Below are 57,671 nucleotides of genomic sequence, written 5' to 3'. Positions count from 1 at the left end.
GAAGGATGCTCTACGATCTGGGAGATCGCGATAGAGTAGTTTTTCGAACTAGCGCCTTTCGATTTCTCTTTCGCTCCGCATCCTGCCACGGCAAGCATTGCAACCGCTGTCAAAAGCAGTGGCGCCCATATTTTTTTGTTCAAATCCATTACCCCTTTTCGGATTGTTTTTTACTTCTAGGACTCTAACGTTTTAAAGCTTTGGCCATTAAAAGCGAAAAAGAATTACTATCAGTTTAATAGTCTCTTTCACTATTCGTCAATTTATATATTTGCAAGTCCCGAGGATCCCTGTTCGTTCTCTTTGTCATGCCGCGATCGACTAGTTCGTAGAATAGACTGATGGCGCTCGTACGATGACAAGCCGTTACGGAGGGATGGGCATGAAAATTACGTCCGGAGGATTCGAAGCCGTCTATCACGGCAGGGTATTCGCCTATGGCATGAACCCGATCGAAATTACGCTGTCCGAAGAGAACGATCCTCTTAGGTTCGTATTCTGCATCGAGCAAGAAGCCGAACGAGACGACTTCATGACGGACATCCGTCTTGTCCGATACAACGAGGTGCGAATTTCGTGCATCAATTTTCCGAGAGGCAAGCCAACCGGTAACGACGACATGATCCATCTCGGCGTTCTGAACAATCGCAAGCTATCCCTTCGTTACGAGGTGACCATCAATTTCGATCGGACGGCTTGGGTTCTCACCTTTACTTTTTACGCGGGGGAAGGAGTCTCGGAGCATGAATAAAATCGAGATCCAAGACCCTAAAGTCGCCAGCAAGATCATCGCGGCGAACGCGGAGAACGAGAAACGCAAAGCCGAGCTCGGCTTTCTCGGCAAATTTTTCGGCTCAGGGGAGAACGTCCGCTTGTATATCGTCGGCACGATCGCGCTCGGCATTCTTCTCATCGCGTTGGTCTATACGTTGACGCCGGAGAAATACCGTTCGGCCGATTTCGGATTAAAGGATCTATGGACGCTCGTAGTACTCCCAGTCGAATCGACGATTATCGGCTATTTAATCGGATCGAGGTCGAAGGAAACCGGCGGCTGAAGATACCTTGGCCGATGATGTCCGAAAAAAAGGAATGAACGGCGTCCTTGTCGAATTCGTTCGTATGATGAGCCTATCCCATAAAAGATCCATTAAATACATCGTCACGGCGGTCGTTTTTTTCGCCATTCTCCTCGGACTTCGTTCGTTTTGGTCCGGGTTATTCACGACTTTAGACGAACCGCGCGCCGTCAACGGCGTACTCGATTTGCGCGGTTACGATCTGGAGAAGTCCCCCTCCTTCTTTACGGATGGCCAATGGCAGTTCTATCCCTCCGAATTACTCTCGCATCGGGATGTGTCAACGAATGAGAACCGGTTCGGCTATATCCAAGTCCCGGGAGACTGGGGCGGCGCTTTAACGAACGATTCCGGTTCCTCGTACGGGTATGGCACGTATCGGCTTCGCATTCTCATCGACCCGCTCGAGCAGCCCGTCGCTTTCTGGCTTCAAGGCATCCAAGCTTCATCCGAAGTCGAAATTAACGGAGTCCCCTCGGGCGGCATCGGTAAACCCGCCTCCGACGCTCGCGCTTACACGCCCGATAACGTCTCCTATACCGCTTCCTACGGAGTAGAAGGCACGACGGAGATCGAATTGCTTATTCGGTCGGCCAATTTCGACGACCCTTACAATGGCGGACTCTTGCGTTCCATTCGTTTCGGTTCCCAGGCCGCGATCGACTACGCTCGATGGTACTCGATCGGATTTCAACTCGTGACGTTTGTAATCTTGCTGCTGCACGGGCTGTATGCTTGTATTCTCTACCTATTCAATCCGAAAGAACGGGCATTGCTCTATATGGGTCTGTTAATGCTGGCGGTCGGCGTAGCCGTTATCATTGGCCATGATAACGTGCTTCTTCTGTGGCTGCCGCTAAATTATACGTGGGCGATCAAGATCAGATTGATTTTCCTCCTCTGGCAGAACCAATTTATTCTTCTTCTTTTCCGGCGATTCGCGGAATCTCCTCCTCGCAACGCAGGGCTGCGGGCGTACACTGCCGCACTCGTTGCCTTAACGGGATTTCTGTTGGTCTCTCCTGCTTCGACGGCGAACGGAGCGATCGATCTCAAAATCTTTATTGTCGCCTATGCGATCCCGTTCGTCTGGTTTATCTATACGGTAGGAACGATGATTTTCAAGAAGCGGCCCGATAAGGATGCCGTCTTCTTGTTGCTGACGGCGGCGGGCATTATCTCCAACTTAATCTGGAGTGTCGTGGAGTCCGCGAAAGACGTGACCACCGTTTATTACCCGCTCGATATCCTTGTAGCCATGATCGGTTTCTCCACCTACTGGTTCAAGAAGTACTTTCTCCATGCCAAGGAAAACGCCCAACTAAACGAACAGCTTCAGAAGACCGACAAGCTGAAGGACCAATTTCTCGCCAATACGTCGCATGAGCTGCGAACGCCGCTGCATGGCATCATGAATATCGCCCAAAGCGTCGTCGCCAAAGAAAAAGAGAAAATGACCGCGGGTAGCGTAAAGGATATGGAGTTGCTCGTCACCGTAAGCCGCCGCATGTCCCATATGCTTGGAGATCTACTCGACGCCGCGCGGCTTCAAGAACATCGCATTGCGCTCCAGCGCGAGCCCTTGTACGTTCAGTCGATCGTCCCCGGCGTCGTCGGCATGCTGAGCTTCATGATCGAAGGCAAGCCGATCAGTCTGCACACGGCTATCCCGGACGAGCTGCCGCCGGTCATGGCCGACGAGAAAAGACTCGTTCAAATCCTATATAACCTCTTGCACAACGCACTTAAGTATACGGACGAAGGAACGATCGCCGTTAAGGCGGATCTTCGCAACAAACATGTCGTTATTTCTGTCGCCGACACCGGAGTCGGCATGGACAAGGCCACGCAGGCGCGGATCTTCCTTCGTTACGAACAAGGAACCCGCGGCATGAGCGACGGGAGAGGGATCGGCCTCGGATTAAATATCAGCAAACAGTTAGTCGAATTGCACGGCGGCGCGTTAACCGTTCGTTCCGAGCCTGGCCGGGGATCGGTATTCGCATTCGAGCTTCCGCTTGCGCCCGCGTCGAACCTCCCCTCGATGCCGAACCTCTCGCAGCTTCGCGAAACTACGAATGACGCGGAGGAACTGCCCGTTGGATTTACGGTTTCGAGCGACGCAATCGGCGAGACGGCTGCCTCCGCGCTAATGCCGCCTCTATTGCTTGACGGGAAAATGAATATTCTGGCCGTGGATGACGACCCCGTTAACCTGAACGTACTCGCCGGTATTCTTGATTCGGAGCCGTACCATATCGTAACCGCGCATTCCGCTCGCGAGGCGTTGGAATTGCTGGGCACGCGACAATGGGATCTGCTCATTGCCGACGTCATGATGCCGCAGATGTCCGGCTATGAGCTGACCCAGGCCGTGCGGACGCAATACTCCGTATCCGAGCTTCCGGTTCTGTTGCTAACCGCACGGAGCCAGCCTGCCGATATTTACGCGGGCTTCTCGTCCGGAGCGAACGATTACGTGACCAAACCCGTGGATGCGCTCGAGCTCAAATACCGAATTCGGGCTTTAACCGCGCTTAAGCGGTCCCTCAATGAGCGATTGCGCATAGAGGCCGCCTACTTGCAGGCACAGATTCAACCTCATTTCCTATTCAATACCCTGAATTCCATTTTGGCGCTGAGCGATATAGATACGGAAGAAATGCGCATGCTCGGCAATGCCTTCGCTTCCTATTTGCGGATTAGCTTCGATTTTCTAAATACGGGACAACTGGTAGAGCTTTCTCGCGAGCTAGAGCTTGCCGAAGCCTACTTGTATATCGAAAAAGCACGGTTCGCGGACCGGCTTTCCGTCGTATGGGACGTTCAACCCGACATCGGCTTGCTTCTTCCGCCGCTAACGATACAGCCCCTGGTCGAAAATGCGGTGAAGCACGGCCTCCTCAGCAGAGTCCAAGGCGGCACGGTGCATATTCGGGTGGCTCGTCAGGAAAGATCCACGCTCGTGGAAGTCGCGGACAACGGCACTGGCATGGAACAAGATAAGGTTGATCAGTTGCTGAGTCAGAACCTGATGGGAAGAAGCGGAATCGGACTATCCAATACGAATCGCCGGCTTACGCAACTATACGGGAGGGGCTTGTCCATCGTGAGCAAGCCGGGCGAAGGAACAACCGTCTCGTTCGTCATTCCGGACCGAACGTAACTTTATATAAGCAACGCAAAAGGGCACCCTCCCGGGTGCCCTTTCTAATGAACTTATATTCCTACGCGATAGATCCTAGCTTCATAGGGTCTCAGCAACATTGGATCCGTTTCCCCGGCAGGTTCCGGATAATTGCGGATCATAACCTCGCCTAGCTCGGAAATCGCTTTTTCCGGCAACGGACAAAGCGTCTCTTGCTCCGAAATGTTAAGCAGCACGAGCCAATGTTCGTTCTCCAGCTTACGGTAATAAGCATAAATCTGCGGGTGATCCTCTAGGATCGGTTCGAAGCTACCGTATACCATCACGTCATGCTCTTTGCGCAGACGGATGAGATTCCGGTAGTAGTACAACACGGAATCCGGATCGGCCAGGGCTTGCTTCACGTTGATGTCCGGATAATTCGGATTCAACTTGATCCACGGATGACCTTGGCTAAATCCGGCATTGTCCGAATCGTCCCACTGCATCGGCGTTCTCGAGTTGTCCCTGGACAGATGGAGCAAGCTTTCGAACACTTCCTGCGGATCTCTTCCTTTGGCCACTTCTTCTTTATATTTATTTTTCATGGCGATGTCATTGTAATCGTCGATGTTGCCGAATCTTACGCCTGTCATGCCGATCTCTTCCCCTTGGTACACGTACGGCATTCCGGGAAGGGTGTGCAGCAGAGTGGCAAAGCACTTGGCGGATTCCACGCGGTAAGCGGAATCGTTGCCGAATCGCGTCACGAGACGGGTGTGGTCATGATTGTTCAAGAACTGCGAGTTCCACCCTTTGCCCCACATTCCATCGTACCAACGCTTCTGGATTTCCTTAAAACGGGACATATCCCAGTGGGCCATATAATCGCACACTTCGAAATGAAACAAAGTGTTCAACTCGTTGCGATGCTCGCCTGCGTAGAGCACCCCATCTTCCGGCGAGACGAATGGAATCTCTCCTACCGTAAAGATATCGTAATGCCTCAGCACCTTGTCGTTCATTTCTTGAAGGTATTCATGTATGCCCGGATTATTGCCCAAGTAGGAAATCACATCCGGATTGTCCGCGTCCGGGAAGCCCTCTTGCTTCGCGAGAAGATTGATGACGTCCATACGGAAGCCGTCTATGCCCTTATCGAGCCAGAAGCGCATCATGTCATAGATCTCTTCCCGAACCTGCGGATTACTCCAATTCAAGTCCGGCTGCTCCGTCGCGAAGGAATGGAAATAGTGCTCTCCCGTCTTCTCGTCCCACTCCCAAGTAGAAGGAGTGAAGTAGGAGCGCCAATTGTTCTTTTCCTTACGCCAGATGTAATAATCCCTCTTCGGATTATCCTTGGAAGAACGGGACTCCACGAACCAAGGATGCTGATCGGAGGTATGGTTAACGACCAGATCCATAATGAGCTTCAGACCGCGGGCATGGACTTCCTCAAGGAGGCGTTCGAAGGTCGCCATCGTGCCCGCCTTGGCCATCACCGAACGATAATCGGAGATGTCGTATCCGTTGTCGACATCCGGCGACCCGTAACACGGATTCAGCCATATGACATCGACTCCTAAGCTGCGAATGTAATCCAGCTTGTCGATAACGCCTTGCAAATCCCCGTATCCGTCTCCGTTCGTATCGTAGAAGCTCCGCCAATAGACTTGATACACGACCGCTTCTTTCCACCAAGTTTTATTCATGTCGGTACTCCTTTTTGACCCATGATGAGTTCTTTCTTCGTTTGTTTATAGGAGTTGCTAGATCGCTTTAAGTAAGCAATTATAGCATTTATCATCGCCGAGTTCATCCGCGAAAAATAAGATCCCCTTTTTCCGCGAAGCGGGTGTATGCCCGTGACATGCCTAAACGGACCTTTATATACTGATCAAAATATCGCCTCTTTATTAACCAAACGACAAGGAGCGAACCGGATGAAATGGAATGACGGTATAGGTGCCTACGGGGCTTATATTAGCTTGGGTGCAACTTGTCAAACCGCCTATCAGTTGCAAAGGCTTCAATTGAGGAAATTCTCCGGTCCCTTGGATTGGTTTATCTCGCGTACGGTTACGGATGTGTCGCGTCTAATCCAGAATCGTTTTTATGACTTTATGGAATTTGATCGTCTCCAGCTTCTCGGTACGAATGCCGATCACTACGTAGTCCGAGATAATAACTATAATCTTTATTCTTATCACGATTTTCCTATAATCTACCGATGGACGGATGTATATCCCGACTTCAAACAAAAGATGGATCGTCGCGCGAAAGCATTTTTGGCGGCCGCCAAAAACGGCCCCCTCTGTTTCGTTAGAACCGATACGTCCAAGAGCGAGGCCCAACAGCTTTATGCGGCATTGAAAACGACCCTACCTTGCAAATTTCGGCTTCTGATCGTTAACAACATAGACGGCTACCACGAGGTGATACACGAGGATTGGGGACTTCCTTCGATTTGTTCCGTCCACGTGTATAAAGGAGCGGATTGGAGAGGATCCAACCCGGCATGGGATCGGATTATGGAGGGATTCACGCTGAAACCCGACGGCGCATAGAAGACAAAACCGCTCGCTTGTTTATTTGTCGTTATCAATGGTGGTATACTTGTTTCTAAAGAAGGTGATACAGTTGAACCAATCACAGTTGTGCCCGCGTTTCGAGAAAGCTATGGACATTCTAAGCAAACGATGGACGGCTTTGATCATATATTCTCTTCTCCCAGGACCCCAACGATTCAATGCGATTGAATCGTTTTTACCGAACCTAAGCGGCAAAGTATTATCCGAACGGCTTAGAGAACTGGAAGCCGAAGGTCTGATCAGACGCGACGTGTATCCGGAAGTGCCCGTGCGGATCGAATATTCTTTAACGGAAAAAGGAAATGCGCTTTCGCCGCTATTGGAAGGCATCGGCACATGGGCGAAACAATGGATTAATCCCGAGTCTTAGATAGCGATAACCCTTATTATATATTTGCTTCAAGCGAAAAAGTAACGATAAAATTGGGGCTGTCTCAAAAATATAGTCACGTTACAGATGAAATTCCGCACACTTAGCAGAAATCATGGTTAAACCAAAATTGGTGGTACAGGGCAATTATTCCTGTACCACCAATTTTGGTTTTTGGTCAATAGCACGGCTTGCTTGGCGGATTTTGCTTATGGCTTTCTCAAAATCGCTCCTTTGGGGATGGTTGGGTGGTACCTCCATTTTACCAAAGAGCGATTTCTTTTGCGTTTATTGGGGCTTTTTCTTAACTCAATCGATGAAAAAAAAGGGGAAGTATCTCCTGTAGGAGCGACAGCGTTTGCCTTTGGAATCGTGAAATCTCCTTGTTACGAGTTTACCATTTCAGATTTCACGATTCCGACAGCAACCGGAAGGAGATACATCCCCAATAAAATCATAATCGATCTATAAGAAAGTCTTGCGCGTTACAGAAGCTTAAAGTTAGTAAACCGTGAATAAAAAAAGCAGCAGGGGACACATTACTGGTTATGACCTAATAAATGGAAAGAGGCTCCCTCATTCTGCTTCGAACACATAAAACCCAAACAGTCGCTCATTCATTCTTGGCTGCCTCTCTAAAAGGGATTTCTCAAGTCATCTTGATCGAGAATTCGATATCGGGACTTATTATCCTGGCGGCGATCACGATCGGCAATCTTAGTTTAGGGATCATTACGTTACTCTCGGCCATGATCGGGACTTGGATAGGCATTGCGGGCGGGAAAGATCGAACCGCCGCCTATCGGGGTCTATTCGGGTATAACTCCGTATTAACAGGCTTAGCGCTATCGCTATTCCTCAGCGGAAACTTCAGATGGGTAATTGCCTTGGCTGGGGCGGCTATTACCGCTCTGGTTACGGCTGCGGCAATGCATATGATGAGAAATATCGATCTACCCGTGCTCACCTTACCTTATATCCTCTTTACTTGGTTCTTGCTGCTTTCGACATTCTTTCTTGAGAGAGTGGTTTTAAGTCCGGAGCTGGTACCTCAAGATCTTACCCACTGGAGATTTATTTCAGGAGGTGCCGTTGATTGGTTCGGCGGTATGGTGAACGGGATTGGACAAGTATATTTCCAACATCGATTGCCTGTCAGTATCCTCATTCTAATCGCGGTATTCTGGGCGGGCTGGAAGCTTGGGCTTTGCGCGATTTTAGGAACGATTACCGCCTTGATTACGGCTTACGGATTAGGGGCGGAAGAGGAGATGCTGAATCCCGGCCTCTATGGGTTCAATGCCGTACTGACAAATATGGCGGTCGCAGTCGTGTTCCGCACCGCCAAGGGGATTGCTTGGTTCATGGCGATCATCGCCGCGATGGTTACAGTGCCAATCACGGCAGGACTGGGAGTATGGCTCGCCCCCTATGGAATGCCCATTCTGACAATGCCGTTCGTACTCGTGACATGGATGTTTATTGCCGCAAGAAAAACTCTATCGAAGATTTAGTGAGGAAAAGGAGGAACGAATGAAATGAAGCTTTCTGCTCGAGAACAGGAGAAGCTGATGATTGTCATGGCCGCCGATCTTGCGAGACGACGGAAGGATCGCGGCTTGAAGCTGAATTATCCAGAAGCCGTGGCATTGATTACCTATGAGATCATGGAAGGCGCCAGGGACGGGCAAACCGTGGCGGATTTAATGAAACGGGGTCGGGAAATATTGTCCAGCGAGGATGTCATGCAAGGGGTGCCCGACATGATTCACGACATTCAAGTCGAAGCCACGTTCCCCGACGGTACGAAGCTGGTTACGGTTCACTATCCTGTCTGTTAACATACCGAGATCCAAAGGAGATAAGTGATGATACCAGGAGAGTACATTTTGAGCGAAGGCGATATCCTGTGTAACGATGGCAAGGCGACGCAAGCGATTAACGTCGTCAATACAGGCGATCGCCCGATTCAGGTGGGATCGCACTTTCATTTCTATGAAGTCAATCGCGCGCTCCAATTTATTAGAGAAAAGGCGTTCGGATGGCATCTTAACATCCCCTCCGGGGCGTCTGTCCGATTCGAACCCGGCGATGCCAAGGATGTAGAGTTAGTGCCTTTCTCGGGCGAGCGCCGGGTATATGGACTTAATAACAAGACAGAGGGAGCATTGGATAAGGGGGGAGCGAAATGAGCCTGCGCCTATCTAGGCAGCAATACGCGGATTTATTCGGACCAACGACCGGCGATGCCATTCGACTGGCGGATAGCGAATTGTTCATTCAAATCGAGAAGGACCATATGCGGTATGGGGACGAATGTAAATTCGGCGGCGGGAAATCGATTCGGGATGGCATGGGGCAGCATCCGTTGGCGACTCGTGCCGATGGAGCGCTGGATGTCGTGATTACGAATGCGATCATCGTGGATTATACCGGAATCTATAAAGCGGATATCGGGATTCTGGATGGCAAAATATCCGGTATTGGAAAGAGCGGAAATCCGCTGCTGATGGATGGCGTCGATCTGATTATCGGTGCGGGGACCGAAGTCATCTCCGCCGAAGGGCTTATCGTGACGGCGGGCGGGATCGATACCCATGTTCATGTCATTAATCCTTTCCAAGTGGAGACGGCGATCTCCGCCGGGCTGACGACCATGATCGGCGGGGGCACCGGTCCATCGGAAGGATCCAAGGCTACCACGTGTACGCCGGGCATATGGAATATGCATCGTATGCTGGAAGCGGCGGAAGGGCTGCCGATGAATTTCGGCTTCCTAGGCAAGGGGAATGGATCGGCGGAAGAACCGCTTGCCGAGCAAGTCCGTGCCGGTGCCATCGGCTTAAAAATCCACGAAGATTGGGGAGCAACCGCCTCGGCGATAGATCATGCGTTACGCGTTGCCGACAAGTACGATGTACAAGTCGCTATTCACACGGATACGTTAAACGAGTTCGGGTTTGTCGAAGATACGATCGAGGCTATTAACGGCCGCGTCATTCACACCTTCCATACGGAAGGAGCAGGCGGAGGACATGCTCCGGACATTATCAAGATGGCGAGTTATCCCAATGTCCTGCCTGCCTCCACGAATCCGACCAAGCCCTTTACCGTGAATACGATCGACGAGCATCTCGATATGTTAATGGTTTGCCATCATCTAAGCCCCAAAGTGCCGGAAGATATCGCATTTGCCGATTCGCGCATTCGCCGCGAAACGATCGCTGCGGAAGATATTCTACATGATCTTGGCGTAATCAGCATTATGAGCTCGGATTCGCAAGCGATGGGCCGAATCGGCGAAGTGATTATCCGAACGTGGCAGACGGCGGATAAGATGAAGAAGCAACGCGGGAAATTAGAAGGCGACGAAGGCGTCGGGGATAATAATCGCGTCAAACGATATATTGCGAAATATACGATTAACCCGGCCATTGCCCATGGAATTTCCGAGTATGTCGGGTCGATCGAAGTAGGAAAGGTAGCTGATCTCGTCACGTGGCATCCGGCTTTTTTCGGCGTGAAGCCCGAAATGATCATCAAGAGCGGAATGATCGCCCATTCGGTGATGGGCGATGCCAACGCGGCAATCCCGACGCCGCAGCCTATCTTGTTCCGTCCGATGTTCGGTTCGTTCGGGAAAGCGTTGCACAGCACTTCGATCACGTTCTTGTCCCAAGCGGCGTATGATCTCGGATTACACGAACAATTGGGGCTGCAGAAGCAAATACTGCCCGTTCGGGGCATTCGTAATTTGAAGAAACAAGATATGAAGCATAACGGAGAGACGCCGGAAATTTCCGTGGATCCGCAGACGTTCGAGGTGAAGGTGAACGGGGAGTTGATCACTTGCGAGCCTGCCGACGTGGTGCCGATGGCTCAGCGGTATTTTCTATTCTGAGAAAGGGGGATTCCCTCATGATTATCGAGCAAATCATTACCCGCCTTGAGCGGATAAGCCCGGAAGGCGCAGGAAACCGCCATTTAGAGAGAGTCTATTTACCAAGCGACGACTTGGTCAAACGGATTCAGCGTGTCGTTACGGACCACGGGCGAGAATTAGGCATTTCCTTGCGTCAACCGATGGACCTGAGTCATGGGGATGTGCTTTATATGGACGACCATAATATGATCGTGGTAGAAGTGCTCCCGGAGGATATTCTGGTTATCCGGCCGCGGAGTATGCGCGAAATGGGAGACATCGCGCATAAGCTGGGCAATCGTCATTTGCCGGCGCAATTCGAAGACGATCGCATGCTGATCCAGTATGATTACTTGATCGAAGATATGCTCGCGCAAGCGAACATCCCTTATCTTCGCGAGAACATAAAAGTGAGTCAGCCTTTCCGGCATATCGGCCATAGTCATGGATAGCTATTTGTTGTCGCTACTACAGCTATGCGATTCCAATCTGCCTACGGGAGCTTTCAGCCATTCTTTCGGGTTGGAGACTTATATCCAGAATGAACAAGTCTCAAGCAAGATGACATTCGCCCAGTGGCTAGAAGTCTATGTCCGGGAGCAGTTGGTCCATAGTGACGGACTGGCCCTTCGGCTGGCTTATGAAGCCTTGAGCAGAGAGCAATGGGAGCCCCTTTGGATTCTGGACCGCATGATCACGGTGCAGAGCATGGCCCGCGAGAGCCGGGAAGGCGGCATCCGAATGGGTCAGCGAATGGCGCAACTGGGGATGGAGCTTTATTCTATTCCAGCGCTTGCGGTTTACCATGAACATGTGAAGTCGAAGATTGCTTATGGACATCCGGCGATCGTGTTTGCCATCATCGCGCATCACCTGGGTGTTCCGAAGCCTACCGCGATCCTTTCCTACCTCTATTCTTGTACGGCAAGCTTGATCCAGAATGGGGTGCGGGGAATCCCGCTCGGTCAGACGGAAGGACAACGGCTCTTTCAAGAGCTGCAACCTCATTTGATACGGGCAACAGAGAAGATTGAACAGCTAGATGAAGATGAATTCGGGGTCACGCCGCCTGGCATCGAACTGTCCCAGATGAAGCATGAGCGACTGCATGTCCGGCTGTTTATGTCCTAGAAAAAGAGTAGGGAGAGATAACAATGCAACCCATTCGTATAGGCGTCGGTGGACCTGTCGGGGCCGGAAAAACGATGCTCGTCGAGAAGTTAACCCGTCATATGCACGAGGATCTCAGCATGGCTGTCATTACAAATGACATTTATACGAAAGAAGATGCTAATTTTCTCATCAAAAACGGAATTCTTGCCTCGGACCGCATTATCGGGGTAGAAACCGGCGGGTGCCCGCATACGGCGATTCGAGAGGATGCTTCGATGAATTTTGCCGCGATCGCGGAATTGACGAGCAGGCATCCCGATGTCGAAATGATTTTCGTGGAGAGCGGCGGAGATAATTTAGCGGCAACATTCAGCCCGGAGCTCGTTGATTTCTCGATCTATATTATCGACGTGGCTCAAGGCGAGAAAATCCCCCGCAAAGGCGGCCAAGGGATGATCAAGTCCGATTTGTTCATCATCAACAAAATCGATCTCGCGCCCTATGTAGGTGCCAGCCTCGATGTTATGGAGTCGGACACGAAGACATTCAGAGGCAATAAGCCGTTTGTATTCGCCAATTTAAAGGACGATGTCGGTCTGCCGGATATCGTGGATTGGATCAAAGAAAATGCCCTGCTGTCGGGCTTACAATAATATGGACGGCTGGACCGGATTTCTTCAGCTTGCAGTTCGGCAGAAACTAGGGAGAACGGTTGCCGCAGAGGTCTATAACCGAGGAGCCTTAAAGGTTTCCCCGCCCGTCTATCTTGGCGATCCCCATCAGCCTTGCTTCTATTTAATGAATCCCGGCGGCGGCTATGTCAGCGGGGACCGCTACCGGATTGAAATTCAAGTCGGAGAGCAGGCGCAGATGCTACTCACCACCCAATCCTCCACCAAAATTTATAAAATGGTCGCCTCTCCGGCGTTTCAAGAAACGACCATCGTTCTCGAGAAGGATAGCTATCTGGAGTATATGCCGGATCCCATCATCGCTTATCAGAACGCGCAGTATCGACAACATACCCTCATCCGGATGAAACGCGGCTCAGCACTGCTTTACAGCGATATCGTCACGCCCGGATGGTCTATCGACGGCAGCTTGTTTCGGTACAACGGACTGCAGTTGAAGACGATCGTCTATTTCGAGGAGGAACTGGTCGTGCTCGACCATCTCCAACTGCGGCCCGATGCGCATGAAGTGAGGGGATTGGGGCTTCTTGAAGGATACACCCATTTCGGTTCGATGCTGGTCGTCGGAGAAAAAGCTACCTCCGATTTCATTGAGCTTGTAAGCGATAGGCTCGACACCTACTCCGGTTGTTGCCGGATCGGCGTGTCCGCGTTAGTCCTCCCCGGATTCACCGTAAGGGTGCTTGCCTCTTCGACTCAACAAATCGAGGCTGTATTCGAAACATGCCAGCGTTTCGTCCGGGAGCATTGGTTCGGTAAAAATCCGATCTCGTTTCGAAAGTATTAGCCGCTTCGGGACAAGCCCCTCCGGCTTTACTCCAACTCGGCCCAAGGCTGCCGCACCGAGACTACCGTCTCTCCGGATCTAATGGCCTGCTCGATCAGCATTCCGATATAGTGATCCTGAGACGCTTCCGGAAGACCATAGAAGTCGGGGCCGCCTGCCGCATATGCCGCCATCTTCTTCAAGCAGGCGGCAATCGCGATTTCATCGTCATACAATCTTCCAGGCATGAAAGGATTTTCGTATACCCACTGCTCCCCCGCCATAATTCCTTTAAGGAAGTAACCCTCCGCATTCTCGTATTCGCCTTTATTGATACGCTTGAATTCCATTTGGACCTGCGTGCAGTCAGGGTCTTGTATGCTGATCCGATTATCGAATATTTCTCCACGCTCTCCCCTAATGCTTAAATGGTTTGAACGAGTCCATGAACGATGCTGGTCCTTGGTGAAATCGTAAATCCCAAGCTTACCGCCAAAATCCAACCAAGCGATATCCCTCTCCGATCGAATGATTTTATCTTCCGTCGGCGGACCGCTTCGGTTAGGACCTGCCACCCAATCGGATTCGAATCTCATGCCTCTAATGCTTACGTCCTCGAACCGAACCCCCAGCATTTTCCGAATTAGACTAACGGCGTGATAAAAATGGGATATGGATACGGTCATTTGATTCACGTTGCCTAGCCGACCCGACTTAACGAACGTTTCGCGGGCTTCTTGTATCGGATGAAACTGGTATTGTTCGGCGATTTGAATTCGCGCGCCTCGACGGGTAAGCCTTTCGTGAAGCTGCAGCAGACCGTCCAGATCAGGGGCGGGAGGCGTTTCCGCCAGTACGGGAATTCCTCGTTCCGTCAGCTCCAGCATATAATCCATTGCCGAAGATGGGTCGACGGATAGAACGACGAAATCCGGCTGCTCCTTCAGCAACAGCTGATCTAACGTCCGGTACGTAGCCACACGCCACAAGTCTTCCATGGCTCTGCCTTTCGATTCGTCACGGACAACCATTCCGTGAATACGAAATTGCTCCGGAAGAGCTTGGGCAATCCTCAGAAAATATTGCGCGCGAAATCCTCCACCGCCTATCATGCTAAAAGCTATCGGTTTCCCCATGAAATTACACCGCCTTTTTCTATCGTATCCCCAGATTATACACTAACCATTTGCATGCAGAAGAGCTTCTCCGGCTTGACGAAGCGGAGAAGCTCTTTGAAGGCTCTTCTATCGTTACTTAACTGTGGTTGATGCCACTGCGACTCCGGTTTCTTCTTCCTTGGCTTGCCCCGTGCGTTTGATGAAGAAAGAAAGAAGCAGACCGACGATGCCGATTCCGATAATGACGAGGTACGCATCATTAATCCCTTGAATCGTCGCCTCCGTGATCATATGCTCTTTCGTCCCAGAGCCGCCTGCTGCGATCGTATTCTGAAGATGCGTTTTGGTACTGCTCGTCATCACCGTGATAAGCAAGGAGGTACCGATCGCGCCGGCCACCTGCTTGATGGTGTTGGAGATGGCCGTACCATGCGCATTAAGTCTTGCGGGTAATTGGTTCAGACCCGCCGTCGTAATCGGCATCAGGAACATGGCCATCCCGAACCGGCGTCCCGTGGACATCAGAACCAAATACGTATAACTGGTGGAATCCGTCAGATTAACGAAGCCGATCGTCGTTAAGATCGTAATAACCATACCGATAATGGACAGCCACTTCGCTCCGAACTTATCGAATAGTCTTCCCGTGATCGGCATCATAATTCCCATCAGAAGCGCGCCGGGGAGCATCAGAAGTCCGGATTCCATTGCCGTGTATCCGCGCGCGTTTTGTAAATACAACGGAAGCAGCATCATATCCGCATACATGACCATCGTAACCGCAATATTAATAACGGTCGTCAGGGAGAACATGCCGTATTTGAATGCCCTGAGATCAAGCAGCGGGCTCTTGGAGACCAACTGCCGCCATGTGAACAGGATTAGGGAGACAATGCCTACGGATATCGTTGAGATAACTTCCACGCTTGACCAGCCCTTGGTACCGGCACTGCTGAATCCATATAGAATAGCGCCGAACCCGATGGTCGAAAGAACGACGCCCCCAATGTCAATCTTGGGATAACTGCGTTCGGCTACGTTTTTCAAATAAATAAAGGCAATCGCAATAACGATAACGACGAACGGAATCATTCCATAGAACATCGTACGCCAAGAGTAGTGTTCCATGACGTAACCGGCGAGCGTAGGCCCGATAGCGGGAGCGAAAATAATGGCGAAACCGACCATTCCCATCGCGGCTCCTCGCTTGTCGGGAGGGAACACCGTCAGGATTACAGTCATTAACAGCGGCATAATAATACCCGCTCCGGCTGCTTGAATCAAGCGGCCAACCAGCAATAAGTCGAAGCTATGCGCCAAAGCCGAGACAATGGTTCCAGCCAGAAAAATAATCATGGAAGCCTGAAAAAGCTCCCTGGTCGTAAATCGCTGCATTAGGAATGCGGTGATCGGAATTAGAACCCCGTTTACCAGCATATACCCGGTCGTCAACCATTGGGCCGTAGATGCTGCGATATTGAAATCGACCATAAGCTCCGGTGTCGCGACGCTCATGATCGTCTGATTCAGGACGGCGATGAACGCCCCCAGAATCATAACGAACAGCAGGGGGCCTTTCTTAATCGAACTGCTGTCAAAGGCTGAATGATTACCCATTATGCTCAATCCTTTCAAATTTAACATAGAGCTAATAAACACTTTGTTGTATAATAGACTCAATGTAAAATTATAATCAGCTCTTTTGGGATTCACAAGCAACACATTCCCGTAAAATGTTTATTAGTTTACGTTTAAACGGCATTCTGTAGTCTGGTGGAAAGATAATTTACAAAGCGTATAAAATTGTCGCATAGATCATGATGGGGAAAGGAAATGAGAGCCATGTCAACAACGTCGCCGCATACGGATCCGCGTATCCTTCGTACGCGCCAATTGATTCGAGATGCATTCGTCGATTTGCTTCAGGAGATCGAATTCGAGAAATTAACCGTGAATCGCATTGCGGAACGCGCTACGATTAATCGTGTCACCTTCTATCTTCATTACCGGGATATTCCGGATATGTTGGAGAGAATGGCGGATGACATGATCGATGAAATACAAGCGATCTTGAAGGATGTGCCGAATCAGCCCCCCGTAGACAGGGATTGGTCCATATTGGTCAAACTGCTTGAACATATCGCGGCGAATTCGAAATTTTACAAGGTTCTGCTCGCTTCCAAACGCGTGCCGATTTTCACCGATCGCCTTAGGAAGCTATTCGTTGAGATGATCACCAGCAGAGCCGAGAAGCGAGACGCTTCCTTACCCGCCCAGGCTGTGAACGTTCCGATAGATATCGTAATCTGGTACGGCTCCTCCGCCTTCATCGGTACGATTGTCTGCTGGCTCCGCGACGATATGCCCTACACGCCGCTTTATCTCGCCAAGCAGCTTTCTATCCTGTTCCGTATGCATCAAAATGCGACCAGCCCATAAATCCTGAGTAGTCGCGAGGGGGATATTGAAAGGGAGAAGCTACACTCCTCCCTTTTACTGTTCATCTTGCTTATTCTTTTTATCTTTTTTATCTTTTTGTTTGTCTTTTTTATCTTTTTTTTCTTTTTCCTTCTTGTCTTTCTTATCCTTTTTATCGTTCTGCTTCTTCTCTTTCTTATCTTCTTTACCGTTATTCCCCTTATCCAGTTTCCCGGTCGCGGGAAGCTTAAACTCGGATACCGGAACACCCTTCAAAGCCAAAGACATCATCTCTTTGAAGATTAAAGCCGGATATTGCCCACCCGATGTCGTTAGATAATGCTTACTGTCCGTATTGTCGTAGCCTAGCCACACAGCCCCTACCAGTTCCGGCGTATAACCGACAAACCAAGCGTCCTTGGCACCGCCGGTAATCCCTGCGAACTGTTTGTTCTGCGGAAGCTGCGTCGTCCCCGTCTTTCCCGCTACCGGACGATCCATTGCCGCATTTTTGCCCGTTCCCTCCCGGACAACGTCGCGCAACAGCTCTGTCATCGCATGCGCATTCTCCGGTGACATAATCGAATTCGATTGAAAATCGGCTTCAGCCAGCACCCGTCCATCCGCCGTAGTGATTTTGGTGATCGTATGCGCCTGAACCTCTGCCCCCAGATTAGGAAACACGCTGTAGCCTTGTGCCATTTGAAGCGGAGATAACCCTTGTGACAGTCCGCCCAATGCCGAACTTAGATTATTATCTTCTTCCGCAAGAGGAATTCCGAGCTTCTCAACGAACGTCTTTCCCGTTTCCAGCCCAATTTCGTTAAGTAACCAAACCGCTGGAATATTCCTCGAATGAATAACCGCATCCCGAAGCGATACTTGCCCCAAAGTTCGGTGATCCGAATTTTCCGGCTTATAACCCTTAATGTCTAACGGACCGTCGTACAGCATCGATTTCGCATCGTATCCCTTTTCGAGAGCAGGGGCGTAGACCATCAGCGGTTTGAATGCGGAACCGGGTTGTCTTACCAATTGCGTGGCGTGGTTAAAACCCCTAAATACATGTTCGCCCCGTTGCCCCACGATTCCGCGAACTCCTCCGGTTGACGGGTCCAGGATAACGGCTCCGCTCTGCACGAGCTGATCGGGTGCGCTAATTGGAAACAGGGAATCGTTACGGTACGTTTCTTCCATCGCGTTCTGAACGGCCGGATCCAGCTCCGTATAGATAAGAAGATTTCCCGCTAGCAGTTGGCGCTCCGTAAATCCATATAATTCGATAGCCTCATCGATTACTTCGTCGGTATACGAAGCATATTGGCCTAGCAAGCGGTTTTCCAGCTCCGGGGCCGCTTTCTTGAGTACCTGAATAGGTTCAACTATGGCTTGGCCATACTCCGCTGGCGAAATAAAACCTTCGTCTCGCATTAAGCCGAGCACAAGATTTCGTCGCTCCAACGCGAGCTCCTTGTTCTTAAGCGGAGAATAACGACTGGGAGCTTTCGGCAGCGCGGCCAATAAAGCCCCCTCAGCCAACGTCAAATCCTTCGTATCTTTGCCGAAATAGCGCTTGGCTGCTTTTTGTATTCCCCATTGACCTTCGCCGAAATAAATTTGGTTTAAATACATTTCGAGAATCTGGTCTTTACTATAAGAAGACTCGATCTTAAGGGCATAGGCTGCTTCCGTCAGCTTGCGCGAGAACGTTTTTTTACCGGATAAAAATACGTTCTTGGCCAGCTGCTGGGTAATCGTGCTTCCTCCCTGCGCCGCGCCGCCTTCCTTCACATTCCGGAACACGGCTCGAATGATGCCGAAGGCGTCCACTCCGGTATGCTCGTAAAATCGCTTATCTTCTACCGCGACGATCGCTTGCCGCACATGCATCGGAATTTGGTCGAGCGATACGGACTCGATTTTGACGGAAATGATCTGAGAGCTAGGCTTGCCGTTCTTATCTATCAATTGAGTAGGCGCTAGTATCGGAACGACCAACTTCTCGATATTAAGCGAATTGATCCAATAAGCCCCGATAGCCGCAAGCGACAAAAGCCCCAGTATGGCGCCGATGATCAGGATTCGAAATCTTTTCGGCAATTTGGCGTCTTTGCGAATGTTCCCTGGTTCTTTATGTAAGTTTTGTTCTGTCATATCTGTCCCCCAAGGTGGTATATTGCATCATTAACCCGAAGTAGGTGGTTTTTAACTTTATCATCATGGGGAAAATACGAAATATAGTCAAATGAATATTCTGCCAATGGCGTCGTTTACAGTAGTAAATGAAAGCTAAAAAGGCACCTCGAAAGGTGCCTAATTCGCAGCAGGTATGTATTTTATTGCGACTTCATTTCATACATTCGACGATCTGCGGTATGAAGTAAAGCATCCAATGTTTTGGCGTCGTTCGGGTACACGGAAGTTCCAATGGCAACCGAAACGTCCATATTGATTTCTTCGGATAATTTCTTTAATGCGTTTTTGACTTTATGAATGATTACCTCGCGGATTTTTTCATCCGAATACGGGGAAACGATCAAGAACTCGTCCCCCGCCCAACGGGCGACGATATCCTTATTCGTTGTATTCGATAATAAGATTCTCGAAATAGATTGAAGCACCTTATCTCCCGTTTCGTGACCGTATGTATCATTAATCTTCTTGAAGTTATCTACGTCAATAAGAAACAAAATCATATTTTCATTTCTTCTACCCGTTTTCGCAAGAAGTCCGGGGAATTTCTGGATGACGAATCTCCTGTTATGGATTTCGGTCAAGAGGTCTTTCTCGGAGTAAAATTTGACCTTGTCATATTGGCTACCCAACCACCAACAAATCAATACGGCTAGAATCCCTATCAAGGGCAGCTTTGACATGGGGTAATCGTAATACACATTGCCATAAATCCTGGCTAACGCTATCAAAGCCAAAACAACAATCGTAATGACGATTCGGCCCGTATATTTCACTATCGATCTCCACTTTCCGGCAGTAGCGCAGCCACAGCAAATGCACTTGTTCGCGGAAATAACGGCAAATGCCGTCTTCCAGGTCGAATGAATTTACTGCTTTGATTATAGCATAACGAAAGTTCGGATTTAGCATATATTTCTATCTATTAAATGAAGCATCATTATATAGAAGCGAACCCACTCCGCGTATGGAGTGGGTTCATATATCCTTGTCTAGTCGCTACTGTCCACTCCCGGAATCCGCTTATCCCGTAGCTTCCCGTTCCATTGCGCAACGGCAATGCCCGCCAGGATCAAGACGACGCCGAACCCTTGCAGTCCGGACACCGGCTCGGCGTACACCGCCCAGGCCAGTAGCACGGATATCGGTAGCTGCGCCGATCCCGTCACGGTCGTCAGTCCGGCGCTGATCGACGGCGTGCCGAACATGAGGCATAACGTCGGAACGAACATTCCCATAAGTCCAAGAATGATCGCAAGCGGCCAAAACCCGGTCCAAGAAGCGCCGGCCAGCAGATCGCCGGGAGGATAGAGCAGCATAATCAGGACCAGTCCTCCCGTAGCCATCAAGGGCGCTCTCAGCCACGCGTTTACTTCTACCGCCACTTTGCCGCTCGTGTACAATGACCCGGCGTAAGAGAATGCAGCCCCAAGGCCAAGCCAGATTCCTGTCGAAGAGATATCGGCGAGCTGGCCGCGGAACACGTCGGCGGCGCATAACGCGCCGACAAGGGAGATGGCGATCGAGAGTAACGTTTTGCCGTTCGGCGCGATGCGCCCAAAAATCCATTCGTACGCAACGCCGATCCAGACGAACTGGAACAACATCACGACAGCGATAGAGGCCGGCACGCGTTCGATCGAAGCATTGTACAGCGCGGAGGTCGCCCCGAGCAGCGTTCCGACCGCGAGCAGCTTCAGCACCGCTCGAAGCTTCGGCTTCTGCCACAGCCCCCGCTTCCGCAGGGCTGCCGCCCAGAGAAGCACCGCACCGACGATAAACTGAACGCCGTTGACTTGGCCGACATGCAATCCATGCGCGAGTCCCAACTTCGTTAAGGTCGCCAACGTCCCGTAACACAAGGCGGCGGTCAAGATGAGACCGACCGCGTATTTGGGTGCCACCGTTATCCCCTCCTTCTCTCCGTTCCTATCATGCACAAAAGCAGGGTTGCCGCCGCCAACTAGCGGAGGGAACCCTGCCTTGTCGTCCTTAAGCCGTGCAGACTACCCGTCCAGTCCGTTCCTTGGCAGGTCGGTCGGCAGCGCCGCCGGTTGCTCGCACACGCTCTCTACGTTATAGTGCGCGCCTCGCTCCGACGATAGATGGAAGCCGTGCATCAGCTCCAGCACATGGTAAGCCATGGCGCCGTTCGCGCGATGCGCTCTCCCGTTCCGGATCGCGTACGCCATATCCATCAGGCCAAGCCCGCGGCTGTTGTCCGTGAAGCCGTGCGTCAGCGGGATTTCCGTGAACTCGGTTTGATTGTGTCGTTTCACGTATACCGGGCCATCGAACGTATTCGGATCCGGAACGATTAAAGTGCCGGTCGAGCCGTAAATCTCCATATGCGGCAGCTTCGAGCCCCAGACGTCTACGCTTGTAATGATCGTTCCCACGGCGCCATTCTCGAAGTCGAGCGTACCGGCGATGTGGGTCGGCACTTCCACCGGGATTTTTTTGCCGTAATCGAGGTCGTTCGTAATCGTCCTTTCCGGATAGGTCCGCTGCGCCGACCCCGAAACGCGGCGTACCGGTCCGATCAGGTTGATCAAGGCGGTCAAATAATACGGTCCCATGTCGAACATCGGCCCCGCTCCTACTTGATACAGGAAACCCGGATTCGGATGCCAGCTTTCCGGCCCCGAGCCCATCATGAACGCGGTGGCGGCGATCGGCTTGCCGATCCAGCCGTCTTCGATCAGCTTCCGGCACGTTTGGATGCCGCCGCCGAGGAACGTGTCCGGCGCGGAACCGACGAGCAGGCCTTTCTCTTCGGCCAGAGCCAGAATGCGCTGCCCGTCTTCCATCGTGACCGCCAGCGGCTTCTCTCCGTACGTGTGCTTGCCCGCTTCAAGCGCCCGAAGATGAATCTCCGCGTGAGCATGCGGAATCGTCAGATTAACGACGATTTCGATGTCCGGGTCGGCCAGCAGCTCATCTACCGTACACGCCTTCGGAACGCCGTATTTCTCCGCGGTCGACTTCGCACGATCGAAGTCCAAGTCGGCGCATGCGACGATATCGAGAATGTCGAACTTGCTCCCCGCCTCGAAATAAATCGAGCTAATATTACCGCAACCGATAATGCCTATTTTCACTTTTTTCATATCTATGCCTCCTCCGATCCTATCAAGCTCCAAATAGCTTCGAGATGTTCCGGTAACTGATTTCAACGCTTTCCAGCTGGTTGCGGGACGTCAAATCCTGCTCGACGAATATATATTTGGCCGCGCCGATCTCGCGAACCGTGCGGATGATCCCCGCGATATCGAGCGTGCCCTCGCCCACTTCCGAGAACTGGTCGGCTTGCTGCAGCTCCAGGAATCGTTCGAATGTAATATCCGCGTCTTCGCCGGTCACTTCCAGCAAGTTGGCCGGTATGGCCGTTGCCGGCAAATCCTTCTGATGAACGAGATCGCAGCGGTCGCCCAGCTTCTTCAAGTAAGCGATCGGATCGACGCCGCCCCGGACGGCCCAGTACGTATCGAATTCGATTTTGACCAAGTCCTTATCCGTATTGTTCAGGATGATGTCCAGCACGTATTCGCCATCGAATTTCTGAAACTCTTGGAAGTGGTTATGATAGTAGAAGTCCAGTCCGCCTTTTTTGTAGGCTTCTCCATGACGGTTCAACAACTCGCAGCATTCCAGCACTTCGCGCTTGTTCTTGAAGAAGGCGATGCCGAGCCCGATAGCCGTACTGCCGAGCTCCTTATTGTAAGCGATGATTTCCTCGTAACGGTCCAGCGGATGGATATGGCTCGATACTACCTTCATGCCGAGCGCGTCCAATCGTTTTCGAAGCTCGGTTGCGTTCGGCTCCAAGCCCGAATCCGCGTTATGGTTGGCGATTTCCAAATGGCGATAGCCGATGGCGGCCAGCTTCTCCAGCGTTCCCCAATAATCTTTCTGCAGCTCGTCCCGTACGGAATAAAGTTGTAATCCAAATTGTAAGTTCATCGATATACCTCCTGTTTTGTAATGAATCCTTATCTCGACTTCATCTTGTCCCAAGCCGATTGGAACTCGCCCAACATCTGAACCGCGTTAATTTTGCCCACGATGTATTTCTGCATCGACGAACCGAATTCCGGTGCCGCACCGTCCGGATATTTCGCCCAATGCCAACCGAGAACTTTGCCTTCCTCGATATATTTCAGCACATCCGCGCCGATGCTACCGAGATCCGCCGGGTCCGTCTTGATATTCGTGAACGCCGGAATGAATTTGAATTCCTTGGTCAAGTATTTCTGGCCGGTTTCCGAGGAGACGAGCCAGTTCAGAAATTCTTTCGCTTCCTTCTTCACCGGGGAGTCTTTGTAAACGACCCAGTTGTTGGACGGCCCGACGAACAGCTTATCGTTTAACGCCGGATCATCGTTGATCGGCATCGGCAGAATGCCGACGTTCATGCCGGGGTTCAACTTGTCCAACACGGGCTGAAGCCAGTTGCCGCTTTGGTTCATCGCTCCCTTGCCGGTGGCGAATAAGGTGGATGCGGTATTATAGTCCGTTGTAAGGGCGTTTTTGTTGCCGTATTTGATCGCGACGTCGAACAGATGCGTCCAGTCTTTGAAAATCACGTTGTCGCTTATCTTCGCCGTACCGTCGTTCAAGCCTTTGATGAAGGCGTTCGGATCGGGTTGCTTCGCAAACGCGTTATTCAAGTTGTGGAAGCCAAGGCCGAACCACGTATCGTACGTGTTGACGAACGGCTGAATGCCCGCCGCTTGGAGCTTCTCCGCAACCGCCTCCAATTGCGACAGCGTCTTCGGCAGCTCGGTAATGCCCGCCTGCTCGAACAAGTCTTTGTTGTACAAGAAGCCGAGACCTTCAAGTCCGACCGGCATGCCATACACTTTGCCGTCTCTTGTCGTCGGTTCTTTCGCAAGGTCGATCTCGTTCTGCACCCAGGGCTGGTCGGACAAGTCTTCGAGATATTCAAGCCATGCATCCATCTGGTTATAGCCTTCGTTGTTGAATATATCCGGCATTTCGCCAGAGGCGAAACGCGCTTTTAATTGCGTGTTGTAATCGTCTCCGCCCAAGACGGTATCGACTTGAAGCTTAACGCCGGGATGGGTTTTTTCGTATTCGTCTTTCAGCCTGTTGAACTGCTCGGCAACCTCGACCTTGAAGTTCATGATTTTGATCGTTACTTCTTTGCCCGCCGGCTGATCTCCGCTTGCCTCCGTACCGCTTCCCGCCTTTTCGTTGCCACCGCAGCCCGCGAGTAAGGAGCCTGCCAACGTTACCGTGCTAATTGTCGTTAGCCATTTTTTCATTGTGCCTTGCCTCCCCTGTGTCGTCTGTTTCGTTACAAGCCCATTGTAGTTCAGCCGTTCCCCGCTCCAACACTCATCGCATTGACTGTTTAGGTGGACAAATTTGCTCTGGGGGTCCGATTCGTCGGTCGGCTACCCTTTCACGGCGCCTGCGGTAATGCCTTGAATGACGTGCTTTTGCAGCGCGAGGAAGAAAGCCAGAATCGGCACAATGCCCATGACCAGTGCCGCAAGCGCCAGATCCCATTGCTTCAAGTATTGCCCGAACAGCGAATTCGTGGCGAGCTGGATCGTTTGCAGCTCCGGCTTCTGCAGGATCAACAGAGGGAGCAAGAAATCGTTCCACATCCACAAGCTTTGCAATACGATCACGGTAACCGTCATCGGCTTCAGCAGCGGGAAGACGATTCTCCAGAAGATGCCGTACGGGTTGCAGCCGTCCATGACGGCCGCTTCTTCCACCTCAAGCGGGATCGATTTCATAAAGCCATGATAGAGGAAGATCGAGAAAGAAGCGCCAAGACCCGTGTAACACAAGATAATGCCCGGAATGCTGTTCAGGATGTGCAACCAATTGCCGACTTTGACTAGCGGAATCATAACCGCCTGGAACGGAACGACCATTGCCGCTACGAACAAAGGAAACAACAATCGGTTGATCCGCGTCGGATGGCGCAGCAGGCGGTAAGCCGCCATAGAAGAGACAACGATTATGCATAGGTCGCTAAATACGGTAATCAGCAGCGAATTGCGCAAGGCCCGCGGGAAATTCAATACTTCCCATGCCCGTTCGTAATTGCTCCAATCTAAGCTTTTTGGCAAGCCGGACGTGTCCGACAACAGCTCGGCGAACCCTTTGAACGAGTTGGCGAGAACGAAATAAAAAGGAGCAAGGAACAGAAGCGCCAGCAGCAGGACGACGATCTCTACCGAAAACCACTTCATGCCGTACGTTCGCTCTTTCATTACATTTCCACCTCCTTCTTCTTCGTCATCGAGAGTTGGATCATCGTGATGACGGTAACGACGACGAAGAAAATGACCGCTTTGGCCGTGCCGAGCCCGTACCGGTTACTCTTGAACGCTTCGTAGTAAATGTTCATGGCCACCGATTCGGTCGACTTATACGGCCCGCCCTGCGTCAACGAGAAGTTCAGGTCAAACGACTTGAACGCCCAAGATATGCTGAGGAACAAGCAAATCGTCACCGCCGGCATAATTAGCGGAAGCACGATATGACGCAACGTCTGCATCCCCGTCGCCCCGTCAATCGAGGCCGCCTCCAGCATGTCGCTCGGGACGTTCGTCAACCCGGCGATGTAGATAACCATAAGGTACCCCGCTCCCTGCCACACGCTGACAATGACAAGAGCCCAGAAAGCCGTGGCCTCCGTTCCAAGCCAGGATAAGTTAAAAAAACCGATGTCGGTCGCTTGTCCGATGGCGGAAAAGCTCCGGGTGAAGATAAACTGCCAGATGAACCCTAACAGCAATCCGCCAAGCACGTTCGGCATGAAAAAGACCGTGCGAAGCATATTTCGCGTCTTCAGCGGCTTGGACAAGACATAGGCGATAGCAAAGCCGATCGCATTGCTGATGATTACGACACTGACGGTAAACCGAGCCGTGAACCAGAAGGATCGGCCGAAGCCGGGATCGTCCGTAAAAATCGTTTTGTAGTTTTTCAATCCGACCCAATCGATATGGCTGGATACGCCGTTCCAGTCGGAGAACGAATAATAGATGCCCAACAGCAGCGGTAAGACCATGATGGCGGCATACACCAACAGCGCGGGACCTACGAACACCGATTGCTGCATCGTCTGCGAGGTCAACCATCTTCTCATAACAGGCTCCTCCTATCTAAGATGTGAAGTACCTTCATTGTATAAAGGGCATGAAACGTTTCCCACTCCCTAATTTGAGAAGATAGGTGGACGATTTTGACCCGGCGGTGATAGACTGAAAGCGCTGACAGGACATTACATCCAGAGAAAGGCGGAATCGGCATGCGGTTGCTGATGACAAGCGTACGCTACAAACTGATCGCGCTGATGTTGATCTCCATCGTGATTCCGATCGTCGTATCGATTATCGTCACCCACGAGTATACGAAAGAATCCGTTAAGAAACGGTCGATCGTCGAGAACACCCGGCTACTGTCCGAGGGTCAAACGAACATATCCAACTTCCTGAGCGTCGTGAACAACGCTTCGTTGATTTTGTATTCGAACAAGGCGCTCGACAATATTTTGCTGAACGGCGTCGCCGACAACAACGACCTATCCTACGTGTATACGGCACTCCAACTCGTATCCAAATCAACCAACAACATATATCAGGTCTATTTGCACCTCGACCAAGGGCAAAGTAACAGCTTTTTGATGTACTCGGATAATTTCGCCTATGGACAAGCCCCTTCTCCGCTAGATGTAACGGGTATCGCCCCCTATGCCGCCAAGACGGTACCGACGCATTGGAGCGACAGCTACGGGGTTCAACAGATTCGGCCGAATACGCCGGAGCTTGTGTTCTCGATCTATCGCCCGTTATACAAAGTTCCGACGCAGGAGCGAATCGGCCTGCTCGCCATCGACGTCCAAGTGGATGCGCTGCGAAAGTTAAGCGCGCAGCTATACGATCCGGCGCACGAGGATTTATACATTGTCGACGGAGATGGCTCGATCATCTATGCCTCGAACGAATTGGAAATCGGCCAACATCCGGATCAAGCCTGGATCGACGGCATCGTCACGGGTACCGCCGTTTCGGGCAGCATGGAGAAGGCCGAATCCGGCTACGACGGCATTATTCTGTACGATAAAATTCAACTTCCCTACTTGGACTGGACGATCGTGAAGCGTATTCCCTCCCCGTACTTGTACTTGCAGGCAAGCAAGCTGACGATGATCAATACCGCGGTTGCCGTGCTCTGCCTGTCGGTAGCGACAGCTGCCGTCCTGATCGTCTCGATCCGGTTTACGAATCCGATCAAGCAACTAATTCGCAGCATCAACAAGATCCAGTCCGGCCAATTGGACGAGCCGATCGACATCGTTCGCAACGATGAATTCGGAATTTTGGCCAAGCGGTTCCGCACGATGATGGGGACGATCAACGATTTGATTTTCCGGGAATACAAGCTGAACTTAGCCAATAAGACCACTCAGCTTAAGATGCTGCAAGCGCAGATTAATCCGCATTTCATCAACAACGCGTTGCAGTCCATCGGCGCCTCCGCTTTGGACAACGACGCTCCCGAGGTTTACGGGCTCGTCTCCTCGCTTGGGCAGATGATGCATTACAGCATGAATACGAAGCAAACGATCGTCCCTCTGTCGCAGGAGCTCGACTACGTTAACCATTATTTACTGCTGCAGCAACAACGGTTCGAGGAGAAGCTGAAGATCGAATACGCGCTCGAGGAAGGTGCGGGATCGGTTCAGATTCCGAAAATGATCATTCAGCCGCTCGTCGAAAATTATTTCAAGCATGGCTTCCATAAGTCGCACAACACCGGCTTGCTGCGGATCGCAACCCAAACCGAGAGCGGCAAGCTGCGCATCGTCGTCGAGGACAACGGCGTCGGCATGACCGAGGCCAGGCTCGCCGCCGTCCAGTGCGATTTGTCCGACGTTCGCCAGGAGTCCGCGGAGAGCGGCGACCACATCGGCCTCATGAACGTCATGTACCGACTTCATTTGTACTACGGAGATCAAGCCGTGCTGGAGCTTGAACGAAACATACCGCGCGGACTCAAAATCACGATGATTGTGCCCATTCTACATCAAGAGGAGACTACGCCATGAAAGCCATAATCGTCGATGATGAAAAACACGTCCGCAAAACCGTGCTGAGGCTTGTCGATTGGGAAGCGTTAGGGTTCCAGACGGTGCTGGAAGCGGAAGACGGAGCCGAGGCCGTGACGCTCATCCAGGAGCACCGGCCTCAGTTGGTCATTACCGATATCATGATGCCGGTCAAATCGGGCATCGAGCTTATGGAATGGATGGAAGCCGAGGCGGTCGATTGCAAGAAAATCGTCATCAGCGGCTTCAATGACTTCGAATTCGTCCGTCATACGGTCAAATTCGGAGGAATCGACTACTTGCTGAAGCCGATCGACCGCAAGCAACTGCACGAAGCCGTCAACAAAGCCGTGATCAGTTGGAATGAAACGAAACGGGAACGGCTTCAATATCACGAGAAGAACAAAGAAGTGAACGAGCTCAAGCCGATGTATCGGGACAAGATGCTATCGCGGCTGCTAACGGACGCTGCGGCAGGCAATGCGCCCGTCCCGGGGGAATCGTACTTGCGCGAATTTCCGCAGCTGACGGACGTTAGCTCCTGCCAGGTCGCTCTGATCGATCTGAATACGCTGCATCAGTCGATTCTCGACAAGTACGTCTCCAGCCTCGATTTGCTGTTCTTCACCTTGCTCAATATATGCAACGATTTCGTGCATTCCGCAGGGCGGGGCATCGCCTTCCGCAATTGGAACCGGCCGTTCGAGATCGTGCTGCTGCTCTGGGCCGAGCCTGAATCGGCGACGCCGGACCTGCTGCGCAAAATCGCGGACGGCATCGATCGGACGCTGCGAGGCTCCGTCGAATTCGGCCTGAGCCCCGCCGGTTTGTTCCCCGGCGAGCTTCACAAGACATATACCGAGGCGTTCGACGCGCTGAATAAGCGTAACCTCCTCGACTCCGGCGTGCGCATCCATGAATTCCGCCCGTCGTCGGCGCGGATCGGCACCGTGCGCTTCGGCAAGTCGGAGGAGAAAATTCGACTCGCCGTCCGTAGCGGCAATCCCGAGCAAATTCGAATGGCACTGGCCGAATGGTTTACGGTCATCGGCGCGATGAATCATATTTCGATGGAACAGATGAAGATGTGGTGGGATGAGTACAATGCGGCAAGGGCCGGTTGGGTCGAGGAGTTTTTCCGCGAATACGACAGTAAGCAGCAACTGCTTGTCGAGAACAGTCCTTTCATCGTCCCGCTGGACGAATCCGGCAGGCTTTCTCTGCCCGCCTTGCAGGAGATTCTGGCGAACAGCCTGATCGAGTTGTCGAAAATTTTCATCACGATGCAAACGCAAACGTTCAACGGCAGCCCGATGCGAGAGATCGCCCGTTATATCGAGGCGCATTATACCCAAGACATTACGTTGCAGGACATATCGGCGCGCTTTCATCTGAATCGGGAATATATTTCCCGCAAATTCAAAAACGATTTCCAGGAAACGCTCATCGACTACGTCAATCGCATCCGGGTGGAGAAAGCGCAAATGCTGCTCCTGAACCCGCATCTGCGGATGGCGCAGATCGCCCAAATGATCGGCTATCACGACGAGAAATATTTCAGCCGCGTCTTCAAGAAGCAGACGCAAATGACGCCCAACGATTTCCGCAAGCGCATGGCGGTGAAGGAAGACGGATCGTCGACGGTTCAGTGACGCATGGTGCGATATAAGCTACGTAAAAAAGCCGGGTTCCCTAGATGGGAATCCGGCTTGTTCTAACCTTTAACCTTTTACGTTCAATAATTCCAAAAAGCTTTTCCCGATATTCGGTGCGGCAACCTCGAAATTATGGGCAATAGTTGCGGCAAGATCCGCGAAAGTTTCTCTAATGCCGATGGAACTGGAACTATTAGCGAGTAACGGGTTATAGATCAAGATCGGTACATACTCGCGGGTATGATCCGTTCCCGGCCAAGTAGGGTCATTCCCATGGTCGGCCGTAATGATCAGCAAGTCTTTATCGCCGGTTAGTTGCATGAGCTCCGGGAGATACTGATCAAACTCTTCCAAACAAGAAGCGTAGCCTTCGGGATCGCGTCGATGTCCATATAAGGAATCGAAATCGACCAGGTTCGTAAACAACATCCCATTAAACGGACGCTTAAGCAGCTCAATGGTCGTCTTGATGCCGTCTAAATTGCTTTTCGTGGGATGGGACTCCTTGATGCCTTGACCCGTGAAAATATCGTTGATTTTCCCGACGGAGATGACATCGTACCCCTTATCCTTGATATGATCGAGAACGGTTTCACCAATGGGCTCGAGCGCGTAATCATGTCGGTTCGGCGTACGCGCATAAGCACCCGGTTCGCCGATGTACGGTCTTGCGATAATACGCCCGACCACATAGGGATCGTTTAAGGTAATCTCTCTGGCAATTTCGCAAGCGCGATACAATTCCTCTAAAGGAATAACGTCCTCATGAGCGGCAATCTGCATGACGCTGTCGGCGGATGTATACACGATCCATGCGCCTGTTCGGAGCTGCTCTTCTCCGTACTCGTCCAGAATCTCGGTTCCCGATGCCGGCTTGTTTCCAATGACTTTGCGACCCGTCAGCTGTTCGAACTTCTCGATCAATTCCGCCGGAAATCCATCAGGATAGACTTGAAAAGGCACTTCTACTTTAAGTCCCATCAGCTCCCAATGACCCGTCATCGTATCTTTGCCCACGGACACTTCCGCCATCTTGCCGTAACAAGCCAGAGGGCTCTCCGCCGCAGGGATCGTAGACAACGGCGCAATATTTCCTAGACCCAAGGCAGCGAGATTCGGCAACTTCATGCCGGGTACATGCTCGCCGATATGACCCAAGGTATGGCTGCCTTCATCGCCGAATTCATGGGCGTCCGGCAAAGCCCCAATACCCACGCTATCAAGCACGATCACGCTAATACGTTCGAATTTCATGTCGTTACCTCTATTCTTCTGATATCATGCTACAATAATCTTTGAGCCAGCTCGAAAGGTTGTGTGCTAATGATTAACAACGTTTCCGACATTAAGATTTTCTCCGATATTCCTCATGATGAACTACAATATATAACCCCATTGCTCAAGGAACGCCACTTCAAGAAAAATCATGTTCTTATCTTTGAGAATGACGAAAGCGACGAGGTTTATCTCATTCGCTCGGGCATGGTCAAGATCTATCGGATATACGAAGGCAAGGAAATCGTCCTTAGCCTAACGATGGCGGGCGATATTATCGGAGAAGTAGAAGCCCTGTCCAGCGATAATCATCGAATTTCATCCATCGAGGCCTTGGAGAACGTCTCGGCTTGGCTGATGCAGAAGCAAGACTTCTTGCAGATCGTTGATAAATATCCCTCGGTACTGCGAAATGCATACAAGATTCTCGTTGAGCGAACCCGCATGCTCAATCGCATGATTCGCTATTTGACCTTCTATGACGTACGCGGAAAAGTCGCCAATCTCCTCATGGACCTCTATTACAACTTTGGAGTAACCCTCAATAACGTTTACAAAATCGACTTTAAAATTAATCAGTCCTTGATCGCCAACATGCTCGGAGTCACTAGGGAATCGATATCCAAAACGTTAGGCGAATTTCAGAGCGAAGGGCTGATCGACATTCGGGATAAGTTTCTATACCTCCTCGATATGGAGAAGTTAGAATCGATTTGTCATGAAACGGAGGAGTTCCCTACCCTTCGCAAGTGGTCTAACCCTTAGCGATTCCGTGCACCCAATATAACAAATGAAAGCGCTCCGCTTCCGTTACTAGGCTAACGGTTAAAATGTGAACTAGTTCACGTTTATGGAGTTATTCTATTAACATAACGCGGATGCGTATTATGCTATGATTTTTGGTGAAGCTAATTCGAAGTTACATACGAACAATTTGGAGGGATTTACTTGAGTATTCATCTCGAAGCCAAAGTCGGCGAAATTGCAGAATCCGTGTTGCTGCCGGGCGATCCGCTACGCGCAAAATATATTGCCGAGACCTTCCTGGAAGGTACGGTTTGTTACAACAACGTACGTGGCATGTTAGGCTATACGGGTACTTATAAAGGAAATCGCGTATCCGTTCAAGGTACGGGAATGGGAATGCCTTCCGCCGCCATTTACATTCATGAATTGATCAACGATTACGGCGCCAAAAATCTCATTCGCGTTGGAACTTGCGGTGCCATCCAACATGATGTAAAAATCCGCGACGTGATTATCGCGCAAGCGGCGGCGACTGATTCCGCCATCATTCGCAACCAATTCCCCGGATTCGATTTCCCGCAGATCGGTAGCTTCGATTTAATCAAGAAGGCTTATGAAGTCGGAACGGATAAAGGTCTGAGTCTTCGCGTAGGAAATGTACTTTCATCCGACGTTTTCTACTCGGAAAGCCAAGAAGTGGTTAATAAGCTTGGCAAGCATGGCGTATTGGCCGTAGAGATGGAAGCAGCGGTGCTTTATTATTTGTCCTGCAAATTCGGAGTTAAAGGCTTATGCCTTGTAACCGTTAGCGATCATATTCTTACCGGCGAACAAACAACGTCGCAAGAGAGACAAACCACCTTTAACGACATGATCGAAGTCGCACTGGAAACTGTATCGAAGTAGAACCCAATGAATATAGGAATAAACAAAAAACCTTGATTGACCTCACGGGTCAATCAAGGTTTTTTCCATGCTCTAGAGCCTATTCCTTATCCATACCTCATTCCTCTACCTCATACAGGGATGTGTCCAATGCCTGAATGAAAGGCGTCGGTTCTCCTATTGCGTACAGGATAAGCCGATGCATGGCGCGCGTACAGGCCGTATAGAAGAGCTTGCGCTCGCTTTCCCGATGATACGCCCGCGAAGAAGCGTCGTAGATCAGCACGGCGTCGAATTCTACGCCCTTGGCGAGATACGCGGGAATAACCTGCGTTCCCTTCTCGAAGTTGGGCGTATTTTTCGTGATGTGCCGCAGCGCCTGACAGCCCCGAGCCGTCAAAGCCTCGAAGGCATCGCTGCTCTCGGCCGCCGTCTTCGTAATGACGGCGATGGAAGCGAAGCCTTCGGCCTGAAGCGCCGCGAGATCAGCCGCCATTCGTTCCGCGCGCGCCTCGTTGCTGCCCGCTTTCGAGAGGAGCGGCTTCCTGCCGCTTCTCTCGAAGGGAACGATCTCCTCCCCGCCTGGCAATAACGACTTCGTGAAGTCCACGATCTCGCGGGTGGAGCGATAACTGCGGACAAGAAAGTACTGACTCGTTTCTGCCGCATCATAAAGCCGGATCAAAGGCGAATCCGTCTCATGCAAATTCGTCGCCTGAGTGAAGATCGCCTGACCGAAATCGCCGAGCACCGTCATACGGGCGCGCGGGAACAATTTTCTGAGAAACTCATATTGAAACATGGAGTAGTCCTGACCCTCATCGACGAATAAGTACCGCACCTCGGTATTTGTTCGAACGCCCTCGATGAGTTCCTTTAGGTACAGGTATGGCGTCGTATCCTCATAGAACAACTCGAAGCGGCTCAGCTTTTCCTTCGTCTGCTTGCAGATTTCCGCCCAAAGCCCGGGCACTTCGGCCTCACTCGCCATCTCCCGGTAAGCGGCATCATCGTCGAACAGCTGGGCGTACAGCCCGACCATATCTATGAACGACAACCTCTTCACGCCTTGCCTCAGCGGTCTAAACTGCTCCTTCACGACCATTCGGCGCAGCAGCTCTTCCTCCTGCTGGGCAAAGTCGAAGACATCCTCGTCTTGCTGGCGATTGTTGATCAGTTTATTGTAGGCTTCGACATATTGCTCGGCAAATTCGAAAACGCCGTCCTCTTTGCGCAGCGATTTATAGGCTTCGGCATACTGATCGTTATCGAGGTAATTAAGCTCTTCCTGCACCCATGCTTCCTCCCGCTCCTTGCGTTCCAGCAAGGTCAGCTCCCGCAGCAACCACTCCTGCAGCAGAACGACGCGGTTAATCAGGCGAAGGGAAGCATCATAGCTGTAGAACTTCGATTTCATTTGCTCGGCGGAGATCAAATCACGGTCCCTGAAACGGATCGAGTGGAATTGCATTCCTTCCCGTCCCAACCACGATGCATAGCTCTGGAGAGCTTTAAGATACGCTTCCGACGACTTATATTGGATCCCGTTTAATCTGGCCTCGTATCCCGGCGTCGATTGTTCGGTCAGCACGTATTCGAGCTGATCGAACGGGTCCTCAAGCCGTAACGAGGAACCAAGCCAATATTCAAGATATTCCTGGAAGGTCGTCTGCTGCATATTCTCCTCGCCAAGCTCGGGAAGAACCGTGGATACGTAGCTGTTATACATCGGATTAGGGGAGAAAAGAACGACCTGGTCGGCTTTGAGATTATCGCGGTGTTTGTACAGCAAGTACGCCACACGTTGCAGCGCCGCCGAGGTTTTCCCGCTTCCGGCCGCCCCTTGCACAATAAGCATCCGGCTTTTGTCGTTGCGGATGATGGCGTTCTGCTCTTTCTGGATGGTGGCCACGATGCTCTTCATCTGAGCGTCCGCGCCCTTCCCGAGTACTTGCTGCAGCAATTCGTCGCCGATCGTTAAGCTCGAGTCGAACAAATTCCGTATTTGCCCGTCGCGAATCCGGTACTGTCGCTTCAGCTTCATTGTCCCGGCGATGTTTCCTCCCGGCGTTTGGAAGGAGACCGCTCCGGGGGAATAGTCGTAATACAAGCTCGCAATGGGCGTACGCCAGTCATACACCAGGAAGCTCATACCGTCCGCATCGACGAAGGACGACACGCCTATATAGACTTCTTCGCTGAAGCCCAGGCCATCCTCTTGGAAATCGATGCGTCCGAAATAGGGAGACGGCAGCAGCCTTTTCATACTCTTCCACTGCTGCACTCTCTGCCGGTGGCTGCGTTCACGTTCGGATAACACCGCTGCCTGCTGTTTGATCGTGAAGAAGGTCTCTTCGAAATCTTCCTGCGTGCTCGTATTAACCGTTACTTCTTCCCAGAATCGCTTGCGAATGTCCGCCGCCTGATCGTGCAGTTGATCGACCTCGGGCTCCAGCTCGACGATTCTCGAATGTAGCTTTTGCGTAATCAGCTCCAACCGCTCCTGCTCTTGCTGCCAATCTTTTGCGTTAATCATCTTTGTGAACACACTCCTTTTCAGTCTAATCCGGAAAAGAAAAAGAACGTTTGACAACCCGTAAATCCATGTGGTAAGATTAAGGTGTAGATAAGATGCGTTAACTCTGTACATATTGATAAAAATAGTCAAGGATGTTCTCATCATATCACACTGCATCTTTGCGTGCAATTGTTTTTCATAGGTAAGAACCCGGCAGACTCTGCCGGGTTCTTTATTATTCAAAGTATCCGATTAAACCATTGCTTTGGCCGGGTCGATCGCGGCCACTGGCACGTCGTTCACGTTCACCCATATGTAGAAGTAGTCTACGGAAAGGCCGGTAGTTTGGGTAAGGGTTTGTTGAACCGTCTGCTGCAAACCGAAAGTCAAGCTTCCCGTGCCGAGATTAGGCAGGTTGACAGGCAATTTCAGGTTGATCGAAATATCGTTTTGCGGTTGATATTTCGCGCTCGCAACGCCTCCGAACACGGAGAAAATGATCATCAAAGATGCAAGAGATACAAGGATTCGTTTCATGTTCTCACCTCCTCTCAAGTCAATTGGTCGGCAATATTCAAGAATGCCGTTACGATGTCCGGATGATAGATGGTGCCGCTATTCCTCTTAATTTCAAGCAAAGCTTCGTCAACCGGGATCCCTTTGTGATATACCCGATCCACCGTCATTGCATCGAAGGAATCGACGACCGCGATAATAGAAGCCAGAATGGAAATCTCATTCCCCTGTCGTCCAGCGGGATATCCTTTGCCGTCATACCTTTCGTGATGCTGCTCGACGATATCTCCCACGACCCTCAGGTCGGGCAGCCCTCTCTCATATAGCAACTCTTTACCGTGAGTAGTGTGCAGCTTCATCACTTCGTATTCTTCCTGCGTGAGTTTACCCGGCTTGTTCAAGATTTCTTCAGGCACCCGCGTTTTGCCGATGTCGTGATAAAATGCGGACTGATTAAGAATAAACATGTCGTAGGCGGATAGCTTTAACTCTTCTCCCACCATCATCGCAAGTTTCTTGATTCTCTCGCAATGATCCGAAGTATATCCGTCCTTCTCTTCGATTTTCACGGCAAGGTCCATCAGCTCTTGGGTCCAATTGCTGTAGTTATGAAAGTACGGGCGGGAGACGACGTAGAGAAACTCGGTGTCCGTCGCCGCGACGAATAAGGCAAGTTCTGTAATCATATAGGCGGAAATAGAATCGCCGGCTTTAATGGACGTATCGCCCTCTTCGGTCTTCCATATCAATTCTCCGGAAATGATATACACGTATTCGAGCGCCAGCCAGCCCTCTTCCGGGGCGAGTGCCCATCGGCCGCCTTGCTCCAGCTTGTGATGAATGATCTCCGTTCCATCTCCCGAAGAAAGGAGCGAAATGGTAAGGCCTTTCAGGGAAACGCTCTCGAGGTTCGTATGGCTAGAATGGACCTGAATCTTCATGCCTGTTCACTTCCTACTTAATCGGGACTTTATGCTCAGTATAGCATACAAACCTATCCAATTATATGAATATATCATCGCCGGACTCGCTTGACCCTGAAGGAGGGATTTATAAGTCGTTTGTTGAACTTCATATAGACTAGACGGGTATTATTAATCCAAACTTAGAATGGACTTTGCGAATGAAGAAAATGATCGCCGAGATGCGATTGAAGCCGCGTCTGATAATCGCCTTTTCTTGTTTTACGGTTATCCCTTTTCTCGTAATCGGAGGAATCTTCCTATGGCTGTATGTGAGCTACAACAAAGAAATCATTAAAGACGCCGCCGTCCAAAATAACGAACAAATCATCAAAAACATTAATACTTCGCTGGAACCGGTCATCTCCCTGTCGATGTATCCGATTTATAACAAGGAAATTTTTCAGCTCATGAAAAAGGATTACCGCGATTACCCGTACAAAGGCTTGGAAATTTCCCGGGACTTCGATACGATCAACCATGCGATTGCCAACAACATTCTGAATTACTCCAACGTAATAGACTCGGCAATGATCTATCAAATCACGAACCATTTGTTAATTGGCCGAAGTAACCTGGAGTATGTAAACCATACCTATCTGAACGACGAATTTTTCCTTCAGCCCTACGTCCGGGAAATATTGAAGCGGAAAGGAAGCCACGTATTCGTAGGCATTCACGCCGACAAACTGATGGCGGTCAAGAAAAAATACGTCGTTTCCGTAGGACGGTCCATCATCGATCCCTACACGAGGGAAGACCTTGGTCTGGTCATGCTAAATCTCGGGGTCGACAAGCTGAAGCAATTATGGAGCGACATCAGCTTTACGGAGAACACCAAGTTTTATTTGATCGACGAACAGAAAAACATCATCTATAGTCCGAACGAAGCGGAGATCAGCCAAAATTCCAAACAAGTTCTGCCGTTCGACATCGATGCCATTGACCAGACGGGAAAATACGAAAATAAAAACGTATTTGCTCTAGTCTCCGAATCCTCCTTGTCCCATTGGCGGGCCATCACGATCATACCCAAAAACGAAATGTTCAGCTATTTGAACTTTTTGTTAAAGATCATTTTTGCATTGCTGCTCCTTGTCCTTGTTCTATCGATAATAACCGCCATTTTCATCGCGACGAGCATCACGAAGCCATTGGCAAGCCTCGAGAAAAAAATGCGGGAGGTTTCCAGGGGCAATCTGGAGGTCAAGGTGCATATCGAGCATGGAGAAATCGGGAAAATCAGCATGACGGTCGATGGAATGCTTCAGGAAATCCGCATGCTTATCCGGCGGATTTATCAGGAAGAGCAAGAAAAGCGAAATGCGGAGCTGCGCGCGCTCCAATCTCAGATTAACCCACACTTCATGTATAATACGATAAACGTCATCAAGTGGATGGCGAAGCTCCAAGGTGCGGCCGGAATCGAGGAAGCGCTTACGGCATTCTCGTCCGTCATCCGCTTCACTGCCAAAACCGATTCGGATTACGTTACGGTCAAGGAGGAGCTTGACTTTATTCAGGATTACACGAAAATTCTCGGCTTCCGCTACTTGAACAAATTCGAAGTGTTATATGAGGCGGGGGAAGAGGTTTTGCACTGCCGTACCCCTAAGTTCATGCTGCAGCCGCTTGTGGAGAACGCCGTTTTTCATGGTTTTTACGACATCGCGCACAAAGGCAAGCTGATCGTGCGAATCGAGAAATCGGATGAAAACCTGGTCATGTCGGTGATCGATAACGGGAAGGGCTTGTCCGTCGAACAACTGGACGCCATCGACTCGAATAACGCGGAGCATAAATTAAACTCGATCGGAATCTCCAACATTCGCAAGAGAATCGAGATGAATTTCGGCATTGGATACGGTCTATATCTGGAAAGCACGGAAAACCAAGGAACTACGGCCCGCATCGTCATTCCGATCATGGGCCAAGGAAATCGAGGGGATTAAATGAGAGTTTTGATCGTAGACGACGAACCGTTGGTCAGAATAGGCATTAAATCCTGCCGGAATTGGGAATCGCATGGAATCGAAATCGTCGGGGAAGCGGAGGACGGCGAGAAAGCGATTCAGTCCATTCTAGAGTTGCTCCCCGACGTGGTAATACTGGACATTAAGATGCCGAAAAAAAACGGACTTCAAGTACTGGAGGAGGTCCGGCAGCAAGGGCTTGAAACGAAAATCATTATTTTAAGCAGCTTTGACGACTTGGCGAACGTAAAGAGCGCCATGAAACTGGGGGCCTCCGACTATTTCTACAAACCGAGCATGAGCGGAGAGCTCATCGCCGACATGCTGATTCAACTTAAAGACGAGCTTGACGCAACAAAAATAAGCCCTGTCTCCCGTCTGGAAAACAAGGCACGGTCCAAGGAAGACGGCCTGAGGCAATGGTTAAACGGACAGCCTCCCGCCTCCCTTCAGACCAATCTGAAAGAGTCGAATATGCTGGTAGCTCTCTTTACCGTCAGGCATTATCGTAAAGCAGTGAATCGTTATCCGGATCAGAACGGATCCCACCTGCTCCAGAACGCCATCCTGAATATTATGGCCGAGCTGCTTGCGAAAGAGAAAGAAGTGGAAGGGTTACGGAGCGAAGAAAATCGTTACGTCGTCATCTTGAGCAACAGCGAAATCAAAAGCGAGCAGGAATCGAGAAATCGCCTGAACGAGCTGATCGCGATGATCAGCAGCTCGCTCAGACGATTTATTAACGTAGAAACCGTATTTGGCATAAGCGGTTTCTTCCAATCCTTCCAGGAATTAAACCGGGCATACGAACAAGCAAAACAGGCAATCAACCACAAGTTCTATAAGCCCGAGGAATACGTCTTGAATTATCCGTGCGGTTGGAACGAAGATCCAAGCGTCCTGGATACGGCAAGCCAGCACATAATGAACATGAAAACCCACTTGAAAGAAGGCCAATTCGAACAATATCAGCTGTATAGGGATAATTGGGAGCAGTTGCTCCGGGAAAAGCCGTGCATGACCGAAACCGACGTCAAAAAAGTGTACGAGGGGCTTCTGTTTATTCTGGATGAGAGCGATGCCTATTTTAAGGACACGACTCTTGCGAAAGAAATCGAGAATCTGGCTGAACTTACGGCTTTTTACCGGAATCTGTTCCGAGAGAAAATGGAAGCTCGCAACCGTGCATTTATTCGCCAAGAATACAGTCCGATCATCAAAAGCATTTTAAATTATTTGCACGCTTCCTACAAACGGGAAATTTCATTGGAGCACCTCGGCGAACAATTTAACGCCAGCGGGAATTATATCAGCAAGTTATTCCGGAAAGAAGTGGGCAAAGGCTTATTCGACTACCTGAACGACCTGAGGATTGCCAGGGCCAAAGAGCTTCTGAAGGATTACAAGCATAAAATCTACGAAGTCGCCGAACAGGTCGGCTTCAAGAGCCAGGTCCACTTTGCCATCGTGTTCAATAAATATGTCGGCATGTCCCCCAAGGAGTTCCGGAAACAGACGGAGCCCCCGACTTGCTGAATACAGCTGCTATACCTATCCCTTTATCCCCGAAGTGGAGACACCCTCGATGTACTGCTTCTGGAAGAAGAAAAAGAACAGAAGGATCGGAACGGTCGAAAGCACCACTCCGGCCATGATGAGGGACGTTTTCTCGAAAGCCGCGTCCTTCAAGCTGTTCAACCCGACGACAAGCACATATTTTTCCGGCGAGCTGACGAACGTGCTCGGAACTAGGTAACTGTTCCAAGTGCCTGCAAATGTCAAAATGGACATCGTAATTAGCGAGGATTTGGCCAAAGGAAAAACGATGCGCCAAAAGCCGCCGATTTTGTTCAGGCCGTCGATTCGCGATGCTTCGATCAATTCGTTCGGAATGCCTAGGTAAAACTGTCTAAGCATGAAAATGTACAGACACTGGTAAAGGAACGGAACGGTTAGTCCTGCGAACGTGTTGAGCCAACCAATCTGTGCCATGTTTACGTAGACGGGAATCAGAATCATATGATACGGTACCATCATCGTCGCCATAACCATCCATAAAACGAGTTTTTTTCCGCGGAAATTCAATTTGGCGAGCGCATAAGCGGCCATCGGATTAACGATCCAGTTGCCGAGCATAATGATGCCCGTCATGACCAGCGTATTCCAAAACCATAGCGGTACGTTATAAGCCTCGTTGGTAAAAAAGGTAGCGTAGTGCTCCAGCGTCCATTCCTTCATGCCGACCAGCTTGTTTGCATACTTTAGCGGCATGAAGGAATTGTACAGCGTATAAATAAACGGGGTGGCAAAAGCCGCGGCCAGTAGCCAGAGAACTGCGTAGGCGATCGCACGTCTAATAAGCTTCACGTTCATCAGTCCTTCGCGTCTAATAATTTTTTCTGAATGGCCGTAACGGCTAATATGACGAAGAAAAATAAAACGACCGCCGCGCAACCGTAACCGATATTCAGGTACCGGATTCCGTGCTGATAGAAATAGGTGACAACCGTGCTCGTTGCTCCTGCGGGAGTACCCAGCGCCCCGTAGCGGGAGATCGCCGCGATCTGGTCATAAATTTGAAAGGCAAGAATCGTGGATACCGACACGACGAAGAAGATGACCGGCTTCAGGGACGGCACTGTAATATACCGGAATTGATTACCCTTGCTTGCTCCGTCGATTTCCGCGGCCTCGTACAGATCGCGCGGGATTTCTTGCAGCCCCGATAAATAGACGATCATGCTGAACCCTACCTGTTGGAAAACGAAGAGCATGCAAACGAACAACAGCGCATAATCCGTATCCGCGAACCAAGTCGCATTTTTCATGCCTAACAACGCGAAAAACCGGGTAACAAACGTATCTTGTTTAAACAGCATCATGAACACGGTCGTGACCGCGATTTGGGAAGCGATATAAGGAATGAAGAAGACGGTCCTGAAAATTCCTTGGCCCGCGATCTTCTTGTTGACCAAGATGGCCAGCAACAAACCGAGTACGGCTTGGGACGGCACCGAGATGGCTACGATTTCCAAAGAATGCAGCAACGCCCGGTAGAAATCCGGGTCTTGTAATATTTTCGCGTAATTGCCGAAACCGATAAACTTGGCTTCATCCAACGCGGCGAAATTCACATCCTGAAAGCTGCGGATAAACGATTGGAGAAAGGGGTAAAAGAACCACCAAGCCCACAGGACAATAAACGGCAGGATAAAGATCCACGCCACGAAAGCATCCGAATCCGCCAGTCTCGAATAGGCAAACTTGCCTTGACCGTTCTTGCCTCTGTTAGCGATTCCTCTGGTTCCGGCATTGTACTCATTCATTACGTTTCCTCCCAGTCGATCGGCTGTCGGAAGTAAAAAGGGTTCCCGTTTAGCGATCTAAACGGGAACGCCTCTTCCATGTCGTTACTTATTGAATTGTTGTTGCACTTTATCCAAGATTTGCTGAGCTGTTTCCTTGCTGCCGCCTAGAATCGCGTTTTCCACTTCTTTAACAAGAGCGTCCGTAAATTTCTTCGTGTCGCTCGGGTATTGGAAGTCGGTTGCGTTAGCCAGTGCGCTTTCGGTGGACTTGAATTCCGGATTCAGGTCGTAGTATTTCGGAGACAAAGATTTCAGCGGCGGGTTATAGCCTAGCTCGATGAATTGACTTTGCACCTTCTCGCCCGACATGAAGTACGCCGCTTTAACCGCAGCTTCTTTATTTTTGGAATCTTTCATCACCGTATAACCGTCCGCAATCAGGTTGCCCGCTTGGACTGTACCCTTCGGTACCGGCAGCGCTACATATTTCAGATCAGGGTTCGCGTCCTTCAGATAACTCTTATACCAGGCGCCCCCGGTCGTCATAGCTGCCTTTTTGTTGGCAAAAACTTCACCGTCCCAACCGTAGCCCAACGTTTTCGGCGTAACGGCAAGATCGTCTTTATAGAACTTCATGAACTGCTCCAGGCCTTGTACGTTTTCTTTCGAATTGATCGTTTTGCCGTAGCCCCAACCGCCGCCAAAGGTTTTGACATAGTTCGTAATGTGAAACTCATGAATGTTGGCAACGAGGCCATAGACGTCTTTGGTCTTCAACTTCTTCGCTGCTTCGTACACTTCATCCCAGGTTGTCGGATACGCGCCGAGACCCGCCGCTTTCCACATCTCATCGTTGATGAAGAACATGGACGTATTGAACGTGTTCGGAATGCCGAAGGTTTTGCCTTCTACTTGCCATCCGTTCTTAGCGGAGTCGATATAGACGCTCATGTCCAGATTTGCCGATTTAATGTATTCGTCAAGCGGGGCGAACAGATCCTTGGTGATATATTCATACGATCCTTCATTGGACAACCGCACTAAATCCGGCGCGGTACCCGCTGCGATTTCACCCGGAAGCTGATTCCAGAATTGATCGCTGCTCGGATATTGTTTAATTTTCAGCGTAATGTTTGGATACGCTTCATTAATAGAATCCGCCGCGGATTGATATACTTTCAGATCCTCCGCCGTGCCCCAGAAGCCGAATGTCACCGTTGCTTTCTCGCCCTTGCCGCCCGATTCGGACTTTTTGTCTCCTCCTCCGCACGCTGCCAATATAAATACAAGCATGGATACGCATAACAATAACGTTGTAAGCCTTTTCATATTTATGTCCTCCCCCTTTTTTGAAATCGCATTCATCATAATACGATTTCGGTCAGAAAAAAATTAATGAAACAACGATTCGTTTAATCTAGCTGATTTTTCTTATTATGTAGCGCACGCTATCTTAATTTTAATCGCTATTTTTTATATATAATCGCTATTTTGCGGCTGCCTATGGTTATTTTGTCCCGCTCGAAGCGAAGGGGGGCCCTCTGGCCCCCCCGGGTAATCAAATCGCAATCATGCCCGTCGGACTTATTTCGAAATATCCACGAAACCTTCCCCGAACACGTCTCTTACGTCGTGAATCGTTATGAACGCCTCTTTATCGATCGATTTTACAATTTTCTTAAGCATGCTCAATTCCTGTTTGCTAATTACGATGTAGAGCAGCTCCTTCGGCGAGTTAGAATAATAGCCCCGGCCATAGATGACGGTTACGCCTCTCTCCATGATGCTGTTCACTTGCTCGGCTATTCGATTCTGCTCCTTGGATATGATCGTAACCGCCTTCTTAGGATTAACGCCTTCGATAATGAAATCCATGACCTTGGTCGCGATATAGAGCATTACGATCGTAAGCATCACGCTCTGCGCGCCGATAATGAAATACGAAGCGAATACGACGATCAGATCAACGAACAAGAGCGCATAGCTAACGTTCCAGTCCAAGTACTTATTGATGATTCTGGCAATGATCGTCGACCCTGCCGTCGTTCCGCCAACCCGTATGATCATGCCAATACCGACTCCCGTAAACACGCCCCCGAATATCGCATTAACGATTAACTCGTCGGATTCAATATGCAAATCGTGCGTCAGGTAAAGAAACAGAGAATGAAATACGACCGCGATTATCGTATAGACCGTAGTCGACTTGTCCAGGAATTTATACCCGACAACTAATAATAAGGAGTTTAGAATCAAGCTGACGAGTCCGGGAGACCATTGGAACAGATAATAGAATATGATCGTTATCCCCGTTACCCCTCCTTCGCCGAAATCGTTCGGAATGATGAACAGATTAACGGCCAAGGCGAAAAGCAATGTACCGAAAATAATGAATACGATGTCTAGAATGCGTTTTTTCATAGAAAGTCCTTTCTTGATGAGCCGGTAATTAGATGTTTTATTTTATCATATAAAGGGTTTTATTAAAGGGATTACCCGATTGGTTTAGCCCCGGCCTACCGAAATTAGGCGAGATGCACTATGGTTCCCCCTCTCTGGCGAAGATATGATGAGAGAGACGACAGAACCGAGTATAGATAAGAGGTGGACACGTTGAACCGATGGAGGCAATGGAAGGCGGGGTCAATAGGCTTTGTTTGCGGGGCGATATTTTTCTCCGGACTTACATACGCTGCAACCGGAACGAGGACCATCAGCGTGGATTTTCGCGATATCCGTTATTATTTCGACGGCATAAACAAACAACCCGCAAGCGATCTGCAGGGATTCCTATACAAGAATACGACCTACGTTCCTCTGCGGTTTATATCCGAAGCCGTAGGGAAACCGGTCGTCTGGGAAGGCGCAACCAACTCGATCTATGTCGGGAATAAACCGAAGCCGACGACGACACCGGCGCCAGCGGGAGGACAAGCCGAATCGGCCGCTCTGCAAGTGTTTCCTAAAGATAATCCGTGGAATACGGACATATCCAAATATCCGGTTCACCCGAACTCGAAGCAGTTCATCGCCTCGATCGGCGCGAATACGAAGCTGAAGGCCGATTTCGGCACGGTATGGAACGGGGCTCCGATCGGAATTCCGTATACGATCGTAGACGGCAAACAACCGAAAGTGAAAGTCACCTTTACGGACTATGGCGATGAAAGCGATCCCGGACCGTACCCGATACCCGCGAATGCGCCGATAGAAGGCGGACCGAACAGCGACGGCGACCGTCATGTCATCGTCGTAGACAAAGACAACCTTCTGCTGTACGAGCTCTATAACGCACGCCTCACCAGCGACGGATGGAAGGCATCGAATGGAGCGAAGTGGGATCTTAAGACGAACGCTTTGCGGCCGAAGTTCTGGACGTCCGCGGACGCCGCGGGATTGCCGATCTTCCCGGGACTCGTCCGCTATGAGGAAGCCGCCTCGGGCGAAATTAATCATGCGCTTCGGTTCACGGTTCGTAAGACGCAGCGCGGCTTCATCGCTCCGGCCACTCACTACGCTTCGAGCAGTACGGAAGCCAACCTCCCGCCCATGGGACTCCGTCTCCGATTGCGAGAAGATTTCAGCGAATCCGGGTTCTCCGCCCACAATCGGGCGATCATTCGCGCGCTCAAAAAATACGGCATGATCGTCGCGGATAACGGCAGCGATCTATATGTAAGCGGAGCTCCGAATCCGAAATGGGACGATGAAGACCTGCACGTTCTGGGCAAGATCAAAGGCAACGATTTCGAAGTCGTCGATACCGGTAAGATCGAGAAATAAATCAGCTTTTTCTCTCCGCGAAAAAGTATCACAACGGAGTTTTCTTGGCGCTTCGGCGAGGCATCGGAAAATTCAACAATAAGATGCCGACCACGAAGATGAACGTACCGACTATGATGTAGACGGTGATGGGATCACGGAAAAATAAATAAGACCATAGTATCGCAAATAGGACGGTACAGTTGCCGACAATCGCGACGACGGCGAAGGGTACCCGCTTAATGGCTTCCGCGAACCAGAAAAAGCTCAGACCCGTAATTACGCCAAGCAGCATCAGCGCCCCCCAAGCCCACGCCGTTATCGGACCGGTAAAACCGTGAGATTGAATCGGGATCGGAACGGCGACGATTACCGTGCTCATTAAGAAAACGGATAAGTTCATGTTCCCGTTGTCCATCGTCTTCAGGAGCATCCGCTGACTTAATACGTGAACGGCGGCGCCGATACCTGCAAGCGCGAACAACAGCGTCGTTAACCCGCTGCCTTGCGCAAGCTCGTCAAGCGGCGTACCGTTCCAACCGACAACGATGACGCCGGCAACGCAGAACGCTGCGGCAATCCATCCGCGCAACGCTATTTTTTCCTTAAACAACAGACCGGCCGCAAACAACAGAACGACGGTCTGAACAGGCTGCACGAGAATGTTGCCGTAGGAGTAGCCGATTTGTAAGGCGATATTCTCCAACGCGTAATTAGCCGCTTTCCCGACCGCGCCTATCCAGACCCACTTCATCCCCAAACGGATCCGTATTTTCCCGTCGCGAATAAATAGATAGAGTCCCAGAAAGATGACGCCGAAAAAAAAGCGGGCGAACGAAATGATGGCGCTATCCACCATCGACGACGCCGATTTAACAAGGACCCCGACGAAGCTCCATGCCAACGTAGCTAGCAGGAGTAAAATATAACTCAAGAAGGTGCACCTTCTTCGCGAATAGATTTAAGCAAAAAAAGAGATTGCCCTCTCGAACAGCCACGAGAACGGGGCAACCTCTTACGAATCCGATATTACTTGCCCAGCTGCTCGCGCCACTTATATTTAGGCTCCCAGCCGAGTAGTTTCATTGCTTTCTCGCTATTGAGCAGCGCTTCATGCCCCTCAAGCGGCGCACGGAAGTCTGTCACTTCCGGATAACGCGCGGCCATCAGCTCGCGGCTTGGAACGGCCATGCTTGTCTCGGTAGATCCGAGATTAAGCGCGACGGAACCCAGTCCTTCCGCTTCGATCGCAAGGCGGCAAGCTTCCGCGGCGTCGCGGGTATCGATGTAGCTCCACAGAATCCGTTCGCGCTCCTCCGGATTATCGATCCACGAAGGGAATCGCTCGTACCACTCCGGCGGAATAACGTTGCCCAGACGCAGCGACACGACTTGAATGCCGGCTCTGCGGTAGAACATATCCGCGGTCAGCTCGCCCACAACCTTGGACAAGCCGTAGCTGTCCTGAGGCAACTGCGGATGCGCTTCGTCCATCGGCACATACTGCGGACCGAACGGATGAACGGCGAAGCAAATCCCGTACGAGGATTCGCTGGAGGCGACGACCGCTTTCTTGATGCCGAGTCCCGCGGCCGCTTCCAGAACATTATAAGTAGACATCACGTTGTTGCGGAACGTCACTTCGGGCGGTACCATACCCGCTCTCGGAATGGCCGCCATATGAACGACCGCATCCGCCCCGGCCAGCGCGCCGTAAGTCTGACCTAAATCTTCAAGATCCACGATAAGCGTAGGGCATAGAGGCTCCTCCGGCTGGCGCGTATCTACGTTCAGTACATCGTAACCATGCTCCACCAAATGCTTAACGACCCATCGGCCCAGCATGCCGCTTCCGCCGGTTACGACTACTTTCTTAATTGGATTAGTCATCGAAATCTCTCCCTTCCTATTCCCGATGCCTAATTCGAACAGGCAACAATCCTAGAGTACCAGACTTTGTTTATTCGGTAAACAATCAGCTTAAAATCCGGTTTCTATACGTCGGACGTTGCGAATTTATTCATACTGCATCGTAACGACTCCGGCATATCGGGATAATCCTTCCTTGCCCACATCCAGCGTATCCACCTCGGTCGTACGCTGCCCTAACGCTTGGATAAACTTATCCGCCTTAGCGAAAACGATTTTGCCTAGCAGGCCCAAGGCTTTCGTGCGGTAATGCATCGGAATCGCGACGGTCGCTTGCAATTGACGCGCCACTTGCGCGGCCTCAGCCCCGTCGAGCGTCATTCTTCCTCCGACGGGAACGATGACGATGTCCGATCGGCCGATATCCTTCGCTTGTTCCTCGGTCAGCAGATGACCCAGATCTCCGCAATGACAGACCGTCAGTCCGTCCATCCGGATGCGGAAAATGATATTGGGGCCCCTTTTCTTGCCATTCACCTTGTCGTGAAAGGTTTTGAACCCGCTAATGCTTACATCGCCGCGGCTGTATTCCTTCGGCTCGTTCACCAGCAGGTAATCGCCCGATGCCGCTTTGATTTTATTATGATCGCCATGGTCGTGCGTCACGACGACGATATCCGATTCGATCGGAACCGGCATGCGGTAGCCGAGGAACTTATTGTAGGGATCGATAAGAACCCGCGTTCCGGCTTCCGAGGTGATTAAGAAAGAAGAATGACCGAACCATTTGATGCGCATAAAGAAAATGCCCCTCTCTTTTATTTTGCCGCATTGATCGTTTTGTACACCTTAAAGTACACCCATACCGCGTTCGCCAACAATAAAGCGCCGGTGATGAGGAATACATATCGGACGCCGAACCAAGCCGCCACTTGCCCGCCTAGAAGGGAGCCCCCGAATACGCCCAAATACCCTGCGGACATGGCGAATCCGAACACTCTCCCCGTAATGGAAGCCGGCGTTATTTTCTTGATCATCACATTCACGGAAGGAGTAAGCCCCGCCGCGAACAATCCCAATACGAAGCGGAGACCCATCAGCTGCCAAGGATTGCTCACGAAAGCTTGCGGGATAAAGAGGATTCCTGCCGCCGCCAAGGAGAACAGCATCACTTTATGAACCCCGATGGCGTCGGACAGTTTGCCCAGTCTCGGAGCGGCGATGATATTCGCCATTCCCGATGCGGAGAAGGTGAGTCCGGCGATCAAGGCAATGTGACCGGAATCGCGGGACAGATGGGTAATATAGACGGTAATCACGGGCTCCACGGAATATAAGGCTACCGTTAGGACGAAGAAGGTCACGAACATCGTGATCGTTAAGCTTTTCTCGGGAACGAGCCGCCATACTTGTTTGAGACGGAGCGCCTGCTTATCCTCGCGGACGAACGATTCCTTCACGAATATGGCGGTGGTAACGAAGGCGACGAACAACAGCCCGCCAGTGATAAAAAATACGTTTTGCAAACCGAAGCCTTCTTCGATAAAACCTCCGATCGACGGTCCAAGCAATGAACCCGCGATGCTTGCCGTCGAAAGCAAACCTAACGCATACCCCGTATGTTCCTTATCCGTCTGAGTCGCGATCAATGTCGTGCAAGCCGTAGCGTAACCCGTAATGACGCCTTGCAATAGCCTTAATCCGATCAGGACGTACACGTTCGTCGCGAAGCCCATGCAGCCGATCACGATCGCCATGCCCAAGCTTGCCCTCAACAGCATCGGTTTACGTCCGTACTTGTCGGCGGCAAGCCCCCAGATGGGCGAAAAAATCGCCGAAACGATAAAAGTAACGCCGAAGGCGACTCCGGAAAACTGAGCGATCGCTCCTGTATCGTTCACCCCGAGATGCTGGATAAATAACGGAAGTACGGGAGCGAGCATGCTCATTCCGACGCCCGATACGAACATCCCGAACCAACAAACGATTAAGTTTCTTCTCCAAATCGGCATGAAATCAAGCCTTCTTTCCGCGGGACCGTCGTCCGGCCCCGATGATCAAGCCAAGGCTTCGATCCAAGCGTCGACTGTCAGCACGTCCGCCTGGCGAGGGAATACCTTCTCCGTGAGCACGCGGTGAACTTCGGGATCGCCGTCGAGGCAAGCATCAGATAGCACCGTCAGCCCGTAATCTTTATCCGCCGCTTCCCGCAAGGTCGATAGGACGACGCCGCTCGTCGAGATGCCGCCAAGGATCAGCGTATCGATCCCGCGGGAGCGAAGAAGGACTTCAAGATCGCTGCCGGCAAAAGCGCTCACGCGAAGTTTCGTCACGATCGGCTCACCAGGCAAGGGCTGCACGGATTCGTGAATCTGCGCGCCGCTATCCGAAGGAGTCATCCGGCCCCAACCGAAATCGGCAATCCTCGAGAACGACTTGTTGCGCGGACTGACCTCGGGAAACCCTTCGCGAAACGCCAGCCGCACGAAAATAACCGGTATATCGTGACGGCGCGCGGCATCTAAAGCCTTGCGGAAAGGAAGCATGGCTGCGCTGTTTCCCTCGAAGCGCGAAGCAATGGCGTTTTGCAAATCCATGAGCAATAACGCAGCGTTCGGACGATGATTCGGCATAGGTTGTAGGCTCCTTTTGAGTATGTTAGTATTAACCGGAGAACTCTCCACTTGATATTAAACGGAGATGTCTCCGCTTGTCAAGAGCGCTCCTCCATCGAAATATAGGAAGTGATGAACGCATGAACGATACCGAAGAAACCCCAGGCCGCTCCGAGCGTCGCGATGCCGCCGAGAACCGCCAGCGTATTTTGGAAGCCGCACTTCGGCTCTTCGAACAACAGGGCGTCGAGCAGGTCAGCATGAATCAGATCGCCATAGAAGCGCAGATCGGACCCGGCACGCTCTATCGCCGTTATCGCAACAAAGGCGAACTATGCTTGGACTTAATGAAAGAAAACATCGTACTTCTCTTCGAGAATATCGAAACTCACCTGAAGCAACACCGCGCGGATCCGCCCAGCCAAAGACTGAAAGGACTTCTCGCCTTATTCATCCGGTTCCGGGAGAAGAAGTCCCAGTTGCTCACGGGAGTCGAGGAGTCCGCGTCGACCAATCGATTCAAATCCCGCACGCAAAGTCCTCTATACCTTGAACTACATGAGCTGTTGGTCGAACTATTCGACGAAATGAAAGTCGATGGGCAATCCTCGCCTAACCAACCCGACAGCGTCTTTAAAGCCGACATGCTGCTGATGGCTTTAAGCAGCGAATCTTATTTATTCCAAAGAGACGAGCGCGGCTATTCGCCCGAGAAGTTCTTGGAACAAATCTGGCTAACTTTTCATTCGTAACCTTCGCCCAAAAAAACCGATCTCCCCGAGGAGATCGGTCGAGATCGGTTCGGCATCGGTTCGGATGTGCTTGGGATGAAAATGAACTGCAAGCCTACCTGTCTTGTCTATTCTTCGGGAGGTGATCGCCGTTGGGCTACGATTACTTGAAATACGCCGCTCTCATGGAAGCCGAGACGCTGGAATCGCTCATGCGCGAATACGGACAAGAAATATGGAACTACGCCTATTTGATTACTCGCAGCCGCAGCATGGCGGACGATATTGCGCAGGACGTATTTCTGAAGGCATATCGCCACTTCGCTTCGTTCCGGGGGGAGTCGTCCGTGAAAACATGGCTGCTCCGCATTACGCGCAACCTGAGCTACAACTACAGAAATTCGGCGTTTTTCCGAAAAGCGCTGCTGCTTGATCGCATTGTCCCGGTCGGACACCACCGCTCCGCCGAGCAAGCGTTCCTGGACGAAGAAGCAACGAACGAAGTGTGGCGCCGGGTGTTTAGTTTGCCTGCCAAGCATAGAGAGATTTTGCTGCTTCATGCGAGGCATCAACTGTCGCTAAGCGAAATCGCCTCGCTGCTCGACATTCCCGAAGGAACCGCCAAGTCGAGATTGTTCGGCGCCCGCCAGAAATTATCGAAGCTGTTGAAGGAGGAACAATCGCATGAACAGCTTATCTAATCCCGATTGGTACGATACTTTGAACAAGGATCAGCCGCTCCGAACGCGTACGTTCACGAAGGAGTTGGCAGCCGGCATTTATACGAAGGCGCTGGCGACGCCTGCCCGAGGAACATTTTTCTCGCATAGGCGAAGGATGCTTGGAGCGGCGATGATCGCCATAGCCGCCTGTGTGATCTTCCTGTTCGTGAACAAGACCGGTTCGAATGTTGCGCCAGCTTCTCCATCCAAAGCCGGTGTAGTAGTCAGCGAGCTCACTCCGCAAATCCGGGACGCATTGATTAATCGTAGCGGCACAGAGGCGAACAAACAAATCCTGTTGGAGAAACGCGTCGGAGGCAATCTTGAATTGATCTATTCCGCGCCGCCGAAATCCGCGAACAGTTCCTCCATAATCATCGACATTTTGAAATGGACGGACTACGGCGGGGATCGTTCTGTCGGCACCGGACTCGACGGGTGGTCCCATGACTTCGGCTTTCAAGGAGCGGATGATGCGACGGTGATGCCTGGAGTAACTTGGGGAGGGATTACCGGGTACGGCAGTCTTGCCATTTTTAACGGAAATATATCCCGATCCGAGATCGCCGGCATCCGGGTCGTCGACGGGTCCGGCAAGCAGCGGAGTGCGCACATCTTCCCAAGTTCGCACGACTTTCGGTATTGGTTCGTCGACATGGACGGACCGGTTGAAGGCTACAAGATCGAAGCTCTCGACTCGAACGGAGCCGTGCTCTCCACATATTCGCCTCGTGCTAACTAAACAGCAGAAGGGCTTTCCCGGTTTAGGGGGAAGCCCTTCTTTTCAAGCTGCGTATTTGTTGCGTCATACCCCGCGTTTATTGCCCCATAACCAGGCATGAAGTTGCGGTAAAACCCTTACTGACCTAAACACCGTCGACGCCATCACGCTCTCCACTAACCATTCGTAGCGCCTCAGCAAACGATGCAACAATACCGCGTTATCGCTCTCCGCGATATCGTCATTGCCCGACTGCAAAAACATCTGGACTTGCGGGTACCGACGGTGGACTTCTTCCGCGAATTGAAGGTCTGTCTCGTCGAACACGACGACCTTCAGACAAAAATTACGGTTATGCTCCGAAAGCCTGGCAACCAGATCGTCAAGAACAAGCCAATCGGTTTTCATCCCGGAGCTGGGCGGTTTGGGGGATAAGGTCAACTCGTCAATGTGTAAAAACCATTCCTTCCATAGGCTGCCCTGCGTCTCCAATGCAACTCCGATTCCCCGGTCATGCAGCAGACCGATCAGTTCGTTCAGGTGAGTTAGAAGCGCGGGATTGCCTCCCGAGAGGGTCACGTGAGAAAAACGGTCGCCGCCTATCTCAAATAGCTCGGAGACGATCTCCGTGGCGGTCAACATACGGATGTCTTGCTTGCCTGATCCGTCCCAGGTAAAAGCGGAATCGCACCAGGAACAGGAATAGTCGCAGCCTGCCGTGCGTATAAACATCGTTTTCTGCCCGATGACCATACCTTCTCCTTGGACGGTAGGTCCGAATATCTCCATGACGGGAAACCGATTAGTCGCCATAGGAGCCACCTCCCATTGGACGATACACCACATAGCTGGTCGGCGTTTCTCTCAAGAAAACTTGCAAACATCGCGGCTTATTCCCCGAACGGTCGAGAAAAGACTGAATGATCTCGCATATCGTTCGGGCAACGATCTCCGTTGTAGGGAACCGATCCGGATCGTCGTCTTGAAAATAAGCAGTATGCTCGTTTAATACGGAATGGTCAAAGAGGTCATGGATCAGTTTCTTGATCTCCGAGAAATTGACCAAAAAGCCGGCCGAGTCCAGATCGTTCCCGGCAATCGTAATATTGGCGAAATAGGTATGGCCGTGCACCCGGCTGCACTTCCCTGCAGCCTCGGCCGGCACGTAATGAGCTGCGGCAAACTGCAGATCCTTATTTAATTCATAGCGGAAAGGATGGGCAACGGACGGGTAGATCTGCTGAATCATAGCAGTCCTCCCTCGCTTTTTTCTAGAAGATACTCATCCAATCCTCTCTTACGAAGATGGCATGAAGGGCATTCCCCGCAGCCGTCGGCTATGATTCCGTTATAACAAGTCAAAGTCTTCTCTTGCACGTAATTCAGCACGCCAAGTTCGTCGGCCATTTTCCACGTTTGCGCTTTGGTTAACCACATCAGCGGCGTGTCGAGTACGAACGGGTAGTCCATGGCCAGGTTTAACGTGACGTTAAGCGATTTGATAAATATATCCCTGCAATCCGGATAACCGCTGAAATCCGTCTCGCAAACGCCGGTCACGATATGTTTGGCCCCGATCTGTTTCGCTAATACCGCGGCAAACGTCAAAAACAGCAGGTTGCGTCCATCGACGAAGGTCGTCGGCAGCCCATCTTCCTTTTCTTCGATCGCGATATCCTGCCTCGTCAGTGCATTGGGCGCCAACTGACTCAAAAGGGACATGTCCAGCACATGATGCTTTACGTTCTGCTCCTTCGCGATTTGCGCCGCGCAATCCAACTCCAACTTATGCCGCTGTCCGTAGTCGAACGTTACGACCTCGATCTCGGCAAATCTTTGTTTGGCCCAGAACAGGCAGGTGGTGCTATCTTGTCCGCCGCTAAATACGACGACTGCTTTTTCTTGATTCATTTTTAAGCGCTCCTTCGTTTATAAACAAAAAAAACGACATCTAAGGAGATATCGTTTCCTTAGTTTTTTATAGAGGGTGTTCTAGAACCTCTCCTGACGCCGCCGTAGCGCGTTCAGAGTTTTATGCTGTTGTCTATCATTGTACTACATAACGCATCCGTGATGTTAGTCAAAAAACCGAAAGAAGAGTTACCCCAAGCGGCCAGTGCGGCCGCTTGCCGGGTAACCCTTCCGATTTCATTACTTGTTCTTGTAAACCGGACGCAATGACGTCCTACTCTTTCACTCCGCCCAGCGCTACGCCCGCGATAATATACCTCGACAACAAGAAGTAGATTACGAATAGCGGCAACACGGTAAGCGACAGCCCCATGTAAATCGAACCGAACTCCGTCTTGTAAATATCGCCTTTAAGCAAGCTTACCATAATCGGCAACGTATACTTATCCTTCTCGGTGAGCAGGATCAACGGCATGAACAAGTTGTTCCAGTTGGCCACGAAGGCAAAGATCGCCTGCGTTGCGATTGCCGGTATCATAATCGGCATGACAATTCGGTTGAAGGTGTATATTTCACCCGCTCCGTCAATGCGCGATGCCTCCACCATCTCGATCGATAACGTCGCGAGCAAGTATTGTCGCATGAAGAACACGATCGCCGGCGCTGCAATGGCGGGAAGAATCAGCGGTAGAAAGCTGTTCGTCCAATGCAATTGATACATGAATTTATAGAATCCGATGGCGCTTGCCTGTGCCGGAATCATCATGACCAACATGATAAAGGTAAAGAAAGCCTGGCGCCCTCTCCAGTTATATACGACAAGCGCGTATGCGGTCAGCGACGAGAAATAGACCGCGCAAAGCGTCGAGAATCCCGAGATGATGAGCGAGTTGAAAAATCCTTTAAGAGGATCGAAGCTCTTGCTCAGCAGCACGTCCAGATTGGTCATCATGTGTGTCGAAGGCAGCAGAGAAAGACCGCTTTGAATCTCGGGTGTCGAGCGCGTGGCGTTGACGAACATAATCCAGAATGGCAGAATGCTGAGCAGCGACAGGGCGATGCAGACGATGTAGATGATCGTCTTATTGATGTTAAGGGAGACTGTAGCGTCTTTTTGTATTTTTGCCATGGATCAAATCCCCCTTGCCGTCGCTTGCGCAGCTTTATCAATCTTCATTTGTGCTTTCTTGAGTCTTGCCGCATCGCGGTCCCGCATCAAGTAGAACAGCAGTCCCGACAGGATCGCCGCCATCACGAACATGATCATGCTCGCCGCCGCCGCGCGATTAAACATGTAACTGCCCTTGAACGCTTGACCGTATATGAACACCGACGTGGTAAGCGTTGCGTCGTCCGGGCCCCCATAAAGGAACAACTGCGGGATATCGAACAACTGCAAACCGCCGATCGTCGACGTAATCAGCGTGTAGAGCATGATCGTTTTAAGACTTGGCAACGTGATGCGGAAGAAGGTTTGGAACCCGTTGGCGCCGTCAATGGCGGCAGCCTCGAATAGCGCGGGATTGATGCCCATAACCCCTGCAATCAGTATGATCATCGTATTCCCGTACCACATCCAGAATTGGATGAACGCTACGATACCTTGCGCAGTCGTCTTGTCCTGCAGGAAATTAACCGGAGAGTGGGTAAAACCCAGCATCTCGAACAAACTGTTCACGGGACCCATCGGGTACGAGAACAAAGAGTTAAAAAGCACGGCGATCGTACTCGCCGTGATAATATTCGGCATATAGAGCAAAACTTTGAACGCGCCTTGTCCCCTCACTTTAATGCGCCGGTTAGTGAACCAGGCGGTGAGCAAAAGCGCGAGCACGATCTGGGGTATGAAGTTGGCGATCCAGATCAGCGCGGTATTGGAAAGCGACGTTCTGAACGAAACATTATCGAAAATGAGGTCCTTAAAATTCTGAAACGGATGATCTAAAATGTGAATCGGTTTAGGGATTACTCCCTTCATATCGGTAAACCCGATGACCGCGGTATACAAAACGGGATATAACGAGAAAACCAGAAACGCAAGTATAAAAGGAAAACTGAATATATAGCCGAATTTGGAATAGCTGACACCCTTGCGGCGCATGGCTCCCACCCCATATCAATTAGTATAAAGGGGCGGGAAAACCCCGCCCCTTCGGCGCCGAATTATTCGCTTTCGATTCCGAGTTGATCCTTGACTTTTTGCTTGAAATCCGCGATCGTCTTGTCGCGGCTCTTATTGCCCGCGGAATATTCGCGTACTTGATCGCGCCAGATGAGGTTGATCGATTCGTCGTATTGGGTAAGGTTTTTGCCTGTTGCGTTGGCATTAGCCGGAACGAATACTTCGAACATATTTTGTCCGCCCAGCAGTTCGATTTCGCCGTTGGATTTAGCCATAACGACGGAAGATGACACGCTGTCCTTCGTACCTTGCTCGCCATCCTTCATGGTGCCGTTAGCCCAATAATATTGGAGGCCCGTATCGGAGGTATCAAGCGTAACCCACTTGATGAAATCGGCAACGGCTGCTTTCTTGGCTTCGTCCTTGACGACGTTCTTGTTCGCGAGCAACCAAGTGCCGCCCCAGAAGAAACCGGTTGGCGGTTCCGTAGCCGCCCAGTCGCCGTTCGTGTCTTTAACTTGATCTTTCATAACGTAGTTAATGAGCCAAGCGGGACCGAAGAATCCGAAGATCGGTTGTTTGCCGGTTCCGGACATATCCGCGAACCAAGATTCCGACCAGTCTTTCGTATCGTTAGAGTATCCGTTATCTTTCAGCTTCTTGGAGAGATCCAGGAACTGTTCGCGTTTCGGATCGATATGAAGCTTGCCGTTGACAACCCAACCCTTGTCGGAGCTGTTCTCGATCGGGTGCCAAATGTCGCCGTCGCCGGAAACGATGCCGTAACCTTTAGCCTTTAGCTTGGCGGCCGCATCGAAGAATTTTTCCCAACCAGGACCTACTTCGTTCTTGATAGTTGCAGGATCGTCAGTACCGAACACGTCTTTGGCTAG

At 50.9% G+C, this 57,671-nt stretch carries 55 protein-coding genes and 1 riboswitch (2 of these 56 only partly in view); of the genes, 24 read left to right on the top strand and 31 right to left on the bottom strand.

Going from position 1 to position 57,671, the window contains the following annotated elements; genetic code table 11:
• Positions 1-98, bottom strand: partial view of an ABC transporter substrate-binding protein gene (locus D7Z26_RS17265; RefSeq protein WP_407643530.1) — the 5' end (the start) only. Its footprint begins 871 nt before the window's first position; the window shows 98 of its 969 coding nt (coding positions 1-98); the start codon lies at positions 96-98; its stop codon lies off the left edge, out of view.
• A 284-nt stretch (positions 99-382) separates the two neighbouring features.
• Here D7Z26_RS17265 and D7Z26_RS17260 point away from each other — a divergent pair, with 284 nt between their 5' ends.
• The 3 genes from D7Z26_RS17260 to D7Z26_RS17250 all read left to right on the top strand — a co-directional run bounded on the left by D7Z26_RS17260 (position 383) and on the right by D7Z26_RS17250 (position 4,245).
• Positions 383-751: a DUF6864 domain-containing function gene (locus D7Z26_RS17260; RefSeq protein WP_120978234.1), complete on the top strand. Its 369-nt coding sequence runs from the start codon at positions 383-385 to the stop codon at positions 749-751.
• Positions 744-1,058 carry a hypothetical protein gene (locus D7Z26_RS17255; RefSeq protein WP_120978233.1) on the top strand — a complete coding sequence of 105 codons (315 nt, stop codon included), beginning with the start codon at positions 744-746 and terminating at the stop codon, positions 1,056-1,058. The genes D7Z26_RS17260 and D7Z26_RS17255 overlap by 8 nt, the downstream gene beginning before the upstream one ends.
• 64 nt (positions 1,059-1,122) lie before the next feature.
• On the top strand, positions 1,123-4,245 hold the full coding sequence (locus D7Z26_RS17250; RefSeq protein WP_199731735.1) for a hybrid sensor histidine kinase/response regulator: 3,123 nt from the start codon (positions 1,123-1,125) through the stop codon (positions 4,243-4,245).
• 53 nt (positions 4,246-4,298) lie between these two features.
• Here D7Z26_RS17250 and D7Z26_RS17245 read toward each other — a convergent pair whose 3' ends face one another.
• Positions 4,299-5,918 carry a glycoside hydrolase family 13 protein gene (locus D7Z26_RS17245; RefSeq protein ID WP_120978232.1) on the bottom strand — a complete coding sequence of 540 codons (1,620 nt, stop codon included), beginning with the start codon at positions 5,916-5,918 and terminating at the stop codon, positions 4,299-4,301.
• A gap of 231 nt (positions 5,919-6,149) precedes the next feature.
• Between D7Z26_RS17245 and D7Z26_RS17240 the strand changes: the two genes are divergently transcribed.
• The 10 genes from D7Z26_RS17240 to D7Z26_RS17195 all read left to right on the top strand — a co-directional run bounded on the left by D7Z26_RS17240 (position 6,150) and on the right by D7Z26_RS17195 (position 13,681).
• Entirely contained in the window at positions 6,150-6,773 is a 624-nt protein-coding gene (locus D7Z26_RS17240; RefSeq protein ID WP_158602361.1) for a DUF1796 family putative cysteine peptidase, read from the top strand.
• Between the two features lie 73 nt (positions 6,774-6,846).
• Entirely contained in the window at positions 6,847-7,167 is a 321-nt protein-coding gene (locus tag D7Z26_RS17235) for a winged helix-turn-helix transcriptional regulator (RefSeq protein ID WP_120978230.1), read from the top strand.
• A gap of 560 nt (positions 7,168-7,727) precedes the next feature.
• Positions 7,728-8,681, top strand: a complete 954-nt coding sequence (locus D7Z26_RS17230) for an urea transporter (RefSeq protein WP_120978229.1) — start codon at positions 7,728-7,730, stop codon at positions 8,679-8,681.
• A 24-nt stretch (positions 8,682-8,705) separates the two neighbouring features.
• On the top strand, positions 8,706-9,008 hold the full coding sequence (locus tag D7Z26_RS17225; protein WP_120978228.1) for an urease subunit gamma: 303 nt from the start codon (positions 8,706-8,708) through the stop codon (positions 9,006-9,008).
• A 27-nt stretch (positions 9,009-9,035) separates the two neighbouring features.
• Positions 9,036-9,359 (top strand): urease subunit beta, encoded by a 324-nt coding sequence (locus D7Z26_RS17220; protein ID WP_120978227.1) that lies wholly within the window; start codon positions 9,036-9,038, stop codon positions 9,357-9,359.
• Positions 9,356-11,068 (top strand): urease subunit alpha, encoded by a 1,713-nt coding sequence (ureC, locus tag D7Z26_RS17215; protein ID WP_120978226.1) that lies wholly within the window; start codon positions 9,356-9,358, stop codon positions 11,066-11,068. Before D7Z26_RS17220 ends, ureC begins: the two co-directional genes overlap by 4 nt.
• 17 nt (positions 11,069-11,085) lie before the next feature.
• Positions 11,086-11,541: an urease accessory protein UreE gene (gene ureE / locus D7Z26_RS17210; RefSeq protein ID WP_120978225.1), complete on the top strand. Its 456-nt coding sequence runs from the start codon at positions 11,086-11,088 to the stop codon at positions 11,539-11,541.
• On the top strand, positions 11,534-12,220 hold the full coding sequence (locus D7Z26_RS17205; protein ID WP_120978224.1) for an urease accessory protein UreF: 687 nt from the start codon (positions 11,534-11,536) through the stop codon (positions 12,218-12,220). Before ureE ends, D7Z26_RS17205 begins: the two co-directional genes overlap by 8 nt.
• Positions 12,221-12,243: 23 nt before the next feature.
• Entirely contained in the window at positions 12,244-12,855 is a 612-nt protein-coding gene (gene ureG, locus D7Z26_RS17200) for an urease accessory protein UreG (RefSeq protein ID WP_120978223.1), read from the top strand.
• Between the two features lies 1 nt (position 12,856).
• On the top strand, positions 12,857-13,681 hold the full coding sequence (locus D7Z26_RS17195; protein WP_120978222.1) for an urease accessory protein UreD: 825 nt from the start codon (positions 12,857-12,859) through the stop codon (positions 13,679-13,681).
• Between the two features lie 26 nt (positions 13,682-13,707).
• On the opposite strand, the gene D7Z26_RS17190 is transcribed toward D7Z26_RS17195, so the two are convergent.
• Together D7Z26_RS17190 and D7Z26_RS17185 are read right to left on the bottom strand one after the other, a co-directional pair.
• Entirely contained in the window at positions 13,708-14,796 is a 1,089-nt protein-coding gene (locus D7Z26_RS17190; protein WP_120978221.1) for a Gfo/Idh/MocA family protein, read from the bottom strand.
• Between the two features lie 114 nt (positions 14,797-14,910).
• Positions 14,911-16,395 carry a DHA2 family efflux MFS transporter permease subunit gene (locus D7Z26_RS17185; RefSeq protein ID WP_120978220.1) on the bottom strand — a complete coding sequence of 495 codons (1,485 nt, stop codon included), beginning with the start codon at positions 16,393-16,395 and terminating at the stop codon, positions 14,911-14,913.
• Positions 16,396-16,620: 225 nt separating this feature from the next.
• Between D7Z26_RS17185 and D7Z26_RS17180 the strand changes: the two genes are divergently transcribed.
• Entirely contained in the window at positions 16,621-17,217 is a 597-nt protein-coding gene (locus D7Z26_RS17180; protein WP_120978219.1) for a TetR/AcrR family transcriptional regulator, read from the top strand.
• A 54-nt stretch (positions 17,218-17,271) separates the two neighbouring features.
• Here D7Z26_RS17180 and D7Z26_RS17175 read toward each other — a convergent pair whose 3' ends face one another.
• The 8 genes from D7Z26_RS17175 to D7Z26_RS17140 form a co-directional block, all read right to left on the bottom strand.
• Positions 17,272-19,350, bottom strand: a complete 2,079-nt coding sequence (locus D7Z26_RS17175; protein WP_120978218.1) for a transglycosylase domain-containing protein — start codon at positions 19,348-19,350, stop codon at positions 17,272-17,274.
• A gap of 182 nt (positions 19,351-19,532) precedes the next feature.
• Positions 19,533-20,165 carry a GGDEF domain-containing protein gene (locus tag D7Z26_RS17170; protein WP_120978217.1) on the bottom strand — a complete coding sequence of 211 codons (633 nt, stop codon included), beginning with the start codon at positions 20,163-20,165 and terminating at the stop codon, positions 19,533-19,535.
• Positions 20,166-20,381: 216 nt separating this feature from the next.
• Positions 20,382-21,293 carry a DMT family transporter gene (locus D7Z26_RS17165; protein ID WP_158602360.1) on the bottom strand — a complete coding sequence of 304 codons (912 nt, stop codon included), beginning with the start codon at positions 21,291-21,293 and terminating at the stop codon, positions 20,382-20,384.
• A gap of 102 nt (positions 21,294-21,395) precedes the next feature.
• On the bottom strand, positions 21,396-22,499 hold the full coding sequence (locus D7Z26_RS17160) for a Gfo/Idh/MocA family protein (protein ID WP_120978215.1): 1,104 nt from the start codon (positions 22,497-22,499) through the stop codon (positions 21,396-21,398).
• Between the two features lie 22 nt (positions 22,500-22,521).
• Positions 22,522-23,352, bottom strand: a complete 831-nt coding sequence (locus tag D7Z26_RS17155) for a sugar phosphate isomerase/epimerase family protein (protein WP_120978214.1) — start codon at positions 23,350-23,352, stop codon at positions 22,522-22,524.
• Positions 23,353-23,381: 29 nt separating this feature from the next.
• Positions 23,382-24,677: an ABC transporter substrate-binding protein gene (locus tag D7Z26_RS17150; RefSeq protein WP_120978213.1), complete on the bottom strand. Its 1,296-nt coding sequence runs from the start codon at positions 24,675-24,677 to the stop codon at positions 23,382-23,384.
• Between the two features lie 132 nt (positions 24,678-24,809).
• The gene (locus tag D7Z26_RS17145; RefSeq protein WP_120978212.1) at positions 24,810-25,643 is read right to left on the bottom strand and encodes a carbohydrate ABC transporter permease; all 834 of its coding nucleotides are present in this window, start codon (positions 25,641-25,643) and stop codon (positions 24,810-24,812) included.
• The gene (locus D7Z26_RS17140; RefSeq protein ID WP_120978211.1) at positions 25,643-26,524 is read right to left on the bottom strand and encodes a carbohydrate ABC transporter permease; all 882 of its coding nucleotides are present in this window, start codon (positions 26,522-26,524) and stop codon (positions 25,643-25,645) included. The genes D7Z26_RS17145 and D7Z26_RS17140 overlap by 1 nt, the downstream gene beginning before the upstream one ends.
• Positions 26,525-26,686: 162 nt before the next feature.
• Between D7Z26_RS17140 and D7Z26_RS17135 the strand changes: the two genes are divergently transcribed.
• A complete protein-coding gene (locus D7Z26_RS17135; protein WP_120978210.1) occupies positions 26,687-28,486 on the top strand; it encodes a sensor histidine kinase in 1,800 nt (599 codons plus the stop codon).
• Positions 28,483-30,138 (top strand): response regulator transcription factor, encoded by a 1,656-nt coding sequence (locus tag D7Z26_RS17130; RefSeq protein ID WP_120978209.1) that lies wholly within the window; start codon positions 28,483-28,485, stop codon positions 30,136-30,138. The genes D7Z26_RS17135 and D7Z26_RS17130 overlap by 4 nt, the downstream gene beginning before the upstream one ends.
• Positions 30,139-30,207: 69 nt before the next feature.
• Here the strand turns inward: D7Z26_RS17130 and deoB are convergent, their stop codons facing one another.
• The gene (deoB, locus tag D7Z26_RS17125; RefSeq protein WP_120978208.1) at positions 30,208-31,395 is read right to left on the bottom strand and encodes a phosphopentomutase; all 1,188 of its coding nucleotides are present in this window, start codon (positions 31,393-31,395) and stop codon (positions 30,208-30,210) included.
• A gap of 69 nt (positions 31,396-31,464) precedes the next feature.
• On the opposite strand from deoB, the gene D7Z26_RS17120 reads away from it, so the two are divergent.
• Both D7Z26_RS17120 and deoD read left to right on the top strand, forming a co-directional pair.
• On the top strand, positions 31,465-32,181 hold the full coding sequence (locus D7Z26_RS17120; protein WP_120978207.1) for a Crp/Fnr family transcriptional regulator: 717 nt from the start codon (positions 31,465-31,467) through the stop codon (positions 32,179-32,181).
• Positions 32,182-32,364: 183 nt separating this feature from the next.
• Positions 32,365-33,069 (top strand): purine-nucleoside phosphorylase, encoded by a 705-nt coding sequence (gene deoD / locus D7Z26_RS17115; RefSeq protein ID WP_120978206.1) that lies wholly within the window; start codon positions 32,365-32,367, stop codon positions 33,067-33,069.
• 97 nt (positions 33,070-33,166) lie between these two features.
• On the opposite strand, the gene helD is transcribed toward deoD, so the two are convergent.
• The 3 genes from helD to D7Z26_RS17100 form a co-directional block, all read right to left on the bottom strand.
• A complete protein-coding gene (helD, locus tag D7Z26_RS17110; protein WP_120978205.1) occupies positions 33,167-35,584 on the bottom strand; it encodes an RNA polymerase recycling motor HelD in 2,418 nt (805 codons plus the stop codon).
• A gap of 234 nt (positions 35,585-35,818) precedes the next feature.
• Positions 35,819-36,103: a hypothetical protein gene (locus tag D7Z26_RS17105; protein ID WP_120978204.1), complete on the bottom strand. Its 285-nt coding sequence runs from the start codon at positions 36,101-36,103 to the stop codon at positions 35,819-35,821.
• Between the two features lie 14 nt (positions 36,104-36,117).
• Positions 36,118-37,023, bottom strand: coding sequence for an HD-GYP domain-containing protein (locus D7Z26_RS17100; protein ID WP_120978203.1), 906 nt, complete (start codon positions 37,021-37,023; stop codon positions 36,118-36,120).
• Between the two features lie 182 nt (positions 37,024-37,205).
• Here D7Z26_RS17100 and D7Z26_RS17095 point away from each other — a divergent pair, with 182 nt between their 5' ends.
• The gene (locus tag D7Z26_RS17095) at positions 37,206-38,996 is read left to right on the top strand and encodes a cache domain-containing sensor histidine kinase (RefSeq protein WP_120978202.1); all 1,791 of its coding nucleotides are present in this window, start codon (positions 37,206-37,208) and stop codon (positions 38,994-38,996) included.
• The gene (locus tag D7Z26_RS17090; protein ID WP_120978201.1) at positions 38,997-40,553 is read left to right on the top strand and encodes a response regulator; all 1,557 of its coding nucleotides are present in this window, start codon (positions 38,997-38,999) and stop codon (positions 40,551-40,553) included.
• A gap of 15 nt (positions 40,554-40,568) precedes the next feature.
• Here the strand turns inward: D7Z26_RS17090 and D7Z26_RS17085 are convergent, their stop codons facing one another.
• From D7Z26_RS17085 to D7Z26_RS17070, 4 genes are all read right to left on the bottom strand, one after another.
• Positions 40,569-41,384: a carbohydrate ABC transporter permease gene (locus tag D7Z26_RS17085; protein ID WP_233566995.1), complete on the bottom strand. Its 816-nt coding sequence runs from the start codon at positions 41,382-41,384 to the stop codon at positions 40,569-40,571.
• A 5-nt stretch (positions 41,385-41,389) separates the two neighbouring features.
• Complete coding sequence (locus D7Z26_RS17080) at positions 41,390-42,343, bottom strand: carbohydrate ABC transporter permease (RefSeq protein WP_120978199.1); 954 nt, start codon at positions 42,341-42,343, stop codon at positions 41,390-41,392.
• Between the two features lie 84 nt (positions 42,344-42,427).
• Entirely contained in the window at positions 42,428-43,654 is a 1,227-nt protein-coding gene (locus D7Z26_RS17075) for an ABC transporter substrate-binding protein (protein WP_120978198.1), read from the bottom strand.
• A 255-nt stretch (positions 43,655-43,909) separates the two neighbouring features.
• Entirely contained in the window at positions 43,910-44,746 is an 837-nt protein-coding gene (locus tag D7Z26_RS17070) for a YitT family protein (protein ID WP_120978197.1), read from the bottom strand.
• Positions 44,747-44,938: 192 nt separating this feature from the next.
• Between D7Z26_RS17070 and D7Z26_RS17065 the strand changes: the two genes are divergently transcribed.
• Positions 44,939-46,108, top strand: coding sequence for a stalk domain-containing protein (locus D7Z26_RS17065; protein WP_158602359.1), 1,170 nt, complete (start codon positions 44,939-44,941; stop codon positions 46,106-46,108).
• A gap of 28 nt (positions 46,109-46,136) precedes the next feature.
• On the opposite strand, the gene D7Z26_RS17060 is transcribed toward D7Z26_RS17065, so the two are convergent.
• The 5 genes from D7Z26_RS17060 to D7Z26_RS17040 form a co-directional block, all read right to left on the bottom strand.
• Positions 46,137-47,021, bottom strand: coding sequence for a DMT family transporter (locus D7Z26_RS17060; protein WP_120978195.1), 885 nt, complete (start codon positions 47,019-47,021; stop codon positions 46,137-46,139).
• A gap of 95 nt (positions 47,022-47,116) precedes the next feature.
• Entirely contained in the window at positions 47,117-47,977 is an 861-nt protein-coding gene (locus tag D7Z26_RS17055; protein ID WP_120978194.1) for an NAD-dependent epimerase/dehydratase family protein, read from the bottom strand.
• A 126-nt stretch (positions 47,978-48,103) separates the two neighbouring features.
• A complete protein-coding gene (locus tag D7Z26_RS17050) occupies positions 48,104-48,754 on the bottom strand; it encodes an MBL fold metallo-hydrolase (RefSeq protein ID WP_120978193.1) in 651 nt (216 codons plus the stop codon).
• Between the two features lie 20 nt (positions 48,755-48,774).
• Positions 48,775-49,968, bottom strand: coding sequence for a multidrug efflux MFS transporter (locus D7Z26_RS17045; RefSeq protein ID WP_120978192.1), 1,194 nt, complete (start codon positions 49,966-49,968; stop codon positions 48,775-48,777).
• 45 nt (positions 49,969-50,013) lie between these two features.
• Positions 50,014-50,589: a cysteine hydrolase family protein gene (locus D7Z26_RS17040; RefSeq protein WP_120978191.1), complete on the bottom strand. Its 576-nt coding sequence runs from the start codon at positions 50,587-50,589 to the stop codon at positions 50,014-50,016.
• A 122-nt stretch (positions 50,590-50,711) separates the two neighbouring features.
• Between D7Z26_RS17040 and D7Z26_RS17035 the strand changes: the two genes are divergently transcribed.
• The 3 genes from D7Z26_RS17035 (at position 50,712) to D7Z26_RS17025 (ending at position 52,766) form a co-directional block, all read left to right on the top strand.
• A complete protein-coding gene (locus D7Z26_RS17035) occupies positions 50,712-51,323 on the top strand; it encodes a TetR/AcrR family transcriptional regulator (protein WP_120978190.1) in 612 nt (203 codons plus the stop codon).
• 131 nt (positions 51,324-51,454) lie between these two features.
• Complete coding sequence (locus D7Z26_RS17030; protein ID WP_233566989.1) at positions 51,455-52,003, top strand: RNA polymerase sigma factor; 549 nt, start codon at positions 51,455-51,457, stop codon at positions 52,001-52,003.
• Positions 51,987-52,766: a hypothetical protein gene (locus D7Z26_RS17025; protein WP_120978189.1), complete on the top strand. Its 780-nt coding sequence runs from the start codon at positions 51,987-51,989 to the stop codon at positions 52,764-52,766. The genes D7Z26_RS17030 and D7Z26_RS17025 overlap by 17 nt, the downstream gene beginning before the upstream one ends.
• Before the next feature lie 63 nt (positions 52,767-52,829).
• Here the strand turns inward: D7Z26_RS17025 and queE are convergent, their stop codons facing one another.
• From queE to D7Z26_RS16995, 6 genes are all read right to left on the bottom strand, one after another.
• A complete protein-coding gene (gene queE / locus D7Z26_RS17020; protein ID WP_120978188.1) occupies positions 52,830-53,558 on the bottom strand; it encodes a 7-carboxy-7-deazaguanine synthase QueE in 729 nt (242 codons plus the stop codon).
• On the bottom strand, positions 53,548-53,994 hold the full coding sequence (locus D7Z26_RS17015) for a 6-carboxytetrahydropterin synthase (protein WP_120978187.1): 447 nt from the start codon (positions 53,992-53,994) through the stop codon (positions 53,548-53,550). Before D7Z26_RS17015 ends, queE begins: the two co-directional genes overlap by 11 nt.
• Positions 53,991-54,656: a 7-cyano-7-deazaguanine synthase QueC gene (queC, locus tag D7Z26_RS17010; protein ID WP_120978186.1), complete on the bottom strand. Its 666-nt coding sequence runs from the start codon at positions 54,654-54,656 to the stop codon at positions 53,991-53,993. The genes D7Z26_RS17015 and queC overlap by 4 nt, the downstream gene beginning before the upstream one ends.
• Positions 54,657-54,709: 53 nt before the next feature.
• A riboswitch (PreQ1 riboswitch) is annotated at positions 54,710-54,753 on the bottom strand.
• Between the two features lie 177 nt (positions 54,754-54,930).
• Entirely contained in the window at positions 54,931-55,785 is an 855-nt protein-coding gene (locus tag D7Z26_RS17005) for a carbohydrate ABC transporter permease (protein ID WP_120978185.1), read from the bottom strand.
• Positions 55,786-55,788: 3 nt separating this feature from the next.
• Positions 55,789-56,757, bottom strand: a complete 969-nt coding sequence (locus D7Z26_RS17000; protein WP_120978184.1) for a carbohydrate ABC transporter permease — start codon at positions 56,755-56,757, stop codon at positions 55,789-55,791.
• 62 nt (positions 56,758-56,819) lie between these two features.
• On the bottom strand, positions 56,820-57,671 hold the 3' portion of the coding sequence (locus tag D7Z26_RS16995; RefSeq protein WP_120978183.1) for an ABC transporter substrate-binding protein. 531 nt of this gene lie beyond the right edge of the window; the window shows 852 of its 1,383 coding nt (coding positions 532-1,383); its start codon lies off the right edge, out of view; its stop codon occupies positions 56,820-56,822.

Source organism: Cohnella endophytica, from assembly GCF_003628305.1.
GTDB classification, from domain to species: domain Bacteria; phylum Bacillota; class Bacilli; order Paenibacillales; family Paenibacillaceae; genus Cohnella; species Cohnella endophytica.
The sequence above is the reverse complement of the archived record's forward strand: the minus strand, read 5'-3'. Positions and strand labels throughout refer to the sequence as shown.

What these genes read in the sequence shown, in the direction of transcription:
- D7Z26_RS17260 (WP_120978234.1), top strand. Translation starts at nt 383, where the DNA reads ATGAAAATTACGTCCGGAGGATTCGAAGCCGTCTATCACGGCAGGGTA.
- D7Z26_RS17255 (WP_120978233.1), top strand. Translation starts at nt 744, where the DNA reads ATGAATAAAATCGAGATCCAAGACCCTAAAGTCGCCAGCAAGATCATC.
- D7Z26_RS17250 (WP_199731735.1), top strand. Translation starts at nt 1,123, where the DNA reads ATGATGAGCCTATCCCATAAAAGATCCATTAAATACATCGTCACGGCG.
- D7Z26_RS17245 (WP_120978232.1), bottom strand. Translation starts at nt 5,918, where the DNA reads ATGAATAAAACTTGGTGGAAAGAAGCGGTCGTGTATCAAGTCTATTGG.
- D7Z26_RS17240 (WP_158602361.1), top strand. Translation starts at nt 6,150, where the DNA reads ATGAAATGGAATGACGGTATAGGTGCCTACGGGGCTTATATTAGCTTG.
- D7Z26_RS17230 (WP_120978229.1), top strand. Translation starts at nt 7,728, where the DNA reads ATGGAAAGAGGCTCCCTCATTCTGCTTCGAACACATAAAACCCAAACA.
- D7Z26_RS17225 (WP_120978228.1), top strand. Translation starts at nt 8,706, where the DNA reads ATGAAGCTTTCTGCTCGAGAACAGGAGAAGCTGATGATTGTCATGGCC.
- D7Z26_RS17220 (WP_120978227.1), top strand. Translation starts at nt 9,036, where the DNA reads ATGATACCAGGAGAGTACATTTTGAGCGAAGGCGATATCCTGTGTAAC.
- ureC (WP_120978226.1), top strand. Translation starts at nt 9,356, where the DNA reads ATGAGCCTGCGCCTATCTAGGCAGCAATACGCGGATTTATTCGGACCA.
- ureE (WP_120978225.1), top strand. Translation starts at nt 11,086, where the DNA reads ATGATTATCGAGCAAATCATTACCCGCCTTGAGCGGATAAGCCCGGAA.
- D7Z26_RS17205 (WP_120978224.1), top strand. Translation starts at nt 11,534, where the DNA reads ATGGATAGCTATTTGTTGTCGCTACTACAGCTATGCGATTCCAATCTG.
- ureG (WP_120978223.1), top strand. Translation starts at nt 12,244, where the DNA reads ATGCAACCCATTCGTATAGGCGTCGGTGGACCTGTCGGGGCCGGAAAA.
- D7Z26_RS17195 (WP_120978222.1), top strand. Translation starts at nt 12,857, where the DNA reads ATGGACGGCTGGACCGGATTTCTTCAGCTTGCAGTTCGGCAGAAACTA.
- D7Z26_RS17190 (WP_120978221.1), bottom strand. Translation starts at nt 14,796, where the DNA reads ATGGGGAAACCGATAGCTTTTAGCATGATAGGCGGTGGAGGATTTCGC.
- D7Z26_RS17185 (WP_120978220.1), bottom strand. Translation starts at nt 16,395, where the DNA reads ATGGGTAATCATTCAGCCTTTGACAGCAGTTCGATTAAGAAAGGCCCC.
- D7Z26_RS17180 (WP_120978219.1), top strand. Translation starts at nt 16,621, where the DNA reads ATGTCAACAACGTCGCCGCATACGGATCCGCGTATCCTTCGTACGCGC.
- D7Z26_RS17175 (WP_120978218.1), bottom strand. Translation starts at nt 19,350, where the DNA reads ATGACAGAACAAAACTTACATAAAGAACCAGGGAACATTCGCAAAGAC.
- D7Z26_RS17160 (WP_120978215.1), bottom strand. Translation starts at nt 22,499, where the DNA reads ATGAAAAAAGTGAAAATAGGCATTATCGGTTGCGGTAATATTAGCTCG.
- D7Z26_RS17155 (WP_120978214.1), bottom strand. Translation starts at nt 23,352, where the DNA reads ATGAACTTACAATTTGGATTACAACTTTATTCCGTACGGGACGAGCTG.
- D7Z26_RS17150 (WP_120978213.1), bottom strand. Translation starts at nt 24,677, where the DNA reads ATGAAAAAATGGCTAACGACAATTAGCACGGTAACGTTGGCAGGCTCC.
- D7Z26_RS17145 (WP_120978212.1), bottom strand. Translation starts at nt 25,643, where the DNA reads ATGAAAGAGCGAACGTACGGCATGAAGTGGTTTTCGGTAGAGATCGTC.
- D7Z26_RS17140 (WP_120978211.1), bottom strand. Translation starts at nt 26,524, where the DNA reads ATGAGAAGATGGTTGACCTCGCAGACGATGCAGCAATCGGTGTTCGTA.
- D7Z26_RS17135 (WP_120978210.1), top strand. Translation starts at nt 26,687, where the DNA reads ATGCGGTTGCTGATGACAAGCGTACGCTACAAACTGATCGCGCTGATG.
- D7Z26_RS17130 (WP_120978209.1), top strand. Translation starts at nt 28,483, where the DNA reads ATGAAAGCCATAATCGTCGATGATGAAAAACACGTCCGCAAAACCGTG.
- deoB (WP_120978208.1), bottom strand. Translation starts at nt 31,395, where the DNA reads ATGAAATTCGAACGTATTAGCGTGATCGTGCTTGATAGCGTGGGTATT.
- D7Z26_RS17120 (WP_120978207.1), top strand. Translation starts at nt 31,465, where the DNA reads ATGATTAACAACGTTTCCGACATTAAGATTTTCTCCGATATTCCTCAT.
- helD (WP_120978205.1), bottom strand. Translation starts at nt 35,584, where the DNA reads ATGATTAACGCAAAAGATTGGCAGCAAGAGCAGGAGCGGTTGGAGCTG.
- D7Z26_RS17105 (WP_120978204.1), bottom strand. Translation starts at nt 36,103, where the DNA reads ATGAAACGAATCCTTGTATCTCTTGCATCTTTGATGATCATTTTCTCC.
- D7Z26_RS17100 (WP_120978203.1), bottom strand. Translation starts at nt 37,023, where the DNA reads ATGAAGATTCAGGTCCATTCTAGCCATACGAACCTCGAGAGCGTTTCC.
- D7Z26_RS17095 (WP_120978202.1), top strand. Translation starts at nt 37,206, where the DNA reads ATGAAGAAAATGATCGCCGAGATGCGATTGAAGCCGCGTCTGATAATC.
- D7Z26_RS17090 (WP_120978201.1), top strand. Translation starts at nt 38,997, where the DNA reads ATGAGAGTTTTGATCGTAGACGACGAACCGTTGGTCAGAATAGGCATT.
- D7Z26_RS17080 (WP_120978199.1), bottom strand. Translation starts at nt 42,343, where the DNA reads ATGAATGAGTACAATGCCGGAACCAGAGGAATCGCTAACAGAGGCAAG.
- D7Z26_RS17075 (WP_120978198.1), bottom strand. Translation starts at nt 43,654, where the DNA reads ATGAAAAGGCTTACAACGTTATTGTTATGCGTATCCATGCTTGTATTT.
- D7Z26_RS17070 (WP_120978197.1), bottom strand. Translation starts at nt 44,746, where the DNA reads ATGAAAAAACGCATTCTAGACATCGTATTCATTATTTTCGGTACATTG.
- D7Z26_RS17055 (WP_120978194.1), bottom strand. Translation starts at nt 47,977, where the DNA reads ATGACTAATCCAATTAAGAAAGTAGTCGTAACCGGCGGAAGCGGCATG.
- D7Z26_RS17050 (WP_120978193.1), bottom strand. Translation starts at nt 48,754, where the DNA reads ATGCGCATCAAATGGTTCGGTCATTCTTCTTTCTTAATCACCTCGGAA.
- D7Z26_RS17045 (WP_120978192.1), bottom strand. Translation starts at nt 49,968, where the DNA reads ATGCCGATTTGGAGAAGAAACTTAATCGTTTGTTGGTTCGGGATGTTC.
- D7Z26_RS17040 (WP_120978191.1), bottom strand. Translation starts at nt 50,589, where the DNA reads ATGCCGAATCATCGTCCGAACGCTGCGTTATTGCTCATGGATTTGCAA.
- D7Z26_RS17035 (WP_120978190.1), top strand. Translation starts at nt 50,712, where the DNA reads ATGAACGATACCGAAGAAACCCCAGGCCGCTCCGAGCGTCGCGATGCC.
- D7Z26_RS17025 (WP_120978189.1), top strand. Translation starts at nt 51,987, where the DNA reads ATGAACAGCTTATCTAATCCCGATTGGTACGATACTTTGAACAAGGAT.
- queE (WP_120978188.1), bottom strand. Translation starts at nt 53,558, where the DNA reads ATGGCGACTAATCGGTTTCCCGTCATGGAGATATTCGGACCTACCGTC.
- D7Z26_RS17015 (WP_120978187.1), bottom strand. Translation starts at nt 53,994, where the DNA reads ATGATTCAGCAGATCTACCCGTCCGTTGCCCATCCTTTCCGCTATGAA.
- queC (WP_120978186.1), bottom strand. Translation starts at nt 54,656, where the DNA reads ATGAATCAAGAAAAAGCAGTCGTCGTATTTAGCGGCGGACAAGATAGC.
- D7Z26_RS17005 (WP_120978185.1), bottom strand. Translation starts at nt 55,785, where the DNA reads ATGGCAAAAATACAAAAAGACGCTACAGTCTCCCTTAACATCAATAAG.
- D7Z26_RS17000 (WP_120978184.1), bottom strand. Translation starts at nt 56,757, where the DNA reads ATGCGCCGCAAGGGTGTCAGCTATTCCAAATTCGGCTATATATTCAGT.